The organism is Sporosarcina koreensis (assembly GCF_001531445.1).
Lineage (GTDB): Bacteria > Bacillota > Bacilli > Bacillales_A > Planococcaceae > Sporosarcina > Sporosarcina koreensis_C.
Map to the genome: position 1 here is coordinate 139497 of NZ_LQYA01000047.1, position 57671 is coordinate 197167.

At 46.4% G+C, this 57671-nt stretch carries 59 protein-coding genes (1 of these 59 only partly in view); 40 read left to right on the forward strand and 19 right to left on the reverse strand.

The features are described 5' to 3' along the window. Positions 1 to 232: 232 nt before the first annotated feature. The 9 genes from AWV70_RS07605 to AWV70_RS07645 all read left to right on the forward strand — a co-directional run bounded on the left by AWV70_RS07605 (position 233) and on the right by AWV70_RS07645 (position 7402). Positions 233 to 577: a DUF6054 family protein gene (locus AWV70_RS07605; protein ID WP_060205768.1), complete on the forward strand. Its 345-nt coding sequence runs from the start codon at positions 233 to 235 to the stop codon at positions 575 to 577. Next, positions 574 to 1527: a phosphotransferase enzyme family protein gene (locus AWV70_RS07610; RefSeq protein ID WP_060205771.1), complete on the forward strand. Its 954-nt coding sequence runs from the start codon at positions 574 to 576 to the stop codon at positions 1525 to 1527. The genes AWV70_RS07605 and AWV70_RS07610 overlap by 4 nt, the downstream gene beginning before the upstream one ends. Positions 1528 to 1540: 13 nt before the next feature. Continuing rightward, on the forward strand, positions 1541 to 2194 hold the full coding sequence (locus AWV70_RS07615) for a uracil-DNA glycosylase (protein ID WP_060205772.1): 654 nt from the start codon (positions 1541 to 1543) through the stop codon (positions 2192 to 2194). Continuing rightward, entirely contained in the window at positions 2187 to 2705 is a 519-nt protein-coding gene (locus AWV70_RS07620; protein WP_060205775.1) for a DNA topology modulation protein, read from the forward strand. Before AWV70_RS07615 ends, AWV70_RS07620 begins: the two co-directional genes overlap by 8 nt. A gap of 238 nt (positions 2706 to 2943) precedes the next feature. Beyond that, complete coding sequence (locus tag AWV70_RS07625; RefSeq protein ID WP_060205776.1) at positions 2944 to 4677, forward strand: ABC transporter ATP-binding protein; 1734 nt, start codon at positions 2944 to 2946, stop codon at positions 4675 to 4677. A 48-nt stretch (positions 4678 to 4725) separates the two neighbouring features. After that, on the forward strand, positions 4726 to 4938 hold the full coding sequence (locus AWV70_RS07630; protein WP_060205778.1) for a hypothetical protein: 213 nt from the start codon (positions 4726 to 4728) through the stop codon (positions 4936 to 4938). Positions 4939 to 4975: 37 nt separating this feature from the next. Then, entirely contained in the window at positions 4976 to 5569 is a 594-nt protein-coding gene (locus tag AWV70_RS07635) for a DNA-3-methyladenine glycosylase (RefSeq protein WP_060205780.1), read from the forward strand. Positions 5570 to 5630: 61 nt separating this feature from the next. Beyond that, positions 5631 to 6146 (forward strand): type 1 glutamine amidotransferase domain-containing protein, encoded by a 516-nt coding sequence (locus tag AWV70_RS07640; RefSeq protein WP_060205782.1) that lies wholly within the window; start codon positions 5631 to 5633, stop codon positions 6144 to 6146. A 200-nt stretch (positions 6147 to 6346) separates the two neighbouring features. Continuing rightward, on the forward strand, positions 6347 to 7402 hold the full coding sequence (locus tag AWV70_RS07645) for a hypothetical protein (RefSeq protein ID WP_060205784.1): 1056 nt from the start codon (positions 6347 to 6349) through the stop codon (positions 7400 to 7402). A 61-nt stretch (positions 7403 to 7463) separates the two neighbouring features. Here the strand turns inward: AWV70_RS07645 and hmpA are convergent, their stop codons facing one another. Beyond that, positions 7464 to 8651, reverse strand: coding sequence for an NO-inducible flavohemoprotein (hmpA, locus tag AWV70_RS07650; RefSeq protein ID WP_060205786.1), 1188 nt, complete (start codon positions 8649 to 8651; stop codon positions 7464 to 7466). A 163-nt stretch (positions 8652 to 8814) separates the two neighbouring features. Between hmpA and AWV70_RS07655 the strand changes: the two genes are divergently transcribed. Together AWV70_RS07655 and AWV70_RS07660 are read left to right on the forward strand one after the other, a co-directional pair. Further along, positions 8815 to 9258 carry an RrF2 family transcriptional regulator gene (locus AWV70_RS07655; protein ID WP_153009922.1) on the forward strand — a complete coding sequence of 148 codons (444 nt, stop codon included), beginning with the start codon at positions 8815 to 8817 and terminating at the stop codon, positions 9256 to 9258. A 36-nt stretch (positions 9259 to 9294) separates the two neighbouring features. Next, positions 9295 to 10221 (forward strand): manganese-dependent inorganic pyrophosphatase, encoded by a 927-nt coding sequence (locus AWV70_RS07660; RefSeq protein WP_060205790.1) that lies wholly within the window; start codon positions 9295 to 9297, stop codon positions 10219 to 10221. A 145-nt stretch (positions 10222 to 10366) separates the two neighbouring features. On the opposite strand, the gene AWV70_RS07665 is transcribed toward AWV70_RS07660, so the two are convergent. Then, a complete protein-coding gene (locus AWV70_RS07665) occupies positions 10367 to 11743 on the reverse strand; it encodes an FAD-dependent oxidoreductase (RefSeq protein WP_060205792.1) in 1377 nt (458 codons plus the stop codon). A gap of 102 nt (positions 11744 to 11845) precedes the next feature. On the opposite strand from AWV70_RS07665, the gene AWV70_RS07670 reads away from it, so the two are divergent. After that, entirely contained in the window at positions 11846 to 12553 is a 708-nt protein-coding gene (locus tag AWV70_RS07670) for a DsbA family oxidoreductase (RefSeq protein WP_060205794.1), read from the forward strand. A gap of 16 nt (positions 12554 to 12569) precedes the next feature. Here AWV70_RS07670 and AWV70_RS07675 read toward each other — a convergent pair whose 3' ends face one another. The 7 genes from AWV70_RS07675 to AWV70_RS07705 are packed head-to-tail and all read right to left on the reverse strand — an operon-like array spanning position 12570 to position 18360. Next, positions 12570 to 12956, reverse strand: coding sequence for a Na+/H+ antiporter subunit G (locus AWV70_RS07675; RefSeq protein ID WP_060205796.1), 387 nt, complete (start codon positions 12954 to 12956; stop codon positions 12570 to 12572). Next, on the reverse strand, positions 12934 to 13218 hold the full coding sequence (locus AWV70_RS07680) for a Na(+)/H(+) antiporter subunit F1 (protein WP_060205798.1): 285 nt from the start codon (positions 13216 to 13218) through the stop codon (positions 12934 to 12936). Before AWV70_RS07680 ends, AWV70_RS07675 begins: the two co-directional genes overlap by 23 nt. After that, positions 13215 to 13697, reverse strand: coding sequence for a Na+/H+ antiporter subunit E (locus AWV70_RS07685; protein WP_060205800.1), 483 nt, complete (start codon positions 13695 to 13697; stop codon positions 13215 to 13217). The genes AWV70_RS07680 and AWV70_RS07685 overlap by 4 nt, the downstream gene beginning before the upstream one ends. Before the next feature lie 23 nt (positions 13698 to 13720). Next, the gene (locus tag AWV70_RS07690; RefSeq protein WP_060205802.1) at positions 13721 to 15205 is read right to left on the reverse strand and encodes a Na+/H+ antiporter subunit D; all 1485 of its coding nucleotides are present in this window, start codon (positions 15203 to 15205) and stop codon (positions 13721 to 13723) included. After that, positions 15198 to 15536, reverse strand: a complete 339-nt coding sequence (locus AWV70_RS07695) for a Na(+)/H(+) antiporter subunit C (protein WP_060205804.1) — start codon at positions 15534 to 15536, stop codon at positions 15198 to 15200. The genes AWV70_RS07690 and AWV70_RS07695 overlap by 8 nt, the downstream gene beginning before the upstream one ends. 3 nt (positions 15537 to 15539) lie before the next feature. Next, a complete protein-coding gene (locus tag AWV70_RS07700; RefSeq protein WP_060205806.1) occupies positions 15540 to 15962 on the reverse strand; it encodes a Na(+)/H(+) antiporter subunit B in 423 nt (140 codons plus the stop codon). Continuing rightward, on the reverse strand, positions 15949 to 18360 hold the full coding sequence (locus AWV70_RS07705; RefSeq protein ID WP_060205808.1) for a Na+/H+ antiporter subunit A: 2412 nt from the start codon (positions 18358 to 18360) through the stop codon (positions 15949 to 15951). Before AWV70_RS07705 ends, AWV70_RS07700 begins: the two co-directional genes overlap by 14 nt. A 285-nt stretch (positions 18361 to 18645) precedes the next feature. Here AWV70_RS07705 and AWV70_RS07710 point away from each other — a divergent pair, with 285 nt between their 5' ends. Then, positions 18646 to 19320, forward strand: coding sequence for a histidine kinase (locus AWV70_RS07710; protein ID WP_060205810.1), 675 nt, complete (start codon positions 18646 to 18648; stop codon positions 19318 to 19320). Between the two features lie 73 nt (positions 19321 to 19393). Here AWV70_RS07710 and murB read toward each other — a convergent pair whose 3' ends face one another. Beyond that, on the reverse strand, positions 19394 to 20305 hold the full coding sequence (murB, locus tag AWV70_RS07715) for a UDP-N-acetylmuramate dehydrogenase (RefSeq protein WP_060205927.1): 912 nt from the start codon (positions 20303 to 20305) through the stop codon (positions 19394 to 19396). 166 nt (positions 20306 to 20471) lie between these two features. Between murB and AWV70_RS07720 the strand changes: the two genes are divergently transcribed. Then, positions 20472 to 22883: a penicillin acylase family protein gene (locus AWV70_RS07720; RefSeq protein ID WP_060205812.1), complete on the forward strand. Its 2412-nt coding sequence runs from the start codon at positions 20472 to 20474 to the stop codon at positions 22881 to 22883. A 219-nt stretch (positions 22884 to 23102) separates the two neighbouring features. Beyond that, positions 23103 to 23630, forward strand: a complete 528-nt coding sequence (locus AWV70_RS07725; protein WP_060205813.1) for a YceI family protein — start codon at positions 23103 to 23105, stop codon at positions 23628 to 23630. 139 nt (positions 23631 to 23769) lie between these two features. On the opposite strand, the gene AWV70_RS07730 is transcribed toward AWV70_RS07725, so the two are convergent. Next, positions 23770 to 24822, reverse strand: a complete 1053-nt coding sequence (locus AWV70_RS07730) for a P1 family peptidase (RefSeq protein ID WP_060205815.1) — start codon at positions 24820 to 24822, stop codon at positions 23770 to 23772. Between the two features lie 179 nt (positions 24823 to 25001). Between AWV70_RS07730 and AWV70_RS07735 the strand changes: the two genes are divergently transcribed. From AWV70_RS07735 to AWV70_RS07745, 3 genes are read left to right on the forward strand one after another with little or no spacing between them, the layout of a single operon-like run. Then, positions 25002 to 25373 (forward strand): ArsR/SmtB family transcription factor, encoded by a 372-nt coding sequence (locus tag AWV70_RS07735; protein ID WP_060205817.1) that lies wholly within the window; start codon positions 25002 to 25004, stop codon positions 25371 to 25373. Then, positions 25354 to 27462 carry a heavy metal translocating P-type ATPase gene (locus AWV70_RS07740; RefSeq protein WP_060205819.1) on the forward strand — a complete coding sequence of 703 codons (2109 nt, stop codon included), beginning with the start codon at positions 25354 to 25356 and terminating at the stop codon, positions 27460 to 27462. The genes AWV70_RS07735 and AWV70_RS07740 overlap by 20 nt, the downstream gene beginning before the upstream one ends. 28 nt (positions 27463 to 27490) lie before the next feature. Beyond that, positions 27491 to 28597 carry a GNAT family N-acetyltransferase gene (locus AWV70_RS07745; protein WP_060205821.1) on the forward strand — a complete coding sequence of 369 codons (1107 nt, stop codon included), beginning with the start codon at positions 27491 to 27493 and terminating at the stop codon, positions 28595 to 28597. Positions 28598 to 28688: 91 nt separating this feature from the next. Here the strand turns inward: AWV70_RS07745 and AWV70_RS23400 are convergent, their stop codons facing one another. Then, positions 28689 to 28844, reverse strand: coding sequence for a lmo0937 family membrane protein (locus tag AWV70_RS23400; protein WP_153009923.1), 156 nt, complete (start codon positions 28842 to 28844; stop codon positions 28689 to 28691). Positions 28845 to 28964: 120 nt separating this feature from the next. On the opposite strand from AWV70_RS23400, the gene mntR reads away from it, so the two are divergent. The 5 genes from mntR (at position 28965) to AWV70_RS07770 (ending at position 32601) form a co-directional block, all read left to right on the forward strand. Then, the gene (gene mntR / locus AWV70_RS07750; RefSeq protein ID WP_060205823.1) at positions 28965 to 29375 is read left to right on the forward strand and encodes a transcriptional regulator MntR; all 411 of its coding nucleotides are present in this window, start codon (positions 28965 to 28967) and stop codon (positions 29373 to 29375) included. Positions 29376 to 29395: 20 nt separating this feature from the next. Beyond that, the gene (locus AWV70_RS07755) at positions 29396 to 30259 is read left to right on the forward strand and encodes a CvfB family protein (protein ID WP_153009924.1); all 864 of its coding nucleotides are present in this window, start codon (positions 29396 to 29398) and stop codon (positions 30257 to 30259) included. Positions 30260 to 30318: 59 nt separating this feature from the next. Then, the gene (locus AWV70_RS07760; protein WP_060205825.1) at positions 30319 to 31206 is read left to right on the forward strand and encodes a DUF1002 domain-containing protein; all 888 of its coding nucleotides are present in this window, start codon (positions 30319 to 30321) and stop codon (positions 31204 to 31206) included. A 46-nt stretch (positions 31207 to 31252) separates the two neighbouring features. Then, a complete protein-coding gene (locus AWV70_RS07765; RefSeq protein WP_060205828.1) occupies positions 31253 to 31534 on the forward strand; it encodes a GNAT family N-acetyltransferase in 282 nt (93 codons plus the stop codon). Between the two features lie 590 nt (positions 31535 to 32124). After that, on the forward strand, positions 32125 to 32601 hold the full coding sequence (locus AWV70_RS07770) for a DUF4064 domain-containing protein (protein ID WP_060205829.1): 477 nt from the start codon (positions 32125 to 32127) through the stop codon (positions 32599 to 32601). 48 nt (positions 32602 to 32649) lie between these two features. On the opposite strand, the gene AWV70_RS07775 is transcribed toward AWV70_RS07770, so the two are convergent. After that, positions 32650 to 33147, reverse strand: a complete 498-nt coding sequence (locus AWV70_RS07775) for a GNAT family N-acetyltransferase (protein ID WP_060205831.1) — start codon at positions 33145 to 33147, stop codon at positions 32650 to 32652. Positions 33148 to 33559: 412 nt separating this feature from the next. Between AWV70_RS07775 and AWV70_RS07780 the strand changes: the two genes are divergently transcribed. The 3 genes from AWV70_RS07780 to AWV70_RS07790 all read left to right on the forward strand — a co-directional run bounded on the left by AWV70_RS07780 (position 33560) and on the right by AWV70_RS07790 (position 35263). Beyond that, positions 33560 to 33904 carry a hypothetical protein gene (locus AWV70_RS07780; RefSeq protein ID WP_060205833.1) on the forward strand — a complete coding sequence of 115 codons (345 nt, stop codon included), beginning with the start codon at positions 33560 to 33562 and terminating at the stop codon, positions 33902 to 33904. A 255-nt stretch (positions 33905 to 34159) separates the two neighbouring features. Beyond that, on the forward strand, positions 34160 to 34960 hold the full coding sequence (gene yidC, locus AWV70_RS07785) for a membrane protein insertase YidC (protein ID WP_060205834.1): 801 nt from the start codon (positions 34160 to 34162) through the stop codon (positions 34958 to 34960). A 57-nt stretch (positions 34961 to 35017) separates the two neighbouring features. Continuing rightward, complete coding sequence (locus AWV70_RS07790) at positions 35018 to 35263, forward strand: hypothetical protein (RefSeq protein WP_060205837.1); 246 nt, start codon at positions 35018 to 35020, stop codon at positions 35261 to 35263. 39 nt (positions 35264 to 35302) lie between these two features. Here AWV70_RS07790 and AWV70_RS07795 read toward each other — a convergent pair whose 3' ends face one another. Beyond that, on the reverse strand, positions 35303 to 36457 hold the full coding sequence (locus tag AWV70_RS07795; RefSeq protein ID WP_060205839.1) for an MFS transporter: 1155 nt from the start codon (positions 36455 to 36457) through the stop codon (positions 35303 to 35305). A gap of 140 nt (positions 36458 to 36597) precedes the next feature. On the opposite strand from AWV70_RS07795, the gene AWV70_RS07800 reads away from it, so the two are divergent. Beyond that, entirely contained in the window at positions 36598 to 37563 is a 966-nt protein-coding gene (locus AWV70_RS07800; protein WP_060205841.1) for a M15 family metallopeptidase, read from the forward strand. A gap of 51 nt (positions 37564 to 37614) precedes the next feature. Here AWV70_RS07800 and cls read toward each other — a convergent pair whose 3' ends face one another. After that, on the reverse strand, positions 37615 to 39066 hold the full coding sequence (cls, locus tag AWV70_RS07805; RefSeq protein ID WP_201024333.1) for a cardiolipin synthase: 1452 nt from the start codon (positions 39064 to 39066) through the stop codon (positions 37615 to 37617). A gap of 278 nt (positions 39067 to 39344) precedes the next feature. Here cls and AWV70_RS07810 point away from each other — a divergent pair, with 278 nt between their 5' ends. Then, positions 39345 to 40673 carry an L-cystine transporter gene (locus AWV70_RS07810; RefSeq protein ID WP_082713519.1) on the forward strand — a complete coding sequence of 443 codons (1329 nt, stop codon included), beginning with the start codon at positions 39345 to 39347 and terminating at the stop codon, positions 40671 to 40673. 42 nt (positions 40674 to 40715) lie between these two features. Here the strand turns inward: AWV70_RS07810 and AWV70_RS07815 are convergent, their stop codons facing one another. Beyond that, positions 40716 to 41897 (reverse strand): helix-turn-helix domain-containing protein, encoded by a 1182-nt coding sequence (locus AWV70_RS07815; protein WP_235588574.1) that lies wholly within the window; start codon positions 41895 to 41897, stop codon positions 40716 to 40718. A 269-nt stretch (positions 41898 to 42166) separates the two neighbouring features. On the opposite strand from AWV70_RS07815, the gene AWV70_RS07820 reads away from it, so the two are divergent. The 4 genes from AWV70_RS07820 to AWV70_RS07835 all read left to right on the forward strand — a co-directional run bounded on the left by AWV70_RS07820 (position 42167) and on the right by AWV70_RS07835 (position 46769). Further along, positions 42167 to 43468: an MFS transporter gene (locus AWV70_RS07820; protein ID WP_060205845.1), complete on the forward strand. Its 1302-nt coding sequence runs from the start codon at positions 42167 to 42169 to the stop codon at positions 43466 to 43468. 106 nt (positions 43469 to 43574) lie between these two features. Continuing rightward, on the forward strand, positions 43575 to 44966 hold the full coding sequence (locus AWV70_RS07825) for a TldD/PmbA family protein (protein ID WP_060205848.1): 1392 nt from the start codon (positions 43575 to 43577) through the stop codon (positions 44964 to 44966). A gap of 3 nt (positions 44967 to 44969) precedes the next feature. After that, on the forward strand, positions 44970 to 46322 hold the full coding sequence (locus AWV70_RS07830; protein ID WP_060205850.1) for a TldD/PmbA family protein: 1353 nt from the start codon (positions 44970 to 44972) through the stop codon (positions 46320 to 46322). Between the two features lie 189 nt (positions 46323 to 46511). Then, positions 46512 to 46769, forward strand: coding sequence for a DUF3923 family protein (locus tag AWV70_RS07835; RefSeq protein ID WP_060205852.1), 258 nt, complete (start codon positions 46512 to 46514; stop codon positions 46767 to 46769). 125 nt (positions 46770 to 46894) lie between these two features. Here AWV70_RS07835 and AWV70_RS07840 read toward each other — a convergent pair whose 3' ends face one another. Further along, a complete protein-coding gene (locus AWV70_RS07840) occupies positions 46895 to 48055 on the reverse strand; it encodes an MFS transporter (RefSeq protein ID WP_060205854.1) in 1161 nt (386 codons plus the stop codon). Positions 48056 to 48329: 274 nt separating this feature from the next. Between AWV70_RS07840 and AWV70_RS24120 the strand changes: the two genes are divergently transcribed. Next, positions 48330 to 48470 (forward strand): Lmo0850 family protein, encoded by a 141-nt coding sequence (locus AWV70_RS24120; protein WP_201024334.1) that lies wholly within the window; start codon positions 48330 to 48332, stop codon positions 48468 to 48470. Between the two features lie 150 nt (positions 48471 to 48620). Beyond that, positions 48621 to 48842 (forward strand): hypothetical protein, encoded by a 222-nt coding sequence (locus AWV70_RS07845; protein ID WP_060205857.1) that lies wholly within the window; start codon positions 48621 to 48623, stop codon positions 48840 to 48842. A gap of 268 nt (positions 48843 to 49110) precedes the next feature. Here AWV70_RS07845 and AWV70_RS07850 read toward each other — a convergent pair whose 3' ends face one another. Further along, the gene (locus AWV70_RS07850; protein ID WP_060205860.1) at positions 49111 to 50307 is read right to left on the reverse strand and encodes an FtsW/RodA/SpoVE family cell cycle protein; all 1197 of its coding nucleotides are present in this window, start codon (positions 50305 to 50307) and stop codon (positions 49111 to 49113) included. 101 nt (positions 50308 to 50408) lie between these two features. Further along, positions 50409 to 51596: an FtsW/RodA/SpoVE family cell cycle protein gene (locus tag AWV70_RS07855; RefSeq protein WP_060205862.1), complete on the reverse strand. Its 1188-nt coding sequence runs from the start codon at positions 51594 to 51596 to the stop codon at positions 50409 to 50411. 208 nt (positions 51597 to 51804) lie between these two features. Between AWV70_RS07855 and AWV70_RS07860 the strand changes: the two genes are divergently transcribed. The 6 genes from AWV70_RS07860 to AWV70_RS07885 all read left to right on the forward strand — a co-directional run. Then, positions 51805 to 52869 carry a D-alanine--D-alanine ligase gene (locus AWV70_RS07860; protein ID WP_060205864.1) on the forward strand — a complete coding sequence of 355 codons (1065 nt, stop codon included), beginning with the start codon at positions 51805 to 51807 and terminating at the stop codon, positions 52867 to 52869. A 12-nt stretch (positions 52870 to 52881) separates the two neighbouring features. Further along, positions 52882 to 54255 carry a UDP-N-acetylmuramoyl-tripeptide--D-alanyl-D-alanine ligase gene (locus AWV70_RS07865; RefSeq protein ID WP_060205866.1) on the forward strand — a complete coding sequence of 458 codons (1374 nt, stop codon included), beginning with the start codon at positions 52882 to 52884 and terminating at the stop codon, positions 54253 to 54255. Then, positions 54252 to 54956: an alpha/beta hydrolase gene (locus AWV70_RS07870; RefSeq protein WP_060205868.1), complete on the forward strand. Its 705-nt coding sequence runs from the start codon at positions 54252 to 54254 to the stop codon at positions 54954 to 54956. The genes AWV70_RS07865 and AWV70_RS07870 overlap by 4 nt, the downstream gene beginning before the upstream one ends. 355 nt (positions 54957 to 55311) lie before the next feature. After that, the gene (locus tag AWV70_RS07875; RefSeq protein ID WP_060205870.1) at positions 55312 to 56796 is read left to right on the forward strand and encodes a DEAD/DEAH box helicase; all 1485 of its coding nucleotides are present in this window, start codon (positions 55312 to 55314) and stop codon (positions 56794 to 56796) included. A gap of 112 nt (positions 56797 to 56908) precedes the next feature. Next, positions 56909 to 57388: a PH domain-containing protein gene (locus AWV70_RS07880; protein WP_060205934.1), complete on the forward strand. Its 480-nt coding sequence runs from the start codon at positions 56909 to 56911 to the stop codon at positions 57386 to 57388. Next, positions 57378 to 57671, forward strand: partial view of a PH domain-containing protein gene (locus tag AWV70_RS07885; protein WP_060205872.1) — the start only. 1218 nt of this gene lie beyond the right edge of the window; the window shows 294 of its 1512 coding nt (coding positions 1–294); its start codon is at positions 57378 to 57380; its stop codon lies off the right edge, out of view. Before AWV70_RS07880 ends, AWV70_RS07885 begins: the two co-directional genes overlap by 11 nt.

Consider the following 57671-nt stretch of genomic DNA (forward strand, 5'->3'; position numbering starts at 1 on the left):
GGTGTCGCGTGTCCAAAGTGAGGTGTCGTGCGTTCAAAGCAAGGAGTCGCGCGCCCAAAGCAAGGAGTCGCGCGCCCAAAGCAAGGTGTTGCGCGTCCAAAGCGAGGTGTCGCGCATCCAAAAAGCAGCGGTCAACGTCTAAAAAACCCCCTCATCTATCGAAACTTCCACGAATTGAAACTTCCATTCAGTTCCATACGTATTTAGACATATATAGAGAGGGGATGTTGATATGTCAATCAAGAATTTCAATGTGTCAATTTCACCTGGGGAAGCAGTGTCCATCATTCAAACGGAAATTCTCCGGGGCAGCATTAGCGGAACGCTGGTCGACCATTACGAGCGAACGGCCGGTTCGTCAGAAGTCCATGTGCTGATCATGGAGAAATATTATATGCGGTCGAATAACAGAGCATCGGTAACTGCAACGATTGATAATTTCGAAGGTGCTACACGAGTCCATGTCGTAGCGGCAGGCAGTTCGGAAGGCGTATTCTTCCGGTTCGATTGGGGAGCGGGCAGCAGCTTTGCGACGAGTGTGGAGCGTGCGCTGGAACAATATATCATTGGGGGATGAAAGAATTGATTCAAGAGGTCATGCAATACTATTTTACAGAACCAGTTACACGCCATGAGATTCTACGTGACGAAAATAGGCTTGTCGCGGAAGTGGAAGTGGACGGGGCAATATATTTTCTGAAAGGCGAGAAGGCACCAGCTTCATTTATCGAAAGTATCATCGAATTTACTAAGATTATGAACAATGCTGGCTTGCCTTTTATCGTGCCGGAAAAAACCATAGAGGGAAATCGGTATGTTGAGCATGAGGGTTTGCATTTCATTCTCGAACAGAAAGGGAATGGGAAGGAATTGAAACGACTACGACTGTCACATATTAGAGAGAGTGGAAAAATGCTCGGCATGCAGCATGCCATCTCTTCAACGACTGACTTCCGTTTCAATACAGGAACTAGCTGGGGTATGTTCGGTGGCAATGAAACCGATGCGTTCGGTGATTATGATGAAAATGAATTAAGTTATTTGGATTTGATTCGGAGCATCAATGAAGATGAAACGTTTAAGGCAGAGCTGACAACGGTAAAAGAACTCTATAAAAGTAGAAGATTACAACTGAAAAAACTATGGAATACGCTTCCGTCAGGACCGATACAAGGAGATCTATGCCCTTATAATCTTTTATTCCAAGGAGATCATATATCCGGTGTCTTTGATTACAACATTGCGGGGGATGAAGTCCTGATTAATGAATGCATAGGGGTTGCTGTATTCCTGGCATGGCATTATGACTTCGACGGAACTGAAACGCCGGAGGAGCGATATCATGCATACATAGACGCCTATACATCCGAAAGGCCTTTGTCGAATCGCGAAATGGAGATGGTTCCCCATCTATTCGCAATCATCCGCGCATTTCGATATGATCGGATAGAAGAAGGAATTGAGAAGATTAAACAAGGTCATGGGAAAGTGTTCTTAGATAAGACAATCCAACTGTTGCAAGGCTGAAGGGAGTGTGCCGATGTTTCGAATACCTGAATCGATTGCTGAACTTGGAAGAGAGAGGATCAAAGGGTTTCCAGTGGAAGGATTTGTCTATGGAGAAGGTCCGCAAAAGCCGGAGCTCATGCTGATTGGTGAAGCGCCTGGAGAATTCGAGGCCGTGGATGGCATTCCTTTCATTGGCAGGGCTGGCAAGGAATTGATGAAGTCGCTTGATTCGATTGGATTGACGCGTGAAGATGTGTATATAACGAGCACGGTTCGCAGTCGGCCGTATAAGTGGGGCGAGAAACGGGAACGGGACGGCACGATGACGAAGCGGAAGTACAATCGGCCGCCGACGAAGAAAGAGATTTTGGCGCATGCTCCGGTGCTCGATTATGAAATCGCAAATATCGAGCCGAAGCTGATCGTGGCGCTCGGAAATGTCGGGTTGCAAAGGCTGCTCGGCAAAGATGAGAAGGTGACGGAGCTGCACGGGCAGTTACTGGAGAGACCGGTACGGTTTCTTCCCGATCTCGATAGCACTACGTTTGAGTGGACGGATCGCGTGTATCGGATCGTTCCTACATTTCATCCTGCAGCCGTCTTTTATCGACCATCGCACCGTCCTGATTTGGACGCGGATTGGTTGAAGATTGGACAGTTTTTGGAGGGTTTGCGGAATGAATGAAAGGTCATATAAAAGGATTCTGATTATCGGGTGCAGCGGTGCGGGGAAATCGACGTTATCGATTGAGCTTGCGGAGCGTCTGCAACTGCCTGTCCTTCATCTGGACGCCCTATTTTGGAATGAAGGATGGGTGCCGACGCCGAAGCCGGAATTTCGGGAAAAACTTCAAAATGAATTGGAAAAGCCCGCATGGATCATCGATGGAAATTTCAACTCCACGATTGAGATGCGGGCTCGATATGCTGATTTGATTATCTTCCTCGACTTCCCGAACTGGCTCTGTCTGACACGGATTTTCAAGAGGCGGTGGATGTATCGGGGGAGAACGCGTCCTGACATGGCGGAAGGGTGCGAGGAGAAGGTCGATTGGGAATTTGTGAAGTTCATCTGGACGTATCCGAAGAAGAAGCGGCCGGGCGTTTATGAAATGCTTGAGCGCAGTAGTGCGGAAGTGCTTATTTTGACATCGCCGAGGGAAGTGGAAGAATGGCTATCTACGGTACACGCTTAGATATTGGTGTAAATACGAAATCCGTCTATAATAAAACTCTGGCAGTGGCTTTACTTTTAAACGTTTATGCGCTTTTGAAAGGATTTATGCGTGAGTTCTTCCTTTTATGAGTTTTTGACATCGATTATGCGTCACTTTATCGGTTTATGAGCTTTTGGACGCATTTATGCGTGAACTTTTCTGTATATGAGTGATGTTGAGGATTTAAGCGTATCTGAAGAGAGAAGAGGGTGAGAATATGGAAAGTGAGTTGAAAACGAAAGGATCGATGAAGGAATTCATTGTTTTACTGCGGCAGCTGAAGTGGCCGAAGGGGAAGACGGCGCTTGCACTTGTGCTTGCGCTATGTTCGACCGCGGCGAGTTTAGCGGTTCCGTTAGTGACGCGGCAGCTTGTGGATTCGTTGACGGCGGCAGCGTTCAATTGGCAAACTGCTGTGTTCCTGTTTATCGTTTTCATTGTGCAGGCTGTATTGGGCGGGGTATCGTATTATTTACTTGCGTTCATCGGTGAAACAATCGTTGCGGATTTACGAAATAAATTATGGTACAAAGTGCTGCGGCTTCCAGTTTCCTATTACGATGAGAATGAAACCGGTGAAACGATGAGCCGCATCACGCAGGATACGACGATGCTAAAACAGTTGGTATCGGATCATCTTGTGTCATTCATTACGGGCATCATTTCGATCATCGGGGCCGTTGCGATTCTATTGTATTTGGATTGGAAGATGACGTTGATCATGTTGATTAGCATTCCGGTCAGTATGGCAATCATCTTCCCGCTTGGCCGGATCATGCATAAAATAGCGAAGTCGACGCAAGGGGAGATGGCGAAATTTTCGGGTCATCTTGGCCGGGTGCTTGGCGATATCCGTCTGGTGAAGGCATATCGGGCAGAGCCGAATGAAGGGGAGAAGGGTGGAAAGGCAATCAGCTCCCTGTTTTCATTCGGATTGAAAGAGGCGAGGATTCAGGCAATCATTTCGCCGGTCATGACGCTTGTGATGATGAGCATTTTAGTCGTGATCCTTGGCTATGGCGGTGCGCAAGTGTCCAAAGGGATATTATCCGCAGGAACACTCGTCGCCATCATTTTTCTCATGTTCCAGATCATAATGCCGTTCGCACAAATGGCGCAGGTGTTTACGATTTTCCAGAAAGCAGTCGGTGCAACGGAGCGGATCCAGCAGATTTTAGGAATGGACAGCGAGCGGGCGGAGGGTGTCAAAGCTGTTCCAGATGGCAGCATCCAGTTTGAAGCGGTCGATTTTTCATATGAAAACGGAAAGGATGTTCTTCAAGGGGTTTCATTCCAAGCAAAACCCGGAACGGTTACTGCGTTTGTAGGGCCAAGTGGCGGTGGGAAAACAACAATCTTCTCGCTCATTGAACGATTTTATTTGCCGACGGCGGGTGAGATATCGATCGGCGGCACACCGATAGCGAATATAGCCTTATCCGATTGGCGGAAGCGGATTGGCTATGTGTCGCAGGAAAGCCCGTTGTTGAGCGGGACAATTTTGGATAATATCGCGTACGGTTTGGAAATCCGTCCTTCATTGGAGGAGGTGCGGAGAGCTGCTGAGGCGGCTAACGCACTCCGGTTCATCGAAGAGATGGCGGATGGCTTTGAAACTCTCGTCGGGGAGAGGGGAATGAAGCTCTCGGGGGGACAACGGCAGCGAATTGCAATTGCGAGAGCTTTGCTGCATGATCCTGAGATTCTGCTGCTGGATGAAGCGACGTCGAATTTGGACAGCGGATCCGAAGCGCATGTCCAAGAGGCGCTTCAGCGGCTGATGGAAGGGCGTACGACACTCATCATCGCGCATCGTTTGTCGACTGTGATCGATGCGGACCAGCTTGTTTTCCTCGAAGCAGGGCAGATTACAGGGATTGGGACGCATAATGAATTGATTGACTCGCATCCGCTTTATCGAGAATTTGCTGAAGGGCAAGGATTGTCGTGACCCAATAGATAAAAAGAATGGGAAGTTAATTATCGGAGGAAACATGTAATGGCAACTAAGAAATCACTGGCGGATTATCAAAGAGAGTATGAGGAAATCATACATGCGGACCAACCGAAAAGAGATATGCTCCTGGTTGGTTTAATGACTGAGATGGAGAAGCAATTCAAGATTCCGATGCCAAGAAATAAAGAGTGGGAAAGGGAGAGCCCGGAAATTGCAGCGATGTACAGGAAGTTAATGATCACGAGATCACTGTAAAATAAACGAAGCGACTTAGGACGGGAGGAGGATTCGGATGTACGAGCCGATTGATAAATCATTTTTTGAGCCACATGTGCTTGAGCTTGCCCGAAATCTTGTCGGTCAATATATTGTGCATGAGCGGCCGGACGGAGTGATTGCCGCGCGGATTGTCGAGACGGAAGCGTATCACGGGCCTGAAGATCGTGCTGCCCATAGCTTCGGGAACCGGCGGACGAAACGGACGGAAATCATGTTCGGTACTGCGGGACTTGTGTACACGTACCAAATGCACACTCACACATTGATGAATGTCGTCAGTGGACCGATTGGGACGCCGCACGCTGTCCTTATCCGTGCCGCAGAGCCGGTCGACGGGCTAGAGCTGATGAAGGAAACCCGGGGCTCGCATCTGAAGATGAAGGACTGGACGAATGGGCCAGGCAAGCTGTCAAAGGCGCTCGGCGTGACGATGAAGTATTATGGACATCATTGGGCGGACGAGCCGCTGTTCATAGCCGCTGGGCCGGGCGCAAGTGAAATCGAAACGGGTCCCCGTGTAGGAATCGGGAACTCTGGAGAAGCCGTCCTCTATCCTTGGCGTTTTTTTGAAAAAGATAATCCTTATGTCTCAAAGTACCGCCCGTAAGTTTAGCTGCACGGGAGTGTGGAATAGTAGTAAGGGAAGAAAAACGAAAGGATGATAGATAATGGCTAAAATCGCTACAGTGATCACGAATCTATTCGAAGACTCGGAGTATACGGAGCCGGCAAAGGCTTTTGAGGAAGCGGGACATGAAGTCGTCACTATCGAGAAAGAAGCTGGCAAGGAAGTGAAAGGCAAGCAAGGTGAGTCGACGGTCAAAATTGACGTTGGAATCGACGATGCTTCGCCTGAAGACTTCGATGCTCTGTTTATTCCAGGCGGCTTTTCACCGGATCAGCTGCGGGCGGATGACCGATTCGTCCAATTCGCGAAAGCGTTTATGGACGCTAAGAAACCGGTATTCGCCATTTGCCATGGACCTCAATTGCTGCTTACGGCAAAGACGTTGGAAGGCAGAGATGCAACAGGCTATAAGTCCATCAAAGTAGATATGGAGTATGCAGGTGCAAAATATGCGGATAAAGAAGTCGTCGTATGCCAAAATCAATTGGTGACGAGCCGGACGCCCGACGATTTACCGGCGTTCATCCGCGAGTCAACAAAATTACTTGAGAAATGATAAAGCGAAGCAGGACCGTCCCTCAACTGGGGCGGTTCTTTTTTGTTAAATAACGGAATATAAAAATAAAGAAAAATACTTTGTTGAATTGAGGTGAATACCGTGTTAAATTAAAACGGTACAAGTTTATTCGTGTTGAAAATTCGGATTATTTGGCATATAGGAGTTTTTTTACGGGGATGCCGAGGGGGGAAAATAGTATGAAAAAGATACTGAAAATGGGTAGTGCTTTCATTGGAATCATCGTCGGTGCCGGCTTTGCTTCCGGGCAGGAAATACTATTGTACTTTACTAGTTTTGGATTCATGGGAATTGTTGCTGCGGTTTTATCTACAATTCTATTTGCTTATTTGGGAATGGTGTTGACGCGGATTGGGAGCAGAATGCGAACGACTTCTCATAAGGATGTCATTTACAAAATCAGTGGACGCTATATCGGGGTCATCATTGACTTTGTCATCATTTTTACACTATTCGGCACAGGCGTCGTCATGTTGGCGGGGGCTGGTTCCAATCTGCATCAACAATTTGGTTTACATCCCATCGTTGGAACGATCGTAATGGTGATTCTTGTCTATTTAACCATTTTACTGAATGTCGATAAAGTCGTTGGCGTCATTGGCAGTATTACGCCGTTTCTAATCATGGCAGTTGTCATTATCTCGGTTTATTCAATAGCGACGATGGATCAATCGTTCAGCTCTTTGAATACGACCGCAACCGCTTTGGACACGACGTTGCCGAACTGGTTTTTTTCTGCAATTAACTACGTGTCATTCAATATTACGGTAGGCGCCTCGATGGCATTGGTAATGGGCGGTGCGGAGAAGGATGAGAAAGCAGCGACGATCGGCGGGTTCGTAGGAGGATTGGGACTCGGTATCCTAATCATCCTCAGCAACTTGGCGATATTTTCCAAGGTGGATGTCGTAGGAGATGCCGATTTGCCGATGCTTGCGATTATTAATGACATTTCGCCGATCCTTGGGATTTTCATGGCATTTATTCTTTATGGAATGATCTTTAATACGGCTGTCAGTATGTTTTATGCTTTCGGTGCAAGGTTTGTAAAGATCAATACGAATAAATTCAAGACCTTCGTCATGATTACGCTCATCGCAGGATTTGCGCTAAGCTTCCGCGGCTTCAAAGAGCTGGTCGGGCAGTTCTATCCGTTCGTCGGGTATGCCGGATTATTCCTTGTCGGGGCGCTTATTGTTGCGTCATTCAGGCTTCCGGCGAAAGTCCGTAAATAGTCGTAAAAAAGCGCGTCTCTCTCATAATGAGGAAGTCGCGCTTTTTGTGTACAACCATTTATTAAGCGTGCTGCAATTCCAATTGTTCTTTCGGTCCGAAGAATTCGAAGTGGATTTTATCCTCGGACACTCCGTTTCCATGCAATGCGGAAATGACGGCTTGCATGAATGGAGTTGGTCCGCAGACATAAATGTCGCTGCCTTCCGCTACATGCTTCGCCAAAAATTCACTGTTGATGAAACCATCGCCTTCTTCTGAGTAAAGCACTTCGTATTTAGCATTTGGAAGCGAATCAGTCATGTTGCGCAATGCTTCATCGAACGCTTGGTGCTTGCGTGTACGTGCGGAATGAAGGAATGCCACTGGACGGTCCGGTGTAACATTTGCAATCGTTTCGAACATCGCCATCATCGGCGTGATGCCGACGCCTCCGCTAATCAACGTAACAGGTGAAGTGCTCTCCGTATCCAAATAGAAATCTCCAGCTGGTGCACTCACTTCAATCGTATCGCCAATGTTCGTGTTCCGATGAAGGTGGACGGAGCCTTTTCCATTAGGGACGCATTCATCTTCCCGTTTCACCGAAATCCGGAATGTATCTTTACCAGGCGCTTGCGACAAGCTGTACTGACGGTTCAACGTGTATTTATCTCCAGGAGTTTGGAAACGGACTGTAATGTACTGCCCCGGCTTGTACGCAGGCAGTTGTTTACCGTCTGCCGGCTTCAAATAGAATGATGTGATGACATCACTTTCCGGAACTTTGTCGACGATGACGAAATCCTTGAATGTTCTCCAGCCGCCTTCAGCTTCTTCAGTCGCGTCATACATGTCCTTCTCGATGCCGATGAACGCGTCTGCGATGACTTGGTATGCTTCTCCCCAAGCTCCGATGATTTCTGGTGTTGCCGCATCGCCAAGCACTTCCTTGATAGCTTCTAGAAGATGATAGCCGACAATTGGATAATGTTCTTTTTGAATACCTAAAGAACGGTGCTTATGGGCGATTTGAATGACTGCAGGGATGATTGCACCGAGATTGTCGATATTCGCTGCAGCTGCGTAAACGGTATTGGCAAGTGCAGTTTGTTGACGGCCCTTCGATTGGTTTGCATGGTTGAAAATATTCAATAGCTCAGGATGGGCAGCGAACATATTTTTATAAAAGACTGTTGTAATTGTTTTACCATGTTGCTCAAGAACTGGAACTGTAGATTTTACGATATCAATTGTTTTTTGGGATAACATAAGGTGCACAACCTTTCTTGTTTTGTTACTTTCACTATAAACGATTACTTTTCTTAAAGATATATTTAAAATGCATCTTTATATTGATGTAAAATTTTAGACACATTTCTTTCACGATACCGACATAATCGCTTATAATAGGTTGTTGAATGGCGGTGAAATTATGCGGTTGACATTATATACAGATTTTTCATTGCGAGTCTTACTGTATTTGGCTACAAAGGAAGCCGAAGAGTTATCGACGATCCAGGAAATTTCGGATCGATACCAAATCTCTAAAAACCATCTGACAAAAGTTGTCCATGAGTTAGGAAAGATGGGTCTTATTGAAACGGTGCGCGGGAGAGGCGGAGGAATCAGGCTGAACGTGAAGCCCGAGGATATAAATGTAGGCGAACTCGTCCGGAAGACGGAAGATGATTTCTATCTTGTCGAATGCTTCCGTCCGGATGGCAATCATTGTATCCTGTCGTCTGCATGCCGATTGAAAGGCGCATTGCATGAAGCGCTTTCCGCTTATTTGGCCGTTTTGGACAAGTACACGATTGCCGATTTCCTCGTAAATAAAGAGGAGCTGGCAGCGATTTTGTTCAGCAAACCTTTATGATAGAATAAAAAGGAATATACCAGTAGGAGGATTATAATGGGGAAAGTATTCGTATTTGGACATAAAAACCCTGACACCGATTCCATTACGTCGGCGATCAGCTATGCTTATTTGAAACAACAGCTTGGGATGGATGCAGAAGCGGTGCGTCTTGGTTCTATTTCAGGTGAAACAGCTTACGCGCTCGGTCAATTCGGCTTTGAAGCTCCACGATTAATCGAAAAAGCAGCGCCGGAAGCAAAGCAAGTCATCCTTGTCGATCATAATGAAAAACAGCAAAGTGTTGATGATCTGGATGATGTACAAGTCATCGAAGTCGTCGATCATCACCGGATCGCCAATTTCCAAACGGCAGATCCGCTTTATTACCGTGCTGAACCAGTCGGCTGCACAGCAACAATCTTAAAAAAGCTGTATAAGGAAAATAACGTCGAGATTCCAAAGGACATTGCGGGACTCATGCTTTCCGCAATCATTTCCGATTCATTGCTATTCAAATCACCGACATTCACGGAAGAGGATCGCTCGGCCGCTGAAGAATTGGCAACGATTGCGGAAGTGGATGCGCAAGTGTACGGTCTTGAAATGCTGAAGGCTGGCGCGGATCTGAGCGGAAAATCACTAGAGGAACTCGTATCGCTTGATGCGAAGGAGTTCACGATCGGTGATGCGAAAATTGAAATCGCGCAAGTGAACGCGATTGAAGTCGATGATGTCATGAATCGCCAAGCCGAGGTGGAAGTTCTATTGAACAGCATCATCGAAGAAAAAGGATTAGACCTGTTCCTGTTCGTCGTAACGGACATCTTGAACAATGATTCGACTGTCATTGCACTCGGAAACGCTGCAGAACGCGCTTGTGCTGCATTCAACGTTGCATTGACGAACAATACGACTTTGTTCAAAGGTGTCGTTTCAAGGAAAAAACAAATCGTGCCTGTTTTGACAGAAGCATTGAAATAAAATAATAAAAAGGTTGTGCTCTTCTTTAGGGGCACAACCTTTTTTAGATATCAATACTGATCCATCATTTCCCGACGGATATCAATCATTTCCCAAGATATATGGTCATTTCGGGACCTTCGACGCACGCGATTGATGGAGATTGTCATTCCAAATCCAGCGGTTTCGTTGCAGGTCCTTCGAGGACGGAGCCATCCTTCCGGAAACGGGATCCGTGGCAAGGACAATCCCATGTTTGGTCGGCTTCATTCCACCGCGTCCTGCACCCCATATGTGTGCAGATCGGAGAGTCGGTCCTTGAAATATGCCCCCCGGTGAATTCTCTCAGCACAAGCCCCGTATTCTTTAATGCTTGAACGAGGAATGAGCCGAAGCCGGTGCGATCGGGTGCATAGAGCGAAGCGGCCTTGTTCTGCCGACCGACGATCTGGTCGCTGATAATCCGCGCACTGACAAGTGAATTGGACAGCCCCCATTTCCGGAAACCCGTATTCAAATGAACATAAGGCATGCTCGTCGAAATGCAGCCGGCATACGGAATGAGGTCTGGAGTCTGCGGATCCTGTGCAGACCAGCCGTATTTCATCGCGTCCAGCTGATAGACATTCCTCAATTCGGAGGACAACGTTTCATAATGCACTTGCGTCTCTTTTTCCATCCCTGCCTGATGCCCTTCGCCGGATAAGAGGAAATGTGTTTTTCCGTCGATATAAGCTGTTCTTACCGAACGTTTCGGATTGTCGACCGAAATATATTGTCCCATCAACGGCATATTCGCCGGTGCTGAAACGAGATAGGAGCGGCTGACGGTCAATTTCAAGATTTGCAAACCTCTTAACGCCTCGATTGGGTAATGGGTACATAGCACAAGTTCATTAAATTGGATTTCGTTTTTTGAATTTGTATAGAGCAGGCGTTTTTTCAAGTCCATGAGACGCACATCCGATTTCTCGTAAATACGGGCTCCTGCTTTAACGGCGAGTTTCGCCAAATGCTGGCCGAAGCGCACAGGATGGATCTGTGTTTCGTCTTTCAACGTCAACGTCAAATCGGTTTTCAAAGGAAGTTCGCTATTCCTGCCAAGTTCCCCAACAATGCCGATGTCGTCATACGCCTTCTTTTCATCTTGAAGCAGTTCGGTCCCATACTTGGATTGCGCAAATAGGATGGAATCCGCATTCCGCAGTTCATCCCCTTCAGCGATAGAGCGTCCAAACAGCACGGCTTGCTTGTTCACTTCATAATAAATCCGTGCATTCTCCCGCCCGAACTGCTTGATCAGATCGGCATAGACGACGTCATGCTGCGCGGTCAATTTGCCAGTCGAATTGCCTGTAGCCCCGCATAGGATTTCATCTTTCTCAAGTAGGATAACGTCTTTTCCTTCTTTCGCTAAAAAATAGGCGTTTGCAATTCCGCTTAATCCTCCGCCAATAATGCAAACATCGCAGGATACGTCTTTATCCAGAGCGGGATAGGAATCCCGAGGGTACGCGGTCTGGAGCCATAGTGATTTGTACATAATAAGTCCTCCAATTGATCTTCGATAAGAAAGCAGCAGGCATATTCATTGTTGCCATTTTGAATGAAATCTAAAATGGAAGAGGAAAGGTGGTCGTAAATCGTGAAAATTGAAATCTGGTCAGACTATGTTTGCCCGTTTTGTTACATCGGGAAACGGAGATTGGAAGAAGCGTTACAGGAAACAAACTTGGGAGATAAGGTGGAAGTGACGTTCAAAGCGTTCCAGTTGGACCCGAACACACCTGTAGGCGCTGGAGGCGCCGTTCCGGAAGACTTGGCAAAGAAGTACGGCATCAGCTTGGATGAAGCGAAGAAGATGCTAGAGAATGTTGCCTCGCAGGCGAAGACAGTCGGACTGGATTTCGACGTCGAAGGCATGGTCGGTGCGAATACCTTCAACGCACACCGACTTGCTAAGCTTGCCGAAACGGAAGGCAAGGGCGGTGCCGTATCGGAACGTCTCCTGCAAGGCCACTTCGTAAAAGGAGAGGCAGTCGACAATGAAGATACTTTACTCTCCATTGCGGAAGGGGCAGGGATTTCGAAAGAACGTACAGAACAGATGCTTCAGTCAGATGAATTCTCTGATGACGTGAAAAGGGATATCGCAGAAGCCGGACAACTTGGCGTCCAAGGCGTCCCATTCTTCGTCATCAATCGCAAATACGCTATTTCAGGAGCGCAGCCGGTTGAAGCATTTACAGAAGCGCTGAAAAAAGTGGCGGCAGAAGAAGGCATCCAACCTCAGTTGAAAGTGTTAGGCACCGAAGGCCAAGGCGTATGCACGGATGATAACTGCGATATTTGATCGAAAAAATGACGGTCTAGCTTTTTTCGCTAGAACCGTCATTTTTGCTTTCATCCTTATATAAAACCTCATATAACTCATCTTCCGTCGAAATATCCGCAAGCTTCACCTTTGAGCGGTACGCTGCCCGGACAATCAAATGCCCCGCGACCGGTGCAGTAAGAAAAACAAAAACGATACCGAGAAGCACCCGCACACTCACAAACTGTTCACGGAACAAGAAATACAAGAAAGTACCTGAAAGTGTCAGCAATACGGCAAGGGTTGAGCTTTTCGTCGCGGCGTGCGACCGCGTATAGATATCTGGCAATCGGATAAGCCCGAAAGCACTAATGACACTCGCAATCCCGCCCGTCAATATCAACAAAGCGCCTATGAATTCACCGATCTCGTTTACGCTCAACGATTACACCCCTCTCAATAGCTTTCGAAAAGGCGATCGTTCCGATGAAGGACAAAATCCCTAAAATCAAAATGACCTCCAAAAAAGCTTTCGTCTTCAACATGATCGAGACAACAGCAATCATCGCAATCAGGTTGACACCAATCATATCCAGGGCAATGACACGATCCGGCATGGATGGGCCAAGGATGATACGGAGCACGGCGATGGAGATGGTAATGGAAAACAGGACGAGCGATATCGTCATCATTGTTTCAATCATCGTGTCACCTCCATAATCGCTTTTTCAAAGTTCTTCAGTTGTTTGATCAAACCGGCTCGGGACTGCTCTACGTCCATCGCGTGGATATAAAGCGTGTTGCCTTCGGGAGATACTTCCATGACGACAGACCCCGGCGTCAAGGTGAGAAGAAGCGACAGCATTGTCACTTCCACATCACTTTTCAAAACAGTTTCATATTTAAAGATGCCTGGTTTAATTTTCAATGTCGGGCTTAAAATCTGCCGTAGTACGACGATGCTTGACTGTGTCAATTCCGAGATGAATATCAAAAGCAATTTAAATGAATAAAATAACCGGCGTAAATAAAATTGGGTGCCGAAAAAACGGTGCATGAAAAAGATGATTCCAATTCCGACAAGGAAACCGGCAAAGAACGTCGTGAATCTCAATTCATCTTCATCCATTAACGTCATCCATAAAAAAGCGATGAACAGATTCAGTAATAACTGGGCTGGCACTTATCTTCACCTCAACTTTCCGCTTAACGATTTCCTTGTAAAACAGCATCGATATAAATTTCCGGATTCATAAGCGTCCGTGCTGCATCAGTAACATAAGGAGCAAGGCCTTCAACGCCGATCCCGATTGCAATCGTCATGATCGCAAATAGGATACATGGGACGAGCATCCCTTTTTTCAATGGAACGTCGTCATCCTCATTGATGATCGTCTCTCCCCAAAAACAATTCATGAAGATGCGCAATAGTGAGTACAGGACGAAAATGCCGGATAGAAAGGCTGCTATCAAAAGGATAAAGGAGCCTGATTCGATTGCCCCTTGCCCGATGAACACCTTGCCGATGAACCCGCTTAACGGCGGAATTCCCGCCAATGACAGCATCGTGATGAAAAAGAGCCATCCAAGTGTCGGATAGTTCCGGATCAAACCGCTCATCTCTTCGATTTTTGCTTTCCCCGTCAAATAGATCATCGTTCCGACAAGTAGGAACAGTAAAGCCTTAACAATCATGTCGTGAATCAAATAATAGATGGCGCCTTGGAAAGCGACTTCTGTTGAAATGGCCAACCCCGCCAATATGAATCCAACCGCAATTACCACGTTATACGAAACGATTTTTCGAATGTCGTTATAGGCAAGCGCACCGACACTTCCGCCAATCATCGTAAGAATTGCCATCACACCGATTGCGGTATGCGTAATGACCGGTTCATGATAAAAAATAAGGGTGAAGACGCGGAACATTGCGTATATACCCACCTTTGTAAGCAAGGCGCCGAAAAGGGCAGCTATGACGGTCGGAGGCGCGCTGTATGATCCAGGCAGCCAGAAATAAAGGAGCAGCCCCGCCTTTAAACTGAAGACGATTAAAAAGATAAGACTGATCACCGTCAGTAAAGGCCCTTGTCCGACTTCAGCGATCCTGACTGATAAATGGGCCATGTTCAATGTGCCGACCGTTCCGTATAAATACGCGATCCCCATTAAAAAGAACCATGAGGAAAGGACGTTGATTGTGACATATTTGATTGATTCGATCAGTTGGATCTTCCTGCCTCCCATTGTAATGAGTACATAAGAAGATAGGAGCATCACTTCGAAACAGACGAATAAGTTGAACAAGTCACCTGTCAGGAATGAACCATTAACGCCTGCGACGAGGAAGAAGACGAACGGATAAAAAAACATATGCTCATACTGCTTACCTATAGATGAAAAAGCGTAAATAAGAAGAATTCCTGTCACAATCGATGTTGTCACAACGAGCAGCATGGAAAATGAATCTGCAACGAATAAAATGCCGTAGGGGGGAAGCCAGCCTCCGAAATCGAGCCTTAAAATCCCTTCTTGCTGGATCTGGTGTAAAATGAGTACACTGACGACTACTGTTGCAATGCTCGACAGAATGCCGAGAACACGCTGCGTCTTTATGTAGTGACGTAAAAAAACGAGGATGATCCCTGTTAGTAATGGGATGATCATCGGCATGACTAGTATGTTATTCATCTTCAAACCCCCTTAACTGTTGGAGGTTATCCGTACCGGTCTTTTTGTATGTACGATACGCAAGTACAAGTAGAAATGCGGTAACGGCAAAGCTGATCACAATCGCTGTCAGAATCAGCGCCTGTGGCAAAGCATCCGTATAGCTTTCCGCATCCTCACCGAGCAACGGTGCACTGCCTTTCTTCAGTCCTCCCATAGTCATCAATAATAGATGCGCTGCGTGCGACAGGACGGCAGTCCCCAAAATCACACGAATCAAATTGCGGGACAGCAGCAAATAGACAGCGATCATTACAAGAAAGCCGACAAGTATTGTAATTAAAGTTTCCATCTGCTACACATCCTCACTAATGGTTGAAATAATCGTCACGACTACACCGACAACCGTCAATGCCACTCCCGCCTCGAATACGATAACTGTCGACAGTTCGGTATCACCGAAAACGGGCAAATTGAAATGGCCGGCTGCTTGTGTAAGGAAATGCTTGCCGAACAGAACCGAACCAATGCCGGTACCGACGGCAAGAAATGCCCCCAGAGCCGCTATTTTCTTGAAATCGAACGGAATGCCTTTATGCACCGTTTCAATATCATGAACTAAATAAAGTAGAACGAATGCGGAAGAGAGGACAAGACCGCCGATAAAACCGCCGCCGGGATTGTTATGCCCCGACAGAAACAGCTCCACACCGAACGTCAAAATGATGAATACGACGATTTTCGTCACGGTTTGCAAGATGACATCATTGATCTTCAACGTCTCGTTCCTCCTTTCGCACCTTCAATTTAATAAGTGTGAACACACCGATTCCAGCGATGAAAAGCACAACCACTTCAAGCATTGTATCAAACGCACGGAAATCTCCTAAAATTGTATTGACAATATTTGTACCACCTGCAAGGCGGTATGCATCTTCAAAGTAAACCGATATGGATTCGAACATTTTATTCCCCTGCACCGCTAGGGCGAGAACTGTCACAATCGACCCGACAGAAAAGGCGATTAACCCGTTTACCACTTTTGTACGGACCGGCGAACGCTCCTTCTTCCATTCCGGCAGAAAATAAAAGCAAAGAAGAAATAGGGCAGTCGTTACCGTTTCAACAATAGCTTGCGTCAAGGCCAAATCCGGCGCACGAAAGACGACGAAGAAGAATGCGATGGAATACCCAAGCACGCCGTTTAAAATGGTCGCTGTCATCCGGGATTTTGCGAATAGGATTGAAATCCCGGCAACTGCCATCGCAAGCACGATAAGATATTCATTCATCGTAATAGGCGCATCGTTTGAAAAATCGAAGGAATAGGAACCTGTCAAAAAGATAGCTCCTCCAACCACTACGATAAAGAATGTGAAGATATAAACGAGATAATCCTTTAAATATCCTTTCATATAAAGACGGGTAAAATAAGACGAACCTTTTTCCAATAAGACCAAATTGGCATTGAAGATTGAATCCAAATTCCATTTCAAGGGGGCTAACGTATAGATGCCTCTCCAATGACGGAAGGACCAATATAGGATAATTCCGAGCACAACGACTCCGACGGTCATCCACAATGCAGGATTAGTAAAGCCGTGCCATGGAACAATACGCGGCATGAGACTTCCGACGCCCGCGAGTGTTGGGTAGATTGCGGTCATTGCAGGACGCAGTAAATAGTCTCCGATAATATTCGGGAAAAAGAAGATTCCGACTACAAATATTGCCAAAATGGAAGGTGCAATCAGCATTCCGAAAGAGGCTTCCCTTGATGGTTTCTCGATACGATCCGGTTGAAATTTCCCAAGAAACGTTTGGAAAACGATAATCATGCTGTAAACAAATGTGAGGACACTTGCAAGCCAGGCGACAACAAGGAAAAGTGTCCCTAAAGTGCCGACATCAAAAAGTTCAAGATTGCGCGCATTCACCAATGACTCGAAAAACATTTCTTTGCTGAGAAAGCCATTGAATGGGGGCAGTCCTGCCATTGAAAAGCTGCCAATCAATGCGATGGTGAACGTAACCGGCATGAAAGACATCAGCCCGCCTAATCTACGGATATCCCGCGTCCCGAGTTCATGGTCGACAATGCCGACAACCATGAAAAGCGCACCTTTAAACGTGGAATGGTTAATGAGATGGAACAGGGCCGCAAATGTTGCTTGTGCATAGAAGACTGAATTGGCGCTATGCCCTTCATTGAGCGCAGCAGAACCAAGACCGAACAGGCTCATGACCAAGCCGAGCTGGCTGATTGTCGAATAGGCGAGCAACGCCTTTAGATCGGTCTGCTTAACGGCATTGAACGAGCCCCAGAATAAAGTGAAAACCCCAACACTGCTCACGAGATAAAACCAAGTCATTTCGCCGCCGAAAATGGGAGTGAACCGTGCGACTAAATAGATGCCCGCTTTCACCATCGTAGCGGAGTGCAAATAGGCACTGACCGGAGTAGGGGCTTCCATCGCGTCCGGCAGCCAAATATGAAACGGAAATTGGGCAGACTTCGTAAATGCACCTACTAAGACTAGCAACATGGAAATTAAAAAGAGAGGCTCGTCCGTGTATAGACCAATCGAGGCCACTATCTCACGTATACTGTACGATCCTGTCATAGTATGAAGCATAATGAAGCCGGCAAGCATCGCAAAGCCGCCCGATACAGTAATAAGCATGGATTTTTGAGCACCGTATCTCGATTTTTTCCGATGATACCAGAAAGCGATCAATAGGAAAGACGAAATGCTGGTCAACTCCCAAAAGACGTACAGCACCATGAGATTATCGGAAAACACGACGCCAAGCATCGCACCCATGAACAGTAACAGATAAACATAAAAGCGCCCCAATGATTCCCGCTCTGATAAATAATAGATGGAGTACAGAATTACCAAAGTGCCCACGCCGGTAATAAGCAGGGAGAATATTAAACTGAGACCATCAAGATAAGTTGTGAAATGGATGCCGGCAGAATCAATCCACCGAAGCGTATGTGTATATGTTTCACCTTTTGCTATTGAGGGGATAAAGCTTGCTAGTATTGCAAATAGCGTCAATGGAACAAGCAAGACGAACCAGCCGATTTTCCGGCTTTGTAACCTTTTATATAATAAGGGAACGAAGATGGCTGCTATAAAAGGGATGAAGATGGATAATGTAATCGTCAAACAGCTAACCTCCTAAAAAAGGGATTTCAATTTCTTATGTAAATTTTTTCTTGATTATCGGGGGATGGGCTTGACTCGTGCAGGAACTGGAGACATAATAGGTAGCTACAGATACCATTAGAAAAAGGTCATAACTGAATTATACACTAAACAGATTTTCATAGCACTTGGGGCATTTACATCTTGTCAACTCAACATCTTTTATGTATAATGTTATGGTTTTCAATTGTAAATACAAGTTACGTGACAGTCGAACGAAAATAATTGTAAGAGGTGACTACGGTCATGGGCAAAGTAAAAGGTCGTATGGACGAAAGCATACTTGTTTGTGTCTACTACGGTCCAAATGGCGAACGTCTCATTAGACGTGGACATAAAATGGCATCCATCATCGATTGTCCACTATATATATTAACGATTGATCCATTGCCATTCGATGAATTTGACGCGGAAAAATCCGAGTATATCGAAAGATGGCAAGAGCTTGCCGAAGAGCTCGATGTTGAAGATTTCATCATTATGGATAATGAAAAACGACCTGTTGCAAAGGTGATCAAAGAAGTAGCTCACAAACATAATATTACACAGATTATTATCGGTCAGACTGCCCAAAGTAGATGGGAAGAGATTACAAAAGGTTCATTCATGAACGTGTTATTACGAGAAATAACATTTGTCGATTTCCACGTCGTATCCGTCGACCGTGCCATCAAGGACGAAATAGAAGGCATGTTTGAAAAAGGTGTGCGGGCATATTTGGTCGAAGAAGGGGACGGCTTTCGAGTTAGCTTCACCCTTTCAAAAGAGGCGCGCTTCGAAGGCATTTTCTTCAAGGAGATCGGAACAGATTTCAATAATGGGATTTTCAAATTCATGAATAATAATAAAATGTGTCAAGTGCAGATTACGGATGACAGGGTCACCGAAGCAACGCAATTCGTCTGCAAAACGGAGCAGTGAAAAGACTAAACTTAAATAGAAGCGGATGGCCGGTTACTGGTCATCCGCTTTTTCTTTTCAACGCCACTTTTGTTTATTCTTCCCCTACGATTTTCACTTCCAGCTCCAAGTCGACATCAAACTTCTTCTTCACTTCCGTCTTCACCATGTTGATCGTTTCGATATAATCGGATGCGGTTGCCTTGTTTTTATTAATAATGAAACCTGCATGCTTCATCGACACTTCCGCACCGCCATGTCCTTTCCCTTGCAGACCGCAATCTTGGATCAATTTCCCCGCAAAATAGCCCGGTGGCCGTTTGAATACGCTGCCTGCGGAAGGATACTCGAGCGGCTGCTTCGATTCACGCTGGAATGTCAAGTCCGCCACTTTTGCATCGATCGCTTTCTTGTCGCCCTCTGCTAACTCGAAATCGGCGGATAAAACATAATACCCTTCGGAAGCAATAATGCTTTTCCGGTAACCAAGCTCTAATTCATCTTTCGATAGAACGAGGCGTTTGCCCGATTTCGTCAAGACGGTACACTGCACGATGATATCTTTGATTTCACCGCCATAGGCACCCGCGTTCATGGCCATCGCGCCGCCGATGGAACCGGGAATCCCGCACGCGAATTCAAGCCCCGTCAGCGATGCTGCAGCTGCCCGCCTTGAAACGTCAATGATAAGTGCTCCTGCTTCTGCGTGCACTTTCGTACCATCCACCTGGATTGCATTCAGTTTCGACAGATGGAGGACAATCCCACGTACCCCGCCATCTCTGACGACCATATTCGATCCATTTCCTAATAATAAAAGAGGAATGTCATTTTCAAATGCATACCGCACCGTCGATTCCGTTTCCTCGATCGTTCCTGGGATGACGAGTAGATCTGCGGCTCCGCCAAGTTTGGTCATCGTATATTTGTGTAATGGTTCATCTAACCGTAGTATGCCTTCAGTAATCATTCCGCGTAAATCTTCTAACCACTGATGCTTAGACATCAACATCCAGTCCCTTCAATTCTGATGCGCTGAAAACCTTCACTTTTTGCTAAATCAAAAAGAAGGCTTCACTTTTATAAGTATGCTGGCTATCAAGCGATTTGACAAGAAAATATAACCGAGTTTCTTGTTGTTGAAAAATTCCATTCGGAAATAAAGGGGATGAATGGCCATTCATAGAATTGTAAAGCAGGGGGGATGCACTTTGAGAAAAAGGAAAATGAGAAAATGGACAAAAGTATTGTTATCCATCTTTGGCGGATTGCTTGCAATACTCGTTGCCGGGTTGATTGTCATCAATGTGTACATAGGTAAATCGAAGCCGCTTATCGAAGGGGAGATGAGCGTGGACTTCTTGGACGAAGACGTGGACATTACGCGGGATGCGGACGGGGTGCCCCATATTAACGCTAGTTCCGACGCTGATTTGTACCGGGCGCAAGGTTTTGTGCAGGCCCAAGATCGTTTATTTCAAATGGATTTGGCAAGGCGTCAGGCAAGCGGCCGCCTGGCTGAAGTAGTCGGTGCCGCTGCTGTTGATACAGATAAGACCTTCCGGACATTCAGTTTGCGCAATGCGGCGGAAGCCTCCTATGACGGATATGGGGATGACGCCAAGAAGGTTCTTGACTGGTTCGCGGAAGGTGTCAATGCTTACATGCAACAGGCGAAGGAAGACGGGAAATTGCCTTATGAATTCAAGCTCCTTGGCTATGAGCCGGAAGAGTGGACGCCTATCGACTCACTTACAATCGGGAAGTATATGGCCTACGATTTGGGGGGCAACTGGGATAGCCTCGCTGTCAGGCATTGGGCGCTGAACAATTTCCCGGAGGAGCAGGCACGTGAATTATTCGTCAGCTATCCTGACCATGCGCCTTCAATTATCGAGGCCAATTTGAAGACGCCTGTTGAAGTGGCGGGCCGCTTCAATCCGGATTTGGTGCCGCATGAGTTTAATGGCAGTAATAACTGGGTCGTTTCCGGAGATAAGACAGCGTCAGGAAAGCCGCTTCTCGCGGATGATCCTCACCTAGGATTGAATACGCCGTCAATTTGGTATCAAATGCATTTGCAATCGCCTGAGCAGAACGTCGGGGGAGTTATTTTTGCAGGCGTTCCGGGCATCATCCTAGGCCATAACGAGAATATCGCATGGGGTGTCACGAACGTCGGGCCGGATGTGCAGGATTTATATATCGAAATCCCGAATCCGGAGGACCCTACCCAATTCCGCTACGACGGGAAGTGGGAGCAGGCCGAAGTGCGAGATGAGACGATTTCCGTAAAAGGCGGGGAAGCTATCCCGTTCGAAGTGATTGTCACAAGGCACGGGCCGATCATGTCGGACATTTTGTATAAATCCGAGGATCCAGGGGCTTTGTTCTCCATGCAATGGACGGCACTCGAGCCGACGAAAGAGCTTGAAGCAATCATAAGAATGAATAAAGCGGGGGATTGGGAGACGTTCGAATCCGCATTGGAAGATTTCCATGCGCCGGCGCAGAACTTCGTATTTGCTGCGGTGGACGGGACAATCGCCTATAAAGCGAACGGAAGAATTCCGATCCGCAAACAAGGGGACGCCCAGCTGCCAGTGCCGGGGGATTCATCCGAATACGGCTGGAGCGGGTATGTGCCATATGACGAACTGCCGAAAGTTATTAATCCGTCGGAAGGCTTCATCGCAACTGCGAATAATGAAGTTGTCGATGATTCGTATCCGTATCATATAACTAAACTCTGGGCGCAGCCGTATCGGTATATGCGAATTGCCGAAGTATTGCAGGACGGTGACAATTTCACTGCGGAAGACATGATGGACTTGCAGATGGATCAGGAGAATTTATATGCCCGGGAGTTTTTACAAGACCTGATCGGTTCATTGAAGGCCGCTGATCTGGAAGGGAAACATGCCGAGCTTGTCAAAATGCTTGAGGGATGGGATCAAGTTGATTCCGCGGAAGCGGGTGCGCCGCTCCTTTTCCACAAAGTAATGAAGCAATTGCCAAAGACGATGTTCAGCAATGAAATGCCTGAAGATGTTTACAAACTCATGCCGGGTAAAGGGCAGATTGTCGACCGAATGTTGAGGGATGCATACAGCGGAAAGCCGGGCGTGTGGGTGTACAACTACGGGGGCGTCGACAAATGGGTCTATGATGCATTCGAGGTTGCCATTGCGGAAATTGAAGAACAGTTCGGGAATGATTCAGCAAAATGGAAGTGGGGAGACTTCCACCAATTGGCCTTCCCGCATTCATTAGCGGCAGCATCACCGATTTTCGCCTATTTCCTCAATCCTGAAAAACAGGCAATCGGCGGCTCGAATGTAACGGTGCAGGCGGCTGCATTTAAAGACGATGGAACCGTGAATCACGGCGCATCATGGCGTTTTGTCGCGGATCTGTCCGACTTGTCAGCGGCGCATCATATCGTTGGACCCGGTCAAAGCGGGCATATGAAATCAAAATGGTTCCACGATCAATCCGAAGATTGGGCGAATGGCATCTACCACGAAACTGTTCTCGACGGCGAAGTGAAAGATGGCTATACATTGAAATTAAAAGCGAAATGATAGGGGATGCTCCCGTTACTAACGCGTTTTAATTGGGGAAAGGAGCAATAAATTTTATTCTCGGATTTTTATCTTGACTTCGAGACATATTCGGCATATCATATGAATATATCTCGGAATGAAGATGTTTTTGCGATAGTGGAATATTTCTCTGGTTCTAGGTATATGGAATAGGGTAGTGAACATGAATAACGAAAAATGAAAAGGGTGGATGGTAAAATGACGACTTGGAATGTGGACGCATCACACACGAGTGTAGGTTTTACAGTAAAACATATGATGGTTTCAAAGGTTAAAGGAAGTTTCGGAAAAGTGGAAGGGACGATCGAGGGGAATCCTGAAGATTTGACAGATGCCAAAATCAATTTCACTATCGATGCAAGTTCTATCAATACGAATAGTGAAGATCGCGACAATCACCTTCGTTCAGGCGATTTCTTCGATACGGAAAAATTCCCTCAGCTGACATTCGTCTCTACAGACATCGTGAAAAAAGGCGATGATGAGTACGAGGTGACAGGTGATATGACAATCAAGGACGTTACGAAGAAAGTTACATTCGAAGCAGAATTCGAAGGCACGGGAACAAACCCATGGGGCGTTCAAGTCGCTGCTTTCGAAGTCGAAGGGAAAATTTCCCGTAAAGAATTCGGACTTACATGGAACCAAGCACTAGAAGCGGGCGGCGTGCTCGTAGGCGACGACATCAAGATTTCAATCGACCTGCAAGCAAACCCTGCTCAATAATAGTATATGAAACGGCACGCATGAGTTGTAAATTCATGCGTGCCGTTTTTAGATTGTAGTGAACACATGCCTCGGCGCTCATAACTCCCGTATCGCGCTCATAACCGCGGCTCCTGCGCTCATAAATCCCATTTCGCGCTCATAAATCATTATTCTCAACAAACGGCCATCGTTCCACCGTCCGCCCATGTCTTCCGGTTGTCGTTTTTGCATGGAGCAAAGATTGATAAACCGCCTCCTCCGTCGCCTCGATGACCGCCTGGAAAAGTGCATTCATCACCTTGGCGTCATCGCGCAGCAAAGTGTAGCTCACGGTTGAATCACCTTCACTCGAATGCGGAATCGTGAAAGCATTCGAAAAGGCGATGATGATGTCACCGCTTCCGTTATGGATATGGGAGCCGGTCCTGCCAAGACCGATGGAAGCGCGTCTTGCAAATCGCTTCAATTGCCGGCTATCCACTGGTGCATCCGTCGCGACGATAATCATGACAGAGCCGTCCGGTTTTTCGCTTTTCATTTCGCTGAATGGCTTCAAGTCGTCCTCCGCCGTCCTCATCTGCATTTCATTCCGCGCGAGCCATCCATCAATCAGGCATTCTTCCGCTTTGCCGAAATTCGTCAATGTCAGGACACCCACTGTGAATGAATCGTCTCCATGGGGGACAATCCTTGAAGAAGAGCCTATCCCGCCTTTCCGGCCGAAGCAGATCATCCCTTTTCCCGCGCCGACATCGCCTTGCTTCAACTCGCCTCCGCGCGCTTCGCGGATTGCTTCAACAGCATGGTTAGGCCTTACTTTCAACGACCGCATTGCATTCAAATAGCTGTCGTTGCATTCGCCGACGACGATGTTCAATGAACTGGTGGAATCTCCTATTGCGGTATTCTCCTCAAGCATATGGTGCAGCGTCCCTTCAAGCACTGCGCCGACGCTGAATGTATTTGTCAGCATAATCGGAGACTCGATGACACCAAGCTCCTCAACTTGAATAAGCCCCGCAGATTTGCCGAAGCCGTTCAATACGAAACTCGCTGCGGGCACCTTTTGTTCAAAGTAATTTCCCTCATGGGGCAATATCGCTGTGACACCCGTGCAGGCACTATCAGGTCCGGACTCCTCCTGTAAAGTCACATGGCCGACTGCTACACCGGGCACATCAGTAATAGCGTTCCATTTTCCTTTTTGCATGATTCAACACTCCATTTTTAATTGATGTTCGACATGTCTAACTTCCATACGAGGGTCGATAATCCTTTATTTCGGGGAATAAAAATTTCATTCAAATAAACGTTTGATTTTACTTGCAATTGGAAAAAAGTAAACATATACTATCATTAATCAAACGAACATTTGAATGAGGTGCTGAGATGACATCGAAAGATACATGTGAAGTGACAGTTGTCCATGAAGAAGTAGTCGGGAAAGTGCAAAAGGGATTGCCGGATGTCGGTGGCATGGTGCAGATATTCAAAGCGTTAGCAGACGAAACGAGGTTGAAGATTGCCTATTCGCTTACTTTGGAAGAGCAGCTATGTGTCTGTGATGTGGCGGCAGTCATTGGCTCCTCGAATGCGACGGCTTCCCACCATCTGCGCTATTTACGTGAGCAAGCCCTCGCAAAATCGGAACGAAAAGGGAAAATGGTCTATTACTCCCTTGCGGATGACCATGTTTCTGACTTAGTGAAGATTGCCTACGATCACGCCTCGGAAAGGGAGGATGAGCCAAGTGACCACTAAAACGGAATACAGACTTGAAAACCTATCCTGCGCAAATTGCGCGATGAAATTCGAAAATAACGTGAAGAGCCTCCCTTCCGTAACGGAAGCGACTGTCAATTTTGGTGCATCGAAGCTCTCTTTCACGGGTGACGCGACGATGGAAGAACTTCAGGCGGCAGGTGCATTCGATGGCATTCAAGTCGTGCCGTTGAGCAAAAGAGACCCTAGCCCGAAAACTCCCTTTTTCCAGAGGAAGGAAAACATCGTAACAATTCTGTCGCTCGTTTTCGTTATCGCAGGAATGTTCTTCACTTATCGGGACGTGCCAAATCCAGCCGTAGCGACAGGACTTTTTGCAGCAGCCATCCTGATTGGCGGGACGGGCATGTTCATCACTGGAATCAAGAACCTTGTAAGACTTGATTTCGACATGAAGACGTTGATGACGATTGCTATTATCGGAGCTGCAATCATCGGCGAATGGCAGGAAGCGGCGGTCGTTGTCTTTTTATTCGCCGTGAGTGAAGCACTGGAAGCCTACTCCATGAATAAAGCAAGGCAATCGATCCGCCAGCTTATGGATATCGCCCCTGCATCCGCGCACGTGAAACGGAATGGCGAAATTATGGAGTTGAAGACGGAAGATATACTAGTCGGCGATATCCTCCTTGTGAAACCGGGGCAGAAAATTGCGATGGACGGCGTCGTTCTGAGTGGGCGATCGACCGTCAATCAGGCGGCAATCACTGGAGAATCGATACCTGTGTTGAAACAGGTGGATGACGAAGTGTTTGCAGGCACGTTGAATGAAGAAGGTGCGCTCGAAGTGACCGTGACGAAACTTGTCGGGGATACAACTATCGCTAAAATTATCCACCTTGTCGAGGATGCGCAAGCGGAAAAAGCACCTTCCCAAAAGTTCGTCGATCGATTTGCTAAATATTACACGCCAATCATTATCGGTATCGCAGTTCTTGTCGCAATTGTTCCTCCTCTATTCGGTGCTGACTGGCATACATGGGTTTACCAAGGGCTCGCTGTTCTTGTCGTCGGCTGCCCTTGCGCGCTCGTTGTCTCTACTCCTGTCGCCATCGTGACGGCGATCGGGAATGCGGCACGCCAAGGAGTTCTTATTAAAGGTGGCGTCTATCTTGAAGAGATGGGCCGTATTCATGCTATTGCATTCGATAAGACGGGAACATTGACAAAAGGATATCCCGAAGTAACGGACTTTATTGCGCGAGACGAGGAGAAGCGAACGATACTGCAAGCGGTCGCTGCTGTTGAATCGATGTCCCAGCATCCATTGGCACGGGCGATTGTCGACTATGCGAAAGGGCAGGGCATCGGTGAAGCGGAGCTGCGCAACTTCCAGTCGGTTACCGGGAAAGGGGCTGTCGGAGAAGTAGATGGCGTGACAGTGCATGTCGGAAGCATGAAGTGGGCGTCCGAGCTTGCAGAACTCCCTGCGGAAATGCAACAGCGTGCCGAAGAGCTGCAACTGGCAGGTAAATCGGTCATGGCGGTTGTTATGAATCAAATGTTCCGGGCATTGATTGCGGTTACGGATCCGTTACGGGAAGAGAGTATGGATGTCCTGCGTCAATTAAAAGATGTTGGCATCAGGCATACGGTCATGCTGACGGGTGATGATGTGCGGACAGCAGAAGCGATTGCAAAACTTGCCGGTGTGACGGATGTCCGTGCGGGACTCATGCCAGAAGACAAATTGGAAGCCATGAAAGGATTGATGGGTCAATACGGTCGGGTCGCCATGGTTGGTGACGGTATCAACGACGCACCGGCACTTGCCGCTTCTTCAATTGGAATTGCCATGGGCGGGGCTGGGACGGACGCAGCTCTTGAAACGGCAGATATCGCTTTGATGGCGGATGATCTTCGACAATTGCCGTATACGATGAAATTAAGCCGAAAAACGTTGCAGATTATTAAAGAAAATATTATGTTTGCAGTAGGCTTAAAAATTGTAGCGCTGCTTTTGATCATCCCAGGATGGTTGACTTTATGGATTGCAATCTTTGCGGATATGGGTGCGACGTTGCTTGTCGTGTTGAATTCATTGAGGTTGATGAGGATCCATAAGTGAGATACGCAGCCCGAACGGGGGAATTGGAATGAAATTGCGGGAATGGACGATGGAAGAACAGGAACAGCTCATCCATTTTTTGACGACGAATACATGGCCGTTTCATGGAAATGCACATCCGGAACGTGAATTGATCGAAAAGACGATTGAAGAGGGCGGCTATGAATCGGATGAAGTGAAAACGTTCTGGGTGCAAAATGAGCAGGACGATATAGTCGGCATCGTGAAGATCCATGATTTGCAAGATGAGATTCCGCTTTTCGATTTGCGGATTGCGGATCGTTATAGAGGATTCGGATACGGACCGAAAGCGCTCCGCCTCATTACGGAATTCGTTTTCGGCATGCCGGAAGAGAAGATCCGATTGGAAGGTCATACGCGTCAAGATAACTTGGCGATGCGGAAGACATTCGAGCGCGCAGGATTTGTGAAAGAGGCCCATTTGCGGAAAGCGTGGTTTTCGCCGAAAGAGAATTCCTATTATGACGCTGTTACGTACGGGATGACTCGTGAAGACTTTTTAGCAGGAACGACGACGCCTGTCATGTGGGAAGATGCGGGCTTCGGAGAGAAACAGAAAAAACGCATTCCGAATGTCCCGGCTGAATTCGAGTCGGAGCGGCTTATCATTCGCATGCCCGAAGTGGAAGACGCCCTCGACGTATGGAATGCAATGCGGAACTCACAATCTGCTTTAAAGGAATGGCTGCCATTTGCACAAAAGGCGCCGGAACTTCATACGACCGAGGAAAATTTACGGCAATCGATTGCCGATTTCATTACTCGGAAAGACTTGCGGCTGCATATGTTTTCGAAAGAGACGGGCGAGTTTGTCGGATCTACGGGGCTTCACCGCATCAACTGGGCAGTTCCGAAGTTTGAAATCGGTTATTGGCTCGATACGAAATTCGAAGGGCGAGGGTTTATGACCGAGGCAGTTGAACGATTGACGCGCTTTGCATTTGACGAGCTGAACGCTCGCAGAGTGGAAATCAGATGTGATGAAGAAAATGTGAAAAGTCGTTCTGTCGCTGAACGGGCAGGGTTTGAACTTGAAGGGACGTTGAAATGCGATTCGCTGTCAGCGGATGGCAAGCAATTGAGGAATACATGTATTTATGCCCAAGTAAAATAAGAAAGGGTGCCACCAATTGGCACCCTTTCTCCGGCGTTAACCGGCTTCAACTTCGTGTGAATCGACGGTTTGTAGTCTCACTTAATTTACACTACACTGATCGTCTTCCAGTCAACAACTGGATGACGAAAATGATTCCTGCGATGACTAATAATAAGTGGATAAGTCCGCCGCCGACCTTCATGACAAATCCGAGCAGCCAGAAGGCGATTAGTGCTACGATAATGATCCATAGTATTTTACCCATTTTTTTCACTCCTTCGAAGTGGTATAGTGAATTTACCCGTAAGTTAGAAATTGTAAACTGCCTTGCATGCATGATTCATCATTGAATGGGCAGGGAATGTACATACTGGAGGTGGAACGGTTGGCAACACCAAGTATGGAGGATTATATTGAACAGATTTATTTGCAGCTGGAGGCTAGGGGAGAGGCCCGCGTCTCTGATGTAGCAGAAGCGCTATCGGTATTGCCTTCTTCGGTCACGAAAATGGCCCAGCGGCTCGACCGTGAAGGGTATGTCGTCTATGAGCGTTATAGAGGGCTGGAACTGACAGAAAAAGGATTGACATTTGGAAAGAAACTTGTCAGGAGACATGATCTTCTTGAACAGTTTCTTCGAATCATCGGTGTCGAAGAGAAGAACATCTATGGAGATGTTGAAGGAATCGAACACCATTTGAGCTGGAATGCGATGGACCGGATTACGGACCTCGTGGAAGCGATGAAAGAGGACGAAGAATTCGTACAAAGATTGAAGGAACGGCAAAGCTTCTAAATGGAAGAGGTAGATATTAAATGATGGAACACAAGCCAGGGTTTATTGCCCAGCTGACCGTAATTGGACAGGAAGGATCCAGATGGATTTTGGACGGCGGTGAACAGGAACAAGGAATACTGATCAACGCATCGGAATTCGATTCACCGATCGAAGAGGGAGATGATGTAGAAGTCTTCCTATACATGAACAGACGTGGCGAATTGACAGCAACAGCCCATATTCCGACGATGACATGTGAATCGTTCGGCTGGGGACGGGTCATCCGGATCGACGAGAAGGAAGGCGCTTATGTGGACATCGGTTCCTCCTTCGAAGTGCTTGTGAATAAAGCGGACTTGCCGAGAGTGAAAGCGTTGTGGCCGAAGACGGACGACGAGCTCTTTATGACATTGCGCACCGATCTAGGCGGCAATATTTTCGGACGTCTTGCGACGGAGGAAAGAGTGCTGGAATTGATTGCAGATGCGCCTGAAACTGCTTTCAATAAAAATCTGAAAGCGCGGGCCTATCGCCTGCTGCCGGTAGGATCATTCTTTTTGAGCATTCCGGAAAACTACCGGATTTTCGTCCACCATACAGAGCGGGAGCATGAGCCGCGCCTAGGGGAGGAAGTGGATATCCGTATTATCGATGTACGCGATGACGGGACGTTGAACGGCTCCTTGCTGCCGAGGAAAGAGGAACGCCTCGGTGACGATGCGGAAACTGTGTACCGGTACCTTACGGATGTCGGCGGCAAAATGCCTTTCTCCGATAAATCGACCCCTGATGAGATTAGTGAAATGTTCGGCATGAGCAAAGGCGCTTTCAAGCGGGCACTCGGCAAACTGATGAAGGAAGGGAAAGTTTCGCAAAGTGAAGGCTGGACGACCTTGAAATAGGAACTGGAACTTTTTCCACTGCACGTCGTACTACTTCATAGTACAGGAGGGGAAAGCTTATGAAGAGACTATTGATGGCGGCATGCGCATTATTGCTAGTTGTTGGGGGCTTGCTGCCGACAAGTGCGAAAGCCGATACGGCCATTGATGAGAAATTAGGTGTGCCCATCGTCGTGTTAGGGGCCAACTTGACAGACGCGGAAAAGGAAAGCGTTAAGAAGAGCTTGAATGTCGAAGAGATTGCGGAAGTCGACGAGATAACCGTCGACGGAAATGATCTTGTGAAATATATAAAAGATGGCAACAGCCAAGCGAGGATGTATTCATCTGCCAAAATTACGAGGCAGGATGAAGGGAAAGGACTCGTCATCAAAATCGTCACACCAGACAATATTACGCAAGTGACGAACGAGATGTATGCGACAGCGATGCTCACTGCTGGAATCGAGGACGCGATCGTCGAAGTGGCAGCGCCAAAGCCGGTGACGGGACATTCTGCATTGGTAGGAATTTATAAGGCGTATGAAGTATCCGGGGAAACGCTCGATACTGAGCGGACGGACGTCGCGAATGACGAGTTGAATTTGGCGACGAAGTTTGCGAAGGATTCCGGCATCGATCAGGACAAAGTGGCAGAGCTTCTGACGGAAATCAAGAAGGCGATTGCTGATAACAAGCCTGCGACTAAGGAAGAAGTCGAGAAAATTGTAAATGACCAATTGAGGAAACTGAATATCGAGCTGAGCGAGGCCGATCGGCAATTGCTGATCGAACTGATGGATCGCATTCGGAACTTAAACATCGATTTTGGCAAGCTTTCCGAGCAATTATCGGACATGGCGACGACAATCAAAGAGAAGTTCGGCGAAATCGATCCCGGTTTTTGGGATAAAGTGAAACAGTTCTTTGCGGATCTTTTTGAATCGATCAAGTCATGGTTCAACTGATGTAAGCATGTAATATGATAGAATATTGGTAAAGGAGTGAGACACAATGGAATTTGAGTTTGTCGAGCTTGGCGGCGACGCATTCGCGTTCCGGTACGAAAAGGACGGAAAGATGCTAGCAGAAATCACATGGACGCTACTCGCTGATGTCATGGTCATGGATCACACATATGTGTCTGAAGAATTGCGCGGTGGAGGCGTAGCGAAGCAACTACTCGACCGCTCCGCGGAATATGCACGCGAAAAAGGCTATAAGATGGAAGCGGTCTGCTCGTATGTAGTCACTGCATTTAACCGATATAAAGAATATGACGACGTTAAGGCGTAAACAAAAGTGGAGGGTGGCGGGACCGGTGCTCCTAACGCTTCGCTTTTACTCGCAAAAGCCGTACTTCGTGACGGCTTTCACTGCGACAGGCAGATCTGCGAAACGGCGCTCTTTGCCGTGCAGCAGAGCTGACTTATGACCCGAGCAAATCGAACAGCGAAGGGTTCGGTTTGCCTTAATTTCTGCGTTTTTCACAGAAATTAAGGCAGCCTTCTTGCCACCCGAAGTCTAGACGGGAAAGGACACAGAAAAGGCAATCCCTGGATGAAAATCAGAGGATTGCCTTTTATCTATCCACCAAATGAATTAAAGTCCCCATGCCAGTGTGACGAAATAAACGATGCTTGTTAATACAGATGCGCCTGCGACGGTATAAAGCATGTCCGTCGAGGTAAACATTACCTTTTTCCCCATATTTCATGCTCTCCTTTCGCTTTCCTGTTGTAAGTCTTTCATAGGAATATAGTACCCGCGATTGATAGTTCCAAAACTTCCCTGCAGAAAAAGGATGGAAGAGAAATGAAACTTATTGTTTTATCTCTCGTATACTTGTTATGATAGAAAAAATGCAGAAGGAAAGGGTGCTTCACTTGAATCGCACAGCGGAAAAGGTATTATCTATCATTGCGGTTATTTTAACTGCAATCGGAGTTATTTTTGGTTTTATTGGAATGGCTTTTATTAACCTTGTGAAAAATGATCCGACTATCCAGCGAGATTTTGAAAATGAAATGTTGATGACGGATCCTGCTATGACCCAGGCTGACTTAGACACGGTTTACACAGTCTTTAATTTCATGGGTGGGTTTATCTGGCTGATTATTATCGGTATGATCATCAGCGTTGTGTTGAACATTATCGGGATCGTCAACATCTGGAAAAACAAGAATGCCAAGCTTGCAGGAATCATGTTCATTATTGCCGGATTGTTAGGCGGAATCATCTCATTGCCTTCGATTTTGCTATATGTAGCTGCCATTCTTTGCTTTACGAAAAAGCCGACACTACAGGATGATCTTCAATACACGGATCAATCATATGATGGCGATGGAATGAGACCATTGTAAAAGAAAAAAGACGCTCTCCCTTTAATGGGAAAGCGTCTTTTGAATTTTTTAGGCAAGTACCGGCTGATGAATATAGTAGACGTACTGAGCAGTTTCAACAGGATAGCCCTCAAAATATTCATTGAAGACTTCCAGCAATTCAAATCCTTGTTTTTCATAAAAAGTACGTCCGGACGTATTCCGGCTATCAACATAAACAAAAAGTTTTTTTGCGTTTCCGAGCATGCTGACTGTATAGTCGAAAAGTTTTTTGCCGTAACCTGAATGCTGATAGGACGGCAGAATATACATGGCGGTCAATTCGGAGTCGCCATCTTCATCTTCCCTCGTAAAATTGAGGAAGCCGATTGGGGTTCCTTGTTCACATTCAGCGACAAGCATATGAGTTTTTTCCATCCGTTTCATCATCATTGCATCGGAATAGGAGCGATTGATAAATGATGTCTGAATGTTTTCAGGAATGATCCCTGCGTATGTATCATTCCACGTTATGTGGGCAATGTGTTGAATATAGCCAATATCAGCGGCAGTCATCGGTCTAATCATGTCGCATTCACCTCCGCAATCCTTTTTGATCATCTAGCTCCGGGCGCCAGAAGCTCGGGGTCGTAAGTCAAAGCTGCTATGTGGCAAAAAGCGCCACTTCGCATCTTCGCCTTACGCCCGTCGCCTCTAGGCAGGCGCCCTTCGCTTTTGTTTTATCATAACAAAAAACAGGTCAAGAAACTATGATTGTCATCATAATGAAATATAAAAAATTAAATTATCTAAAAAGTAGGTAGAATCAGTATAAGTCAACTGAATTATTTGAAATGACCTGAACGATATGAGATGCTACTATCTAGAAAGACGACCCGAATGTTGATTTCGATTCCGGATGAATGGAAGTTTTTAAAATCGAGATAAGGGTATACTACGAGTATAATACGATTTTTAACGTAATGGAGGAATGATAGGTATGGCACGTAAACGCGGAAATGGATTGCTTCTTGCTACGTTGGCTGCAGGTGCATACGCATATTTCAGCAAAAAAGAAAACCGTGACAAAGCGATGGTTGCGGTGAATAATATGAAAACGAAAGTCGATTCTTTTATACAAACGCAAAAATTGAACCGTTCCGATGATACGAAAGCCGGTCATTCGGATCCATATGACTTGCAGGACAATAAAATGGTAAGTGAAGGCGCGCAAACAAGTGTTCATTATTACAACCAAGAAGTGGAAGACAAGTCCAAGGAATCGGAAGTGGACGGTCTCTACCATAAGAAAGAAGACCCGAGCCAAGCCCCGCAAAATCAATGATAAAGAGATATTTCACTCAGTGGGGAATCTTCCACTGAGTGTTAGTTGAACCAATCGGGCATTAACTGGCGGTTTGCACTCCCACTTAGGTCGGCGTCTTACTGCCAGTAAATGCGGGACAACTCGCTTCCATCACGGAGGCGTTTTTTTATGGCCAATTTTCGATAAAAACTCGTAAATAACGAACATTAATTGTAATTACACTGTGAATTGATGTATACTTTTCAGTAGTTTGAAATAGTGAAGGTGAATGTATTGAAAAAGAAAATTGGTTTATTATCAATATTGGTAACCACTGCCGTTTTCCTAAGTGGTTGTTCCGGAGTGCAGAACAAAGAAGGAACGTTCTATAATATTTTCGTCAAGCCAATGGAATGGCTGCTTCATTATCTTGGAGAAACATTCAACGGAAGCTACGGACTTGCAATCATCATCATCACCGTTGCCATCCGGTTGGTGCTTATGCCGCTTATGTTGAAAAACTATAAGTCGCAGCAAGAGATGAAAATCAAAATGGATGCTCTCCGTCCGGAAATGGAAGATATCCAAAAACGCTTAAAAGAAGCGAAAGAAAAGGAAAACAAAGAAGAGCAGATGAAGCTTCAGCAGGAAATGATGGGCTTGTATTCCAAGCACGGCGTCAATCCGTTGAACATGGGCTGCCTTCCTTTGATCATCCAGATGCCGATTATCATGGGCCTCTATTTCGCAATCCTTTACGCTCCGCCGGAAGTGAAGGAGCATCAATTCCTTTGGTTCAATTTGGGCGAACCGGATAAGATCATGATGCTTGTCGCGGGTGCAGTTTACTTCGTCCAAGCGCGTGTATCATTGTGGACGATGCCTGAACAGCAAAAGCAGCAGATGAAGCTGTTCATCTATATGTCACCGATCATGATCATGTTCATTTCATTCACGGTGATGGCGGCGCTTCCACTTTACTGGGCGGTCGGTGGGCTATTGCTCATTTTCCAAACATATTTGGGCCGGAAGTTCTACTACAAGGAAGTGCAGCAACCACTTCCAGAAACAAAGCCGGAAACAAAGAAAGATTGAACAATGGCATATGGGAGGCTGGAGAGCAATCTCCGGCCTTTTTTGGAGGGAATTAACATGACTCAGAAGAAAGCAGGCGTCATCGGAATTGTTTTGTTGGCGATTGTGACGTTGTTTTTCGTCGTCAGAGGGAAGCTGGACTATGCGATCTTGACGATGATGGCGCTTTTCACGTTGACAAACGCTTCCAGGGCGAAATCGTTCAAGGAGCAAGGGTTTGACAAGGAATCCCGGTGGATGCGCTATTTATCGATTCTATTTGCGCTTTCATTTGTCGTTGTCCTATTGCTTATCATTTTATAATAAAAAAATGTTCCCCGAATACGGAGAACATGGTACCTATTAATAAGCCAACTTTTTACGCGTTGCAAGTATGATGAAAATGGCAGGGATCGAGCAAACGGTCATACCTAAAAATGCGGTACCCGGTGAGATTTCATAGAGGAAACCGGCCGGAAATGTCAGGATGGCAGTGCTTAAACTCATGGCGAATGCGGCATAGAACCCTTGAGCTGCGGCGATCTGCGAATTTGGAAGCTTTTTCGAGATGTATTGGATAAATGCATAATGGGCAATTCCGAATGATGCCGCATGTAAAAGCTGTGTCGCGATGAAAACGGCAGCTGTCGGAAAAAGGAAGACGAGCACCCATCGTATCGTCGACCCGATTGCTGCTATGAGGAACATTGTTGAAATCCGAACGTCTGATAATAAGCGATCCGCTTTAGCGAAAAAGAGGATTTCGAAAAGAACCGCGATATTCAAAATGATGCCGATATAAAACCCGTTAACATTCAAATCATCGAGGAACAGGAAGCCGTAGTTGTAGTATGATGCATGGGCGCCTTGCAGCAGCACCGCAAGCACCATGATGATCGGGAATCCTTTTGTTGCAAACAACGTCTTCAATCCGGTTTTCCGGTTGCGTGGATCCTTCCTGTCTGGAATGCTTTGCAAAACGGCCGGCGCGGGCCGGGAATAAAAAATGACAGCTATCGCAAGCCCGGCAATCATCATATAGAGGATGGCCTGTTCATTCCAAACAGCAGTAGCAGCGCCGACGAGTAAGAGTGCAATCGTATACCCGATCGAACCGAACGATCGACTTTTGCCGTAATGGACATGCTCCTTCTGCATAAGGACGGATGCACCGCTTTCGACAGCCGGTAAGATGATTGGATAAACAGCGCTGAAAAGAACCGTTATGATGAACAATGCAATGAATGGCGACTCTGGAATGTAGAGGACGGCAAGGAGCAGCGACAGGACCGTCATCCATTTCATGACACGTACATATGACGTTCTTTCTGTCAAATATGGAAAGACGAGAAACGTGGAAAACGACCGGGCAACCATCCCGGCGCCCATGACAATGCTGGCATCTTTCACGGACAACCCTTTTTCGATCGTCAACCAACCTGTCCAATAGGGGAGAAAAATACCCCATGTAAAAAAGAATGTAAAAAAACTAACAGAAAGCCAACGTTGGTTATTCATAAGTAATCCTCGCAATCATTCATTTACATATGTGAAAATAAATGATAGCATACACGGACTTGAAAGAACATCGTCATACGGCGATTTTATGCATACTGAAAAAAGAGAGATACCTAGAGTAGAAGGAAGGCCAACAGAAGATGAACCGGAAACGAAAATATAAAAGCGGGAAGAAATCGAATAAAGCATTGACGATCACATTGTTGCTGACGAGCTTGATCATGACAGCGATCGTCGTTTGGATCGGCATGAATGACTGGGATCTAAATAAAACATTGAGACAAGCGGGCATTGGTGAAACAGAAGCACCTCCAGTGGAAGAGCAGGAAGTGGACGATGCGGACGAGCCAGGAACAGTAGAAGAAGAACCTGAAGCGACGGAAGAAGAGACACCGTCTGTTGAAGAAGGAGCGGTTGAAGAACAGCCTCCTGCTGAAGAGGAAAAGACCGAAACGAAAGAGCCGGAGAAAAACGTCACGCCTACAAAACCGGCACAGAAAAATGATGAGAAGCCGAAAGTGACGACTAAACCGCCGGCAACTCCGAATAAAAGCGGCTATATCGAAGGCCAAGAACTACCGGATAAGCCGACCATTATTAACGGAATCCTTATCGCGAATAAAATATACCCGCTGCCAAGCACATACGCTCCGGGCGAAAGCAAAGAAGCAAGGGCGTCATTCGATGAGATGGCCGCCGAGGCGAAGCTTTCCGGATTCAATCTGACCGCATTTAGCACATATCGCTCGTATGAATACCAAGTGTCATTGTACGACAGGTACGTTAAAAAGGACGGCGTGGAAGCTGCAGACCGCTATAGCGCGCGCCCGGGTTATTCCGAGCACCAAACAGGGCTCGCGTTCGATATCGGGGAAGTGAACTACGAAAAGTATTGGGCCTCCTCCAAATTCGGGGAAACGGAAGCTGGTAAATGGGTAGCCGCCAATGCGTCCCGCTATGGCTTTATCCTCCGTTACCCGAAAGGTAAGGAAAGCATCACCGGCTACATGCATGAATCGTGGCATTTCCGCTATGTCGGAAAAGAAATTGCTGAAGAAATTTTTAAGCGCAATATTACGCTGGAAGAATATCTTGGTTTGAAATGACAAAAAACTCCTGCATCCGGTAATTGGGATGCAGGAGTTTTTTTGATTTGCCTAAAGGATTGGTGAAAGCAACCTTGAAACCGATTCTTTTATTTTGATCCACCGTGTCCGTTCCATATACATTTCATACGTCAACTCCGTCGACAATTGCATATCCTGCTCGAACAGTTCGGCGAGTTCGTGGGACTTCTCGCGGTCATAAATAAATGCATTGATTTCAAAATTGAGCTTGAAGCTCCGCACGTCGATATTTGCAGTTCCGACGGTGGACAATTCATCATCTACGACAATCTGTTTTGAATGAATGAATCCATTTTCATAAATATACACTTTAGCGCCTGCCCTCAAGAGCTTTCCGACATTGGAATACGTCGCCCAATAGACAAACATATGGTCCGGCTTATTCGGGATCATGATGCGGACGTCCACCCCTGATAAGCATGCGATGCGCAAAGCATCAAGGAAGCTGACATCCGGGATGAAGTACGGCGTTTGGATATAAATATATTCCTTTGCCAGGAAAATCATCTTCAAATAGCCGTCTTTGATTTGCTCCCACTCAGCATCCGGACCGCTTGATACGATTTGCAGCCCGACGGACCCTTTCCGTGGAATTGCGGGAAAGTAACGCTCCGCGTATTCGATATCTTCCATTTCGGTCGCTTGATTCCAGTCAAGGATGAACCTTGTCTGAAGCGGATGAAGAGCACTTCCTTCAATACGGAGGTGCGTGTCGCGCCAATAGCCGAATCTTTTATCCAGCCCTAAGTATTCATCACCGACATTGAAGCCTCCGACATAGCCGATGCGACCGTCAATCACAACGATCTTCCGGTGGTTCCGATAATTGAGTCGGGGATTGATAAGCGGCAGGATGGCTGGGAAGAATGCTGCCACTTCACCCCCACACGCAATCAATTCCTTTAAATGCTTGATGCGAAGACCCCTCGAGCCGATATCGTCGAACAGCACCCGGACTTTCACGCCTTGCTTCGCCTTTTTGATAAGGACGTCGAGAATGCGGGTACCTAAAGAATCCAGACGTAAAATATAGTATTGAAAATGGATATGGTCTTTAGCGTTTTCAAGATCTTTCAGCAAGGCATCGAATTTTGCCGCGCCGTCATTAAAAACTTGAACATCATTATCCTGTGTCAAAACAGCGTGGTTATTGCGAAGATGAAGGTAGATCATGTCTTTGTAATGCGCTGTGTCATCCAGTCTGAAATCGAATGTTCCTTTCTCGATTGATTCAATTTGGTAATCAATCAACGTCTCAATACCAATCCGATTTTTCCCTGCCCATCTGAACAAATGCTTTCGCCGTAGTTTTCTTCCGAACAATAGGTAGATGATAAAGCCAAATAAAGGGACGAAGAACAGAACGAGAAGCCATGCCCATGTTGCGGTAGGGTCTCTTCTTTCGAGGAAAATCAGCGCAATCGCAAGGAAAATGTTCAATATGAAAATGGATGTTATCGTAATCGTTATCAAACTGGCCATAGAAGCCCTCCTTAACTGATTGCTCACTATTAGTATACCGAAAACCAACTGAAAAAGAAGGGAATATCATCCACAAGTGAGGATTACTGCGGCTGAGGAAACACTTTCATATAAAAGCATATGCTATTATACGTTAATCCTACTTGACTGATATGATTTAAGGGTATATAGTCTTTTTATAGTTTTTATTTATTCCTGAAGGGGGAAAAGAAGTGGATACAGTTTTACTGCTTGTAAATATAGTAGCTTTGTTGCTTTTAATAGGACTTCTATATACTATGCACCGGAAAAAGGTTTCGTTTTCCAAAAGGGTTTTTTCGGGTCTAGGACTTGGAATCCTGTTCGGTTTCATCCTCAATATCGCTTACGGAGCCGACTCGGAAGTGCTGGCGGAATCGGTCAGCTGGTTTAATATCGTAGGTACCGGCTATGTCAAGCTTCTTCAAATGATCGTCGTTCCGCTCGTTTTCATATCGATTTTAGGAGCGTTCACGAAAGTGACGATCGGTAAGAACTTCGGTAAGATGGCTGGGATGATTTTAGGGATTCTTGTTGGTACAACTGCCATCGCTGCAGCCGTCGGAATTTCGGCATCATTGTTGTTCGGCCTGGACGCTTCTGAAATTGTCCAAGGCGAGGCGGAGACCGCACGTGGCGTTTCTTTAGAAGAGCGTTCCGCTGACATGGCCGGCAAGGCATTGCCGGATCAAATTCTCGACTTATTGCCTGCGAATCCTTTTCTCGACTTCACGGGAGCGCGTCCGACATCGACAATCGGTGTTGTCATCTTCGCGGCGTTCCTTGGCTTTGCCTATTTGGCACTAACAAGACGTGATGAAGAGAACGCGAATTTGGTGAAGAAGGGGATTGACGCCCTTTATTCATTGATCATGGGCGTTGTACGGATCGTGTTGCGCTTGACGCCTTATGGGATTTTGGCGATCATCGCAAGGACTGTGGCAACATCCGATTTTGCGGCGATTTATAGCTTAGGAAAATTCGTCCTTGCTTCGTATGCCGCGTTGCTCGTCATGTTCCTGATTCACTTGATCATCATTACGGTTTCCGGATTGAACCCGATCACGTATGTGAAGAAGACAGCGGAAGCTTTGCTGTTCGCTTTCTCTTCAAGATCAAGTGCGGGTACTTTACCACTTAACATCAAAACACAAACCGATCGTCTCGGAGTTCCGGACGGCGTTGCAAATTTTGCAGGTTCTTTTGGATTGTCGATCGGGCAGAACGGCTGTGCAGGCGTATATCCAGCGATGCTCGCTGTCATGATTGCACCGACTGTCGGTCAAAATCCATTGGAGCCGACATTCCTGCTCACGTTGATTGCGATTGTTGCGATCAGTTCATTCGGAGTTGCAGGAGTCGGCGGCGGAGCTACATTCGCAGCGATTCTCGTCCTGTCTGCCTTGAATCTCCCAGTCGCACTGGCTGGTTTGTTAATCTCGGTTGAACCGCTGATCGATATGGGCCGGACGGCGTTGAACGTGAGTGGTTCCATGACTGCAGGTGTGGCGACTGCGCGGGTTAGCGGCGAGTTGGATAAGGATGTCTATAATGGTTCAATGGAGCATCAGTCGATTGAAGCTTCATGATAGAAAAAATGCCGAGGAAGCATGTACGCTTCTTCGGCATTTTTATTTACTTCGAATCAATTCATAAGTCTTCATGATGAAATCTTTATAAGGCGTGCGTGGCATAACAGAAACATTTTTCACTGCCAAGTCGATCGAACGGATTGCTTCGGTTTCATTACCTAAAGCTAAGTGGCAAAGCGCAGCATACGCATCCTTCTCGTAGAAGATGGATAAATCGAAGGGGTGGTGGATGTAATCTGCAATCGTCACTTGTCCGAAACAAGATAGCGCGTTTTTGTATTTCCCTAAACCATACAGCACCTTGCCTTTCTCCATGAGGATATATGGCGTGTTCGAATTGTTGGCACTGTCGTCGGATAGATATTCATCGAGAAGATCCGATGCTTCCATGTATGCATGTTGACGGGATGTTAAATAATGGATTTTCGTATACTTAGTGAAAAAAATAACTTCTTCATCATCCGCAAATTCTCCGTAAAGCAGGAGTTTTCGCTCATAATATTCCATCGCTTCTATATCCTCATTCATCATCGCATGGATGGTAGCCAATCGGTACAGATGATCAATCCGGTAGAAAACTTGCTTTTCCTTGGAAAATTCAATTCCTTCATTCATGACGCGTATCGCATCATCCGCATTTCCGACTGCATAGTGTAGGACTGCTTCATAGTAATCGAAATCGAGGCGGGTGAGCGGATCGATAAATCCATTTCGAGCTTCTATTTCAGACCGCTCTTTCAATAAAATTGAAAGGGCGCTTTCGTAATCATGCTCAGTGAACTTCACCATTGACCTGAAAATTCCTAATGAAGCAAGACGGGGAATAATGTTCATTTGGTCGTAAAGTTGGGCTGCCTTATTAGAAATCTCTTGCCAACCGTCCCTCTTTTCCAGATAAAGACTGCGGCTATAGATATCCAAAAGCCGCGCAGCTTCGTAGCCTTGCGTCAATTTTTCAACATAGGGACTAATTAAAGCGATAATTTGCTCATACTCATCTGTTATCGAATCGAAATCCACATCGGCTGTATTGACTAGTTTTTCCGCATTCTCTAAAACTTCCTGCAGTTCCTGAGTACTTACTTCCTCCATAAGCTCAGACATTTCAACGCCAAGCTGCTCCGCGATATACGATAAGCTCTCCATCGAGGGATTCGCTTTATTGTTCTCGATTAAACTGAGCATTCCTTTTGTCAGCTGGTCTCCCGCCAATGCTTCCAATGTTAATTTTCGTTGTTTACGCAGCTTCCTGATTCGTTCACCTAATGTTTGCAGGGGGATCACCTCCGATTATGTTGTGTAAGTATGTGGAAAACGCAAAGTCATAACTTGTCGATGTTCGAGAATTGCCCCCGTTCCAATTCGGAAACAGCCGTCATACAATAAATCATTGACTTTGTTTAATTATATTAAACTTTTGCTTGTAATGGAAGAGGGAACGTGGTATTCTTTGTTTAATTAAATTAAACTTATTGAATGGAGTGATTATTTTGAGTGAAGCAATGAAATTGAAAAGAGCGACATACCATCTTTGGACGTTTACGATCAGTAAGCTTATCGCATCGTTCGGCGCACAAGTATATGCGTTTGCAATCAGTTTCTATATTTTGCAGATGACGGGATCCGCTACGAATTTCGCGACGAATCTTATTTGTAGCATTTTGCCGCGCGCAATTATGGCGCCATTTGCAGGGTATGTTGCAGATCGATATTCAAGAAAGACGATCGTCATTAGCGCGCAGATTGCAACAACGCTTGCAATTGGCGGATTGCTGACAGTAAGCATCGTTTCGGGCTTGTCGCTTCCCGCGATTTATACGACGACGGTCATTTTATCGATTACGTCGACATTTTCCGGAGTGGCATTCACGTCTTCAATCACGGGACTTGTGGATGAGAAACGCATACAAAAAGCGATGTCGATGAATCAAATGTCGATTTCGTTTGCAGCAATTGCAAGCCCTGCAGTAGGCGGATTGCTGTACGGCACGGTGTCCATGCCGGTATTCCTAATGATTTACATGGCGGCATCTACTACCGCAGTCATATTGGAATCAACGATGAACTTCAAATTGTTTGCGAAACGAAAAGAAGTTGTAGAAGGCGAGCCGAAGGAAACGATGCTCCAAAGCATGAAAGCTGGTTTCTCCTATTTGAAGCTGCAATCGGTCTTAATGACAATCATCTGGATTTCATTAGTCATTAACTTTTTGTTCGGCGCATTCCAAGTCGGCTATTCTTTCATCCTCATCGAAAAGATGAAAATGGCGTCTACACATTTTGGATTTACGGAAGGTGCCCACGCTGTAGGAATGGTGGTCATGTCCATTTATTTATCAGTACGTAAAGAGTTGAAGTATCCATTATTAGTTGGCAAGTGGGGGATTGTATCGATGGGGATTGTCATGGGGGCTGTAGCGTTGCCATTGCTCCTGCAGATGCCATACAACGGGCTATTCGCTTTCTACACAGTGCTTATGTTCAGTTTTGGCGTCCTTGTCATTTTTGTCAACACGCCGATCCAAGTAATGATGCAAAAGATGATCGACGACGATTATAAAGGCCGTGTCTTTTCCATTTTGGAAACGATGGCAATCGCACTCATGCCGCTTGGGATGGTATTGTTCGGATTCCTCTATGACGTCTTGCCGGCACAGTGGATTCTGCTCACATCAAGTGCATTCCTCATCCTCATCGTCTTGATCATGGCGCGTCCATCCGTCGTACGGAAAGCGCATCCGGAGCTCGATAAAACGAAAATCGTAAAAACGGAAGTAGTGCAAGAACAATAGAATGGTATGCATTTGGAAACAAAAACATGGAGAATGAAACTATTTTCCTAGCGGCTCGTATACTTATATGTATCGTTGACAGAAAAGTAGGAACAGGGGGAAGATTATGCTGAACAAAGCGCTTATTGAAGATGTATTGCAAGCTGCACTTGAAACGGGCGGCGATTTTTCGGAAGTGTTCGTTGAGGATCGGTACACGAATCATATGGTCCTTCAAAATTCCAGATTGGAGAAAAATTTATCCGGACGCGATTTTGGAGTAGGAATTAGGGTGTTCCACGGATTGCAGAGTGTCTACGCTTACACGAACGATTTCTCGAGGGAGGGCCTTTTAAAAGCTGCACGTACAGCTGCAAAAGCGATTCAAGGGAAAATGGATGGAGAAACGACAGTTATTCCTCTTATAAAAGAATCGATCTCGACACTTCATCCGATACAAATCATGCCTCATGAAGCAGCCAAATCCCGAAAACTCGCAGTCATGCGAAATGCGAATGACATCATTCGAAATTATGATCCGGAAATCGTGCAAGCAATCATTAACTTGATTGATGAAGAGCAAAATGTCCTCATTGCCAATTCGGAAGGGAAATTCGTGGAGGACCAGCGGGTAAGAAGCAGGATGTCTATGGTATCCATTGCTTCAAATGGGGCGGATATGCAGACAGGTTTTTATGGTCCTGGCGCCTACCAAGGTTTTGAGTTTATCGAAAACCTCGACCTCGATCATTATGCAAAGGAATCTGCGCGGATTGCCAAAACGATGCTCCATGCTGATCCGGCTCCGAGCGGGAAATTCCCTGTCGTTATCGACAATGAGTTCGGAGGTGTCATTTTCCATGAAGCTTGCGGCCATAGCCTTGAAGCATCATCAGTTGCAAAAAACGCTTCTGTTTTTGCAAATAAATTGGGCGAGAAAGTAGCGTCAGACCTTGTTACATACATTGACGATGGGACGCTTGAAAACGAATGGGGCTCGATCAATATCGATGACGAAGGTGAAAAATCCCGTAAAAACGTGCTTATTGAAGATGGCATTCTGAAAGGATATATGATCGATAAATTGAACGGTAGACGGATGGAAATGGAGTCCACTGGCTCAAGCCGCAGGCAATCTTACAGATTCGCTCCGACATCCCGGATGACGAATACGTACATCGCTCCTGGAAAATCCACGCCTGAAGAGATCATAGCCGACACGGAATACGGCATTTACGCGAAGTACATGGGCGGCGGTTCGGTCAATCCTGGAACGGGTGATTTCAACTTTGCTGTCAATGAGGCGTATGTAGTCAAAAACGGGAAAATCGATAGACCAATCCGTGGTGCGACATTGATTGGGAACGGGGCGAAAACGATTCTGGATATCGATCGCGTCGGCAATAATTTAGGCCACGGAGCTGGAATGTGCGGCGCGTCCAGCGGCAGTTTGCCAGTGAATGTCGGGCAACCGATGGTGCGTGTTAGTGAAATCACGGTCGGCGGAAAGGAGGCATAACCAATGAGCATTGAACAATTAAAAGAGAGGCTGTTTGCTGAAGGTGAAAATACAGGTTTTACTGATCTTGAACTCTACTACGAGAAAAAAGAGAGTCTAACGATCGGGTTATACGAAGGGGAAGTGGATAAATACGATTTTTCTGATGTTCAAGGAGCTTCTGTGAGAGGGCTGTATAACGGGAAAACGGGATACGCCTATACAGAAAAATTCGATGAGGATTCAGTTTCATTCCTGCTGAAAAACGCAGTGGAAAACGCGGAATTGATTGAAAATGAACCGGAAGAATTATTCACAGGAAAAGCGGAGTATGAAGAAATCGAGTTTTATAGTCCGGAATTGGATGCTGTCAAGCCGGAAGAGATGATTCAATTCTTGCAGGAAGTGGAGAAGAAAATCCTGGCGTATGATCCACGGGTAAAGAAGGTCACAACATCCCAAATGCAGAATCAGAAATCGGAAAAAGGCCTTTTTCATGACAAAGGGTTGGAGCTCAAGGAAGCAAATAACTTTTTACTATTTTACGTATCGATTCTCGTCCAGGAGAACGACGAATTGAAATCTGGATTTGTTTTTAGAATCACTAAAGATTTTAATGAGCTTGATGCAGACACGATCGTAAAAGAGGTTGTAGAACAAGGTGTAAGCATGTTGGGAGAAAGAAATTATCCGAATAAAAAATACCCTGTCGTATTGAAAAATGAAGCAGCTGCTTCTCTATTGTCAACATTCACATCCTCTTTCTCGGCTCAGGCTGTACAAGATAGCCGGTCTCGCCTTCAAGGGAAGTTGGGTGAGAAGATTGCGGCGGAACATGTGAATCTGATCGATAACCCGTTTCTTCCAACTGGGATTCAAAGTGCAACATTCGATTCGGAAGGGGTTCCGACGCGAAAGCTTAACATCGTCGAGGAAGGGCATTTACAAACCTATTTCCACAACTTGAAAACGGCGAAAAAAGATGGCGTGGAGACGACAGGCCATGCACACCGCGGGTCTTATCGGGGTTCTGTCGAAGTGAGTCCGTCCAATTTCTATATTGAGCCTGCCAATCAAACGGTGGAACAGCTATACGCTGAAATTGAGGAAGGCATCATCATTACTGATTTAGCAGGTTTGCACTCGGGAGCGGATCCGATTTCAGGCGACTTTTCATTGGCGGCTGACGGATATTATGTAAAGGACGGCAAGGTTGTCGGTCCGACAAAGCAGATGACCGTAGCCGGAAACTTCTTTGAAATGCTCCAGGACATTGAAGAAATCGGTAGTGACCTGATATTTTCACCGATGAGTTTCAATGGGTATATCGGTTCTCCGTCGCTTAAAATAAAGGGCTTGGCCATCACGATCGATTAACAGCTGGCTAATTTTGAATAAGAAAGGGCATAACATATTTGCACGAATATGTTGTGTCTCTTTTTTTATGCTACCGAGTTTTATACGCCTCAAGACTTAGCTAAAATTATATCTCAGGTCCATTACCATGAATTCGCCTGTACTATACGATGGATTCAGTAATTATGCGAATTGTTAGGATGTGAGAATGTGAAGAAAAGATGGCTGTTTTGGTGGATTGCTAATGCTTTTTGGATTGTCGTTTTAGCAGTAGGTTCAGCTTTCATTTGGCTAAGGGAAGTCGATGGTGCGGGTGTTATTCAAACGCCTGAAGCAAAATTAGTAGCATTTATAGTTTTATTAATCGCATTTATAATCCCGGCAATACTTCAAGTTGTATGGCTAATTGTTAATCTTGTAATTACTAGTAATAAAAAAATGGAATATCGTAATGAATTATCAAGTTAAAGTATCATACGTATTCTGAGAGTAAGAATCGACTTTCGCAAGTGGGGACGCGAAAAAGTGAATAATCAAGGGCATACCATATGGTTTGTAACCAACAAGGTATGCCCTTAACTTTTTTTGCCTACTTACGCCGAACGCAATGTCTTCGATGACTTGCGATACATGAAGATGAAGACGATCGAAATGACAGCAAGTGCTGCAGAAATATAGTAGATTTCGCCTGTCATCCTTGTGAATAACCATGTGAATAAAAGCGGCCCGATGATGCGTCCCATATTGTCCATCGAGTACGTCATGCCGGCTGCTGTGCCGTACTTCCCGCCGGATTCCTTCGACGTCAATGAAACGAGAACCGTCCGTGCAAGCGCGTTTCCTGCGGTGAAGACGCTGAGCGCCACGCCCGCCCAGAAAAGGCTGCCTGTGAATGGGATTAAAATCAGACCGAAGGCGGTGATGACCTGCCCGCCCAGAATCCATTTCGTCTCTGAACCGTTTTTCACACGACGCACGACACCGCCTTGAATAGCGGCATCAACAAATCCACTTGCCATGAACAAATAGCCGACTTGCTTAGGTGTAATTTCGATTGCGGAAATTTGGAACAGCTGGAATGTCGATTCAATTCCCGCCAAAATGAGCGTCACCATGAAGGAGAGCAAAAACAGATTCCGAATCCGGTATTGCCAAAGCATGATGCCGCCTTTCGGGAGCAGCGCACGTTTATTTGCCTCGCCGAGACGTTCCGGCTCTTTTAGAATCGCGCCAGCATAGATGACCAATAGCAATGTCAATACACCTGAAGCGATGAATGGCAATTGCAAGTTGGAATGACCGAGCACACCGCCGATTGCCGGTCCGAAAATGAATCCGAGTCCGATCGACATGCCGAGCAAGCCCATATATTTATTCCGATTTTCCTCCGTCGTCATATCCCCGACAAATCCGGTAACTGCCGTGTATAATGCACCGGAGAAAATTCCGCCGACAACACGTGAAAGGTACAGCATTGTAAGGTTATCAATGAAGAATGCGAACAGGAAGAAGCTCAAGCTGAAGCCGATGAGGCCGACGATGATCAACTTCTTGCGGCCTGTCCGATCGGATAATGCACCCCATAGCGGAGCGGTGAAAAATGATGCAAGAGAATAAACAGTCAGCAATCCACCGACGTGGATTTCGGAAAGATCCTGCTGCACAATCACTTCTGGCAAAATCGGAATGATAATGCCGAAACCGAGATAGACAAAAAATTGAACGGACATTAAGAGAAGAATTGATTTTTTCATGTATGTACCTGCTTTCAGTAGACATCATTACGACCATTTTACTCTGCGTGTCGCATAGTGACAAAGGAAAAGGTGTTGGTCGTAATCTTTTATTTGTCTTTATGTATAAAGCATTTACAAAAGGCGAACAATTTGTAACATAATTGAAAGATTTAAAAGTGGACAGGAGTGGTATGATGTGTATAGATGAAAATTGGTATGATTTTCATTTCAATGATGAAACTTTCCAATGTAAGATACGTCAACAACATATAGAAAGGTCGAGGTGGAAAAGATGGCGAAAGAAAAGGTTGATTTGAAAAAAATCATCTCCAACTTGGCGAAGTTGGGTGTTTCGGCAACAGCAACGAAATCCCGTATGGAAATGCTGAAAGCCCTCGCGCCACCTGCAAATGACCCGCAAATACAGTCATAACGAAAAACCTCCCGCAATCGTGCATGCATGCGGGAGGTTTTTTTATGCGCTTTTGCAGCGTGTTATGCGCGAATAAAACGGTTTATGCGCATTTCTAGCCATTTATGCGTGAATAAATCAATTTTTGGGTTTTGCGCCTAATCTAGGTGATTGAAGTGGAAGCCGGCGACTCCTGCGAACACCGTCACGAAGAACGGTGTTTGTGAGCAAAGGCAAAGTGTTGCGAACAGGAATGCCAAAACGGATGCCTTAATTTCTGCAAAAAGCGCAGAAATACGGCAAATCGAACTCTTCGTTGTTCGATTGGCTGAAGCCATGCCCGCGGAAAGCGTCCGGCTGGAACGTAAATCACCAGTTTTCGTTATTGTCTAGCTTCGGGCGCCCTCCGCTTTTCGTTATTGTCCAGCTCCAACGACCAGGTCCTCGGGTCATAAGCCGTATCGGCTGTGCGGCAAAAAGCGCTGCTTCGCCGATTCGTCTTATGTCTGTCGGACCTAACCGGTCGTTTCCGCTTTTCTATATTGTCTAGCTCCGGGCGCCAGATGCTCGGGTCATAAGTCAAACCTGCTGTGTGGCAAAGAGCGCCACTTCGCATTTTCGCCTTATGCCTGTCGCATCTAGACAGGCGCCCTCCGCTTTTCTATTCATCATCATCCGAACTAAACATATACGTCCGATGATGGAACTTCATGCTGAAGACGAGGCCGATGGCGAGCATGTTGCCCATTAATGAACTGCCCCCGTAACTAATGAATGGAAGCGGGATGCCTGTAATTGGCAACAATTGAATTGTCATGCCGATGTTTTCGAACACATGGAATGTAATCATTGCGATGATGCCTGCGCAAATGTATGTGCTGAATGGATCCTTCAGTTCAAGCGTGATTTTTGTCATATGATAGATCAGGAAGAAGTATAGACAAATGACGAGGCTTGCGCCGATGAATCCCCAATCCTCGCCGATGGTGCTGAAAATGAAATCGGTATGGCTTTCTGCGACATACACTTCACGCCCTTGAAACCCTTTTCCGAAAATTTCCCCTGAACCGATGGCGTTCAAGGATGTAATGAGATGGCGCCCTTCATTCGACGCATACGAATAAGGATCGAGCCATGAGTAAATTCGTTCTAGTTGATACGGCTTGACACCGAGTTTCGCCAAAAATTCTTGAGCGTACAGTGCCATCCAAAGAATTGTTCCCCCCAGGGCAGCAGTACCGATAAAAATCGGAAGGATGATCCGCCATGTGATGCCTGCCACGATGATCAATGCAACAGTGATGGCGATGAAGACGAGCCCTGTTCCTAAATCGGGCTGAAGCATGATGAACACGAACGGAAGGAGGAAGACTGCAGCGATTTTGCCAAGCAATAGGAAATCCGTCTGCAGCGTCTTTTCCAAATAGCGTTCATGATGCTTCGTAATTGTGCGGGCCATTCCGATGATGAAAAATGTCTTCATGAATTCAGCTGGCTGGATGCTCCCGATGCCGGGCAGGTGGAACCAGCTTTTTGCCCCGTTTCTGCGGGAGACCAATTCCAAGCTTTCAGGCAAAATGAAAAGTGCTACCAGGAGAAATACGCCGCCGCCATAGATGATCCAGGCGGCTTTCTTATATTGCTCCGGCTCCAAGTACATCGTGATGGCGATGATAATCGAGCCGATAGCATACCATTGAATTTGAGACGGAATGAAATTTATTGGTTCACCGTTTATCTTATATTGCCCTGTCGTCTGAGCGGATGCGATGGCGACGATGCTGACCGTGAAGAATAAGAGCATGATGAACGCAAGCGGCCAATCGAATCGGTCTACAGGTTTTTTATCTATATTCATTCATTTCACCTTATCAGTTAGTTGGATTGGCGTAGAAACCATATATTATTATAACGGAAAACGGCGGACTTGTACGGACATTTTTATAAGTCAATTATTAACTATTCATCATCCGATTCGAACATGTACGTCCGATGATGGAATTTCATACTGAAAATCAATCCGATGGCGAGCATATTGCTGAAGAGCGAGCTGCCCCCGTAGCTGATGAATGGCAGTGGGATTCCGGTAATCGGCAGTAATTGGATATTCATGCCGATGTTCTCGAAAACGTGAAAGGCGATCATTGCAATAACGCCTGTGCATACATATACACTAAACGGATCTTTCAGTTCCAATGCAACTTTTGTTAAATGAAAGATCAGGATGAAATAAAGGAAGATGACGATGCTTGTGCCGATGAAACCATACTCCTCGCCGATGACGCTGAAAATGAAATCGGTATGGTTTTCAGGTATATACACTTCCCGGCCGTGGAACCCTTTGCCGGACATTTCGCCCGAGCCGATTGCCGTCATCGCCTGGATCAGGTTATAGCCTTCATCGGACGGGTACGAGTAGGGGTCGAGCCATGAATAGACACGACGAAATTGATAGCGATCGAAACCAAGCACATTCTCCATAAAATCCTGTGCATAGAGCGCCATCCAAAGCAGACTTGCGCCGAGTGCCGCGCCGCTCGCAAAAAGAGGAGCGATGATCTTCCAGGAAATGCCCGACACAAGAATGACAGCAACCGTAATGGCGATGAATACTAAGGACGTGCCGAGGTCAGGCTGCTTGATGATGAAGAACAGCGGGATGATCAATGTGACGCCGATTTTTCCTAACAGAATGAGATCAGTCTTCATCGTTTTCTCCAAATGGACCTCTTGGTGTTTGCTGACGAGCCGCGCCATCCCTAAAATGAAAAATGTCTTAATGAATTCGGAAGGTTGGATCCTCCCAATCACCGGTAGGGTCAGCCATCTCTTGGCACCCATTCGGATTTCCGCAATCTGCCCTTGGCCACCTGGAGCAATCATCAGGAAAAACAAGAGGAGGATGCCGAATCCATAAAGGGGCCAGGCGAGTTTTCGATATTGCTCCGGCTCTAAGTAAATGGTGGCGGCAATGATGATTGAGCCGACGACAAACCACCGGACCTGAAGGAGAGCGAAGTTGACAGGACCGTATTGTTCCGCGGTCTGGGCAGAGAGAATAGCAAATATCCCAACGATTGCGAGCAAAGCTAATATGAAGGCAAGTGTCCAATCAAACCGATCGGACGGCTTCGTTTGGAGGTTCAACACATTCACCTTTTCTACTGAACTTTTACATGGTACCTAGAGTATAACGTAATAAGCGCGGGTTATCATGTCCTTCAAATGACGTTCCGCTATGAGGGAAGTTGCCCAAAAGCAAAAAGGTCCTTCCGGATCATGAGAAATTACGAACGGGCAGGTCGTTTCGTGGTAAACTAAAGGAACGAAATCTAACGGTTAGTGAGGGAGATTGATGAAAAAGAAATTGGGTTTAGTGTATGGCGGAAAATCCGCGGAGCACGAAGTATCCCTATCAACTGCCACGGCGGTAACAAATGCGATTGACTTCGGGAAATATGAAGTGATCCCTATCTATATAACGTATGAAGGCGAATGGAGGAAAGGGGAGCCGCTCGTTGCTCCCGTCGAATCGATCGAACAATTGAGGCTTGCGCAAGATGGGGGAAAGCCGGACAGCATCCATGATTTTCTGAACGGAAACGGAATGCCTGACATCATCCTGCCGCTGTTGCACGGGACGAACGGTGAAGACGGAACGGTCCAAGGCTTGTTCGAAGTGATGAACATCCCATATGCAGGAAATGGTGTGTTATCCTCTTCGGCAGGGATGGATAAAGTGATCATGAAGCAGCTCTTCTCCCATGTTGGGCTCAAGCAAGTCCCTTATGTCCATTTCATCCGCACGCAGTGGAAAAAGGATCAACAGCACTGGGTTGAGAAAATGGAAAAGGAATTGGTGTTCCCCGTGTTCGTCAAACCAGCGAATTTAGGATCAAGCGTCGGCATCAGCAAGGCGACGGATCATGACAGTCTCATCAGAGCAGTCGAATTCGCGCTGAAATTCGATCGGAAAATCATCGTCGAGCAAGGAGTCTCCGCACGGGAAGTTGAAGTCGGTGTCCTTGGCAATGACGATCCTGTTTGCTCTGTCCTCGGGGAAATAAAACCCGTGGCTGCATTTTATGATTACGAGGCGAAATACCAGGACGGCAATACGGAATTGCTCATCCCTGCGCCAGTGTCTGAGGAAGTGGAAACGACATTGAAGGAAATGGCGCTCCGTGCATTCAAAGTGCTCGACTGCGCCGGACTGGTCCGGGCGGACTTCTTTGTAACGGATCAGGATGAAGTGCTTATCAATGAAATCAATACGATGCCTGGCTTCACGCCTACAAGCATGTACCCTTTGTTATGGCAAAACACAGGCTTATCTTACCCGGAATTGATCGACAAGCTAATTGAACTTGCTTTTGAACGGCATGAGGAAAAGAAACAGATACAATACAAAATGGATTGAGCGTGATAGATTGTGAAACGTTTATTGACTGAACTGGCAGGATGGCTTCAGGCAGAAGGGCGACTAATGGATGATGTAGTTGTAACTGGGGTTTCGTTCGATACGCGCACGTTGAAAGAAGGCGATCTGTTCATCCCGTTCCGCGGCGAACTGGTGAACGGCCACCAATTCGTCCGGCAGGCGATGGAGAAAGGGGCGGCGGCATCCCTTTGGATGAAGGATGAACCGGACGCGCCCGAGGATATTCCCCTCATTTTCATCGATGACCCGGAACTCGCGATGCAGCAGCTAGCCCGCGCATATCGGAAACAGCTCGATTGCACATTCATTGGCATTACCGGCTCAAACGGCAAAACGTCAACGAAGGATTTGGTTGCAAGCGTCTTATCGCCGTATTTCAATGTGCGAAAGACGGAAGGGAATTTCAATAATGAATTGGGGTTGCCATGGACGATTCTTTCATTGGAAGAAAATACGGAAGTCGCCGTCCTGGAAATGGGAATGAGCGGTTTCGGTGAAATCTCTTTCTTATCGGATTTGGCGATGCCGCATTACGCCGTTATTACAAATATTGGCGAAGCACATATGCAGGATCTCGGCTCGCGTGAAGGGATTGCAAAGGCGAAATTCGAAATCATCGATGGGTTAAAGGAAAATGGTGCTCTCTTTTATGATGGCGACGAGCCCTTATTGCATACGCTTGTATCGGCTCGCCCTGAGCTGCGGGCGATCTCTTTTGGCTACGGAGAAAAAACGGGTCTCTCTCTCTCCTCTACGGAATCGGGCGATGATGGCAGCCGTTTTTCCGTCAAAGGAGTCATCGATGGGAGTTTTACAATCCCTGTTTTCGGCTCCCATCAAGTGAAAAATTCCCTAGCAGCGATTTTGATTGCGCACGAACTGGGTCTTAGCAATGATCAAATCGACGCGGCACTTCGTCAGTCAAAGCTTACAGACATGAGAATGCAGCCGGTCGTCGCTGACAATGGCGCTCTTTTCATAAATGACGCGTACAATGCAGCACCAACATCGATGCAGGCGGCGCTCTCTTTCCTGGGGGAAACGAAACTCCGGTCAGAAAAATGGGCCGTTTTGGGCGATATGCTGGAACTTGGTGAAAATGAACGGCATTACCATGAATCGATTGCCCGGCAGCTTGGCACTATAAGCGTAAAGGGAATCCTTTTATTTGGACCGCGAATGAAATGGCTTTACGAAGAGCTACAGAAAACTGGGAATGAAACAGAAGTCATCTGGTCGGAAGACGATTATGATACGCTGATTGCGTCGCTCCTTTCATCCATCGACGGGAATTCCATCATCTTGTTGAAAGGATCGAGAGGAATGGAGCTGGAAAGGATCATGGATGGTGTATTGCAAGCATGAAAACAGGTGTCTTGTTCCTCCATGGATTTACCGGAGGGATGTTTGAAGTCCGTCCTTTTATTCAATATGTGGAAGAAAAGACGGACTGGATCACTTCCGTGCCGATATTACCGGGGCATGACTTTCCGATCGATTTGAGTAAGGTTACTGCGGAAAATTGGATGATGGAGGCGGAGCTTGCCCTTAACCGATTGCGGAAAGAGTGCGACCGCATCCTGATCGTCGGTTTTTCCATGGGAGGCATCATTGCGCTTTATTTAGCTTTGCGCTACAAGATCGAAAAGCTTGTCCTGCTCAGTGCGGCGGCGAAGTATATTAGCCCGCGCATACTTCTTGCGGATGCGGCCGTTTTAGTGGCTGAATCTGTGACGAAGAGCTTTCCTCCGAATACGTTCTATCATTTGTACGATTATAAGTTGCGAAATACGCCGCTGCATGCCGCGAAGGAATTTTTGCGGGTCGTCAAAATGGTGAAACCCTATTATGGAAAGATCACGACACCCGTCTGCATCGTGCAAGGGAAAAAGGACGGCATCGTTCCGTTTTCGACCGCCGGGCATCTATTGCGTTCGCTCGGCTCCCAGCAGAAGCAGCTGATCGTATCGGAAAACGGAAAGCACCATATTTGCTACAGTGACGACCACCAAGTATGGTTTCCGAAAGTGTATGAATTCATGAAGAAAGACTTGAATGAATTCTGATTATTACTTTTAAAGCGGATTGATTGCGGATGACTGTCAAGCGTGATAAACTACTATGAGTATTGGATACATTTACACGAGACTCTTCCGGTGGCGAAGAGTACTTTTTTTTGAATAAAAAGGTTTAACGTCTCCCGGAACACCATCCCGGAGCGAAACCCGATCGGCAAAGACCAGCTTTCCTTTTCACTATTGCCTCTGAAATCCATGAAGTTCAACTCTGAACTTTTGCCCACTCCAGAGAATACAAAATATCGGAAACGTTCCCATAGAAGTACAAGGCTCGAATTTGCCGTGCTTTCATTTGCAAATGTAACCAATTGCTAAATGAAGAAATCAAAGGAGATTGAGAAGTTTGACGAAATTTTCAGAACTTAATATTAGCGAATCCACACAAAACGCTCTATTGCGTATGGGATTTGAAGAAGCGACACCGATCCAAGAAGGCACAATCACATTCGGTATGGAAGGCCGCGATGTAATTGGTCAGGCACAGACAGGTACGGGTAAGACTGCAGCATTCGGGATTCCGATCATTGAAAAAGTCGATGTGAACAATCCAGCGGTACAAGCTTTGGTCATTGCACCGACGCGTGAATTGGCGATCCAAGTGTCCGAAGAGATCTATAAAATCGGTTACGGGAAACGCGCACGTGTGTTGACTGTGTATGGCGGCCAAGAAATCGGTCGGCAAATTCGAGCATTGCGCAACAATCCACAAATTGTTGTTGGAACTCCGGGACGTATCCTTGACCATATCAACCGTAAGACATTGAAATTGAATAACGTGAATACGCTTGTTCTTGACGAAGCGGATGAAATGCTTAACATGGGCTTCATCGAAGATATCAACACGATTTTGGCAAGTGTTCCAGATACTCGCCAAACACTTCTTTTCTCGGCGACAATGCCTCCTGCAATCCGTAAAATTGCTGAGACATTCATGAAAGAGCCGGAAGTTGTTAAAATCAAGTCGAAAGAAATGACTGTCGAAAACATCGACCAATACTTCGTTAAAGCGCAGGAAAGAGAAAAGTTCGACGTTCTTTCACGTCTGTTGAACGTACACCAACCTGAACTTGCGATCGTCTTCGGTCGTACGAAGCGCCGTGTTGATGAGCTTGCACACGCATTGAGCATCCGTGGCTACTTGGCGGAAGGGATTCACGGCGACTTGACGCAAGCGAAACGGATGTCAGTCCTTCGCCAGTTCAAGGATAATAAAATCGACGTCCTTGTCGCTACAGATGTAGCAGCTCGTGGATTGGATATTTCAGGTGTAACGCATGTTTACAACTTCGATATTCCTCAAGATCCGGAAAGCTATGTACACCGTATCGGCCGTACAGGTCGTGCAGGTAAAAGTGGTATGGCGGTTACATTCGTCACGCCGCGCGAGATGGGTTACCTCCGTGTCGTTGAAGAAACGACGAAGAAGCGGATGACTCCACTTCAGCCGCCGACAGAAGACGAGGCTTTGATCGGCCAACAACGTCTGGCGATGGAGCAGCTAACCGAGATCATCGAGAAAAACGAATTGAACGATTATCAGCCGTTAGCGGCAGAGCTTCTTGAGAAATTCGAAGCGAAGGATATCGTTGCAGCTGCAATCAGATCGTTGACGAAAGAGCCAGACGATACACCAGTAAAAATTACGGAAGAGCGCCCATTGCCATCGCGCAAATCGCACTCCCGTGATCGTGGCGGCTACAAAGGCAGCCGTGGCGGCGGTCGTTCATACGGCGGCGGACGCGGTTATGGCGGAGGCGGCGGTTCACGTCGCGGAAACCGTGACGGCGGCGGACGCAGAGACCGTTCAAGAGGCAGATCGGAAAGATAATACACACCCCGGAGAGATGAACCATTATCCTCCGGGGTTTTTATTTTTGAAATGAAACATTTTTACTGTCGCTACGTATACAATGGAAGAATAGAAAGAGGTGTTTTTGGAAATGAGGGCTCAACCAGCAAATAGGATTTCAAAGAAAGGCTTGAAAGTATGGCGATTGTACGGATGGATCCAAACGATTATTCTTGCATTGGTAGCGATCGGCGGGGGTGTGCTCGTATACATATTCGATTGGCCAAGGTGGATCTATCCGCTTGAAGCTGTTGTACTCCTCCTGTTCGCCTACTTTATCATCATTTTATTTCCGAAAGTGAGATGGATGAGGTGGCGTTATGAAGTGAGGGAATCCGAAATCGAGTTGCAGCATGGACTTTTCATCGTGAAACGGACATTGATCCCGATGGTACGCGTCCAACACGTCGATACATCCCAAGGACCGATCTTGCGGAAATATGGATTGGCGGAAATCTCGATTTCAACAGCTGCCACGGTCCATACGATTCCCGCATTGATCATGGGGGAAGCGGATGAATTGCGCGGCAGGATATCCGTGCTTGCAAGGGTGGCGGAAGATGATGTCTGAACAGCAGCAACGATATAAACTGCATTGGATCACTGCGATTATTGAAATGCTCAAAACCTTGAAGGAGGCAATCCTTCCGCTTGTCGTCCTGATTTTTGCGAATGGATGGAAAGGTGGAGGGACAGGGCTCTGGTATGTAGATTATTTGTCCTTTATCATTTTTGGTGTATTGATCATCAGCTTATTCGTCAGCGGAATTATTAAATGGAAACGGTTCGAATATTGGTTCGAGGATGATGAGCTTCGGATTGAATCCGGTTTATTCGTGAAGAAGAAACGCTAT

What these genes read in the sequence shown, in the direction of transcription:
- AWV70_RS07605 (WP_060205768.1), top strand. Translation starts at nt 233, where the DNA reads ATGTCAATCAAGAATTTCAATGTGTCAATTTCACCTGGGGAAGCAGTG.
- AWV70_RS07610 (WP_060205771.1), top strand. Translation starts at nt 574, where the DNA reads ATGAAAGAATTGATTCAAGAGGTCATGCAATACTATTTTACAGAACCA.
- AWV70_RS07615 (WP_060205772.1), top strand. Translation starts at nt 1,541, where the DNA reads ATGTTTCGAATACCTGAATCGATTGCTGAACTTGGAAGAGAGAGGATC.
- AWV70_RS07620 (WP_060205775.1), top strand. Translation starts at nt 2,187, where the DNA reads ATGAATGAAAGGTCATATAAAAGGATTCTGATTATCGGGTGCAGCGGT.
- AWV70_RS07625 (WP_060205776.1), top strand. Translation starts at nt 2,944, where the DNA reads ATGGAAAGTGAGTTGAAAACGAAAGGATCGATGAAGGAATTCATTGTT.
- AWV70_RS07630 (WP_060205778.1), top strand. Translation starts at nt 4,726, where the DNA reads ATGGCAACTAAGAAATCACTGGCGGATTATCAAAGAGAGTATGAGGAA.
- AWV70_RS07635 (WP_060205780.1), top strand. Translation starts at nt 4,976, where the DNA reads ATGTACGAGCCGATTGATAAATCATTTTTTGAGCCACATGTGCTTGAG.
- AWV70_RS07640 (WP_060205782.1), top strand. Translation starts at nt 5,631, where the DNA reads ATGGCTAAAATCGCTACAGTGATCACGAATCTATTCGAAGACTCGGAG.
- AWV70_RS07645 (WP_060205784.1), top strand. Translation starts at nt 6,347, where the DNA reads ATGAAAAAGATACTGAAAATGGGTAGTGCTTTCATTGGAATCATCGTC.
- hmpA (WP_060205786.1), bottom strand. Translation starts at nt 8,651, where the DNA reads ATGTTATCCCAAAAAACAATTGATATCGTAAAATCTACAGTTCCAGTT.
- AWV70_RS07655 (WP_153009922.1), top strand. Translation starts at nt 8,815, where the DNA reads ATGCGGTTGACATTATATACAGATTTTTCATTGCGAGTCTTACTGTAT.
- AWV70_RS07660 (WP_060205790.1), top strand. Translation starts at nt 9,295, where the DNA reads ATGGGGAAAGTATTCGTATTTGGACATAAAAACCCTGACACCGATTCC.
- AWV70_RS07665 (WP_060205792.1), bottom strand. Translation starts at nt 11,743, where the DNA reads ATGTACAAATCACTATGGCTCCAGACCGCGTACCCTCGGGATTCCTAT.
- AWV70_RS07680 (WP_060205798.1), bottom strand. Translation starts at nt 13,218, where the DNA reads ATGATTGAAACAATGATGACGATATCGCTCGTCCTGTTTTCCATTACC.
- AWV70_RS07690 (WP_060205802.1), bottom strand. Translation starts at nt 15,205, where the DNA reads ATGAATAACATACTAGTCATGCCGATGATCATCCCATTACTAACAGGG.
- AWV70_RS07695 (WP_060205804.1), bottom strand. Translation starts at nt 15,536, where the DNA reads ATGGAAACTTTAATTACAATACTTGTCGGCTTTCTTGTAATGATCGCT.
- AWV70_RS07710 (WP_060205810.1), top strand. Translation starts at nt 18,646, where the DNA reads ATGGGCAAAGTAAAAGGTCGTATGGACGAAAGCATACTTGTTTGTGTC.
- murB (WP_060205927.1), bottom strand. Translation starts at nt 20,305, where the DNA reads ATGTCTAAGCATCAGTGGTTAGAAGATTTACGCGGAATGATTACTGAA.
- AWV70_RS07720 (WP_060205812.1), top strand. Translation starts at nt 20,472, where the DNA reads ATGGCCATTCATAGAATTGTAAAGCAGGGGGGATGCACTTTGAGAAAA.
- AWV70_RS07725 (WP_060205813.1), top strand. Translation starts at nt 23,103, where the DNA reads ATGACGACTTGGAATGTGGACGCATCACACACGAGTGTAGGTTTTACA.
- AWV70_RS07730 (WP_060205815.1), bottom strand. Translation starts at nt 24,822, where the DNA reads ATGCAAAAAGGAAAATGGAACGCTATTACTGATGTGCCCGGTGTAGCA.
- AWV70_RS07735 (WP_060205817.1), top strand. Translation starts at nt 25,002, where the DNA reads ATGACATCGAAAGATACATGTGAAGTGACAGTTGTCCATGAAGAAGTA.
- AWV70_RS07740 (WP_060205819.1), top strand. Translation starts at nt 25,354, where the DNA reads ATGAGCCAAGTGACCACTAAAACGGAATACAGACTTGAAAACCTATCC.
- AWV70_RS07745 (WP_060205821.1), top strand. Translation starts at nt 27,491, where the DNA reads ATGAAATTGCGGGAATGGACGATGGAAGAACAGGAACAGCTCATCCAT.
- AWV70_RS23400 (WP_153009923.1), bottom strand. Translation starts at nt 28,844, where the DNA reads ATGGGTAAAATACTATGGATCATTATCGTAGCACTAATCGCCTTCTGG.
- AWV70_RS07755 (WP_153009924.1), top strand. Translation starts at nt 29,396, where the DNA reads ATGATGGAACACAAGCCAGGGTTTATTGCCCAGCTGACCGTAATTGGA.
- AWV70_RS07760 (WP_060205825.1), top strand. Translation starts at nt 30,319, where the DNA reads ATGAAGAGACTATTGATGGCGGCATGCGCATTATTGCTAGTTGTTGGG.
- AWV70_RS07765 (WP_060205828.1), top strand. Translation starts at nt 31,253, where the DNA reads ATGGAATTTGAGTTTGTCGAGCTTGGCGGCGACGCATTCGCGTTCCGG.
- AWV70_RS07775 (WP_060205831.1), bottom strand. Translation starts at nt 33,147, where the DNA reads ATGATTAGACCGATGACTGCCGCTGATATTGGCTATATTCAACACATT.
- AWV70_RS07780 (WP_060205833.1), top strand. Translation starts at nt 33,560, where the DNA reads ATGGCACGTAAACGCGGAAATGGATTGCTTCTTGCTACGTTGGCTGCA.
- AWV70_RS07790 (WP_060205837.1), top strand. Translation starts at nt 35,018, where the DNA reads ATGACTCAGAAGAAAGCAGGCGTCATCGGAATTGTTTTGTTGGCGATT.
- AWV70_RS07795 (WP_060205839.1), bottom strand. Translation starts at nt 36,457, where the DNA reads ATGAATAACCAACGTTGGCTTTCTGTTAGTTTTTTTACATTCTTTTTT.
- AWV70_RS07800 (WP_060205841.1), top strand. Translation starts at nt 36,598, where the DNA reads ATGAACCGGAAACGAAAATATAAAAGCGGGAAGAAATCGAATAAAGCA.
- cls (WP_201024333.1), bottom strand. Translation starts at nt 39,066, where the DNA reads ATGGCCAGTTTGATAACGATTACGATAACATCCATTTTCATATTGAAC.
- AWV70_RS07810 (WP_082713519.1), top strand. Translation starts at nt 39,345, where the DNA reads ATGCACCGGAAAAAGGTTTCGTTTTCCAAAAGGGTTTTTTCGGGTCTA.
- AWV70_RS07825 (WP_060205848.1), top strand. Translation starts at nt 43,575, where the DNA reads ATGCTGAACAAAGCGCTTATTGAAGATGTATTGCAAGCTGCACTTGAA.
- AWV70_RS07830 (WP_060205850.1), top strand. Translation starts at nt 44,970, where the DNA reads ATGAGCATTGAACAATTAAAAGAGAGGCTGTTTGCTGAAGGTGAAAAT.
- AWV70_RS07840 (WP_060205854.1), bottom strand. Translation starts at nt 48,055, where the DNA reads ATGAAAAAATCAATTCTTCTCTTAATGTCCGTTCAATTTTTTGTCTAT.
- AWV70_RS24120 (WP_201024334.1), top strand. Translation starts at nt 48,330, where the DNA reads ATGGCGAAAGAAAAGGTTGATTTGAAAAAAATCATCTCCAACTTGGCG.
- AWV70_RS07850 (WP_060205860.1), bottom strand. Translation starts at nt 50,307, where the DNA reads ATGAATATAGATAAAAAACCTGTAGACCGATTCGATTGGCCGCTTGCG.
- AWV70_RS07860 (WP_060205864.1), top strand. Translation starts at nt 51,805, where the DNA reads ATGAAAAAGAAATTGGGTTTAGTGTATGGCGGAAAATCCGCGGAGCAC.
- AWV70_RS07870 (WP_060205868.1), top strand. Translation starts at nt 54,252, where the DNA reads ATGAAAACAGGTGTCTTGTTCCTCCATGGATTTACCGGAGGGATGTTT.
- AWV70_RS07880 (WP_060205934.1), top strand. Translation starts at nt 56,909, where the DNA reads ATGAGGGCTCAACCAGCAAATAGGATTTCAAAGAAAGGCTTGAAAGTA.